A 57,671-nucleotide genomic window follows, 5' to 3' on the forward strand; every position below is an offset into this window, starting at 1 on the left:
ATATAGACAAGATAAGGCTGGAGCCAATAAGTCTAACTACTAACATCTAGCTACTAGCTACTAATAAAGATATTCAGGTGCCTATATCGGCGGTGTCTACCTCTTCCCATTCCGAACAGAGCAGTCAAGCCCGCCAGAGCCGATGGTATTGCCGTAACAGGTGGGAGAGTAGGTCGGTGCCTTTTTTTACACAGAAGCCCTTGCTGGAAACAGTCAAGGGCTTTTTGCTATAACAGAGTTTTTTTGAGGGAGCAAGGAATAAAGAATAAGGAGCAAGGAATCCTTGGGATACTTTATAATGCTCATTCTTCGATAAATAATAATCCGATAACAGTCTCTAGTTTTTCTTACCTTTGTAAACTCATGGGTACATTATTAGACAGTGGCATAAAGCCCTATAATCATTACGGAGCTTATTTAAAAGAGAAATACGCTGGACAGAAAGTTTTCAAGGTCATCGTTGATGGCAATTTTACCTGTCCTAATCGTGATGGAAGTAAGGGTTTTGGCGGTTGTACTTATTGTAATGTAGATTCCTTTACACCAGATAGCGCACGTAAATTGCCCACTATTCGTGAGCAAGTCGAAGAAGGTATTGAGCGTGCAAGGAACAGCTACAAGGCTGAAAAATTTGTTATTTATTTCCAACCAAACACAAACACATACGCACCCGCTCATGCGTTGAAGATGATGTACGATGAAGCGCTGAGCATTTGTCCTGAACACACTGTGGGATTGTCTGTTGGTACGCGCCCAGACTGTCTCGATGCTGAGAAAATTGCGCTTCTGGAAAGTTATACTGACCGTTACGATGTAGATTTAGAGATGGGGATGGAATCCATTTATAATGACACGCTTGATCAGATTAATCGCGGTTGTTCGCATGATGAATTTGTTGCTATTATGAACCAATTGCAAAATTCTCCTTTAGAACTTTGTGTGCATACAATTTTTGGTTTTCCATGGGAAACCGAAGAAATGATGTTGCGTTATGCTGATGAAATTAATCGCTTTCCTCAAATAAAATTCGTCAAGTTGCATCATCTACATATTGTAGAGGGTTCTATCATGGGCGTAAAATATAAGCGCGAACCTTTTCCATTATTCAGCATGGAATCGTACACCGAATTTTTATCCAAATTTATTCCTCGATTGAGAGAAGATATCGTTATTCAACGAATTTTTGGATTGGCAGATAAAGAATTGTTGATTGCTCCGAATTGGGGACTTCCGAAATCGGGTATCCAATCGTATATAGATAAGGGATTGGAACTAAGAGGGGTGAAACAAGGAAGTTTTTACACCGAAATTTCGGTGTAAAAACAACAAAATTTATTTTTGGATGATTGATTTTAAATCAGCAGGAGAATAAGCGATTGACTTCAATGTTTTATTATCTTCTTTTCTAAAAACCAAAAACAATCCGTCAATTTCTCTATAATAAGATTCTACTCCTTTTTGTAAGTAATGCTCTTGCGTTGCAATTGCTTCTTGCTCCGTCTTGCAAGCTTTGCTCATATTCGAACGCTGTACTTCTTCAAACAAGTCATTAAACTTATCTTTCAATCCAAATTCCAAAACCGCACCTGAAAGTACATATTGAATATCACATAAGGCGTCAGCTACTTCTACCAAATCATTCGCTTGGATAGCTTCCTCTAATTCTTTCAATTCTTCAGCGATCAACGAAACCCTAAGTTTGCATCGTGCTTCTGAAGGAATAGTAGGTTCATCTAATATTGGATGCTGAAAAGTTTTGTGAAATTCAGCTACTGAAGTTAAAGTTTTTGGATCAGTCATTTGATTAATAGATTCTTATTTAATAAAATGTTTTAATTGTACAAGTTCACGTTCTTCAAGGTATCTCCAACGGCCTCTTGGTAGGTCTTTCTTTGTTAAGTTGGCATACACGACGCGATCTAACTTAACGACATCATAGCCTAAAGATTCGAAGATACGTCTTACGATGCGATTTTTGCCAGAATGGATTTGGATACCTACTTCGCGTTTGCTTCCGCCAGCTACGTAACTGATATCATCTGGTTTAATCAGACCGTCTTCCAATTCGATACCGAATTGAATTTTATTGAAATCTCCTTGCGAAAGGCTTTTGTCAAGCTCCACATTGTAGATTTTGCTGATGTTATTTCTTGGATGCGATAATTTTTCAGCTAAATTTCCATCATTAGTTAATAACAACAAGCCCGTTGTGTTTCTGTCTAACCTTCCTACAGGATAGATACGCTCTTTAGTGGCTTTAGCAACTAACTGCATAACTGTTTTGCGTTCCAATGGATCGTCAGTTGTTGTGATGTAATCTTTTGGTTTGTTTAAAAGAACGTACACCATTTTTTCGCGTTTAAGACGTTCGTCATTGTAACGGATCTCATCTTTCGCTGGGTCTACTTTGGTTCCCAATTCGGTCACAGCTTCGCCATTAACCGATATCACTCCCGCAGCGATCAGTTCATCCGCTTTACGGCGAGAACAAATACCTGCATTAGAAATGTATCTATTCAGACGAATTAATCCATCATCATTAGCCGTAGCCGATGCCGGATTTCTAGTTTGAGTAAATCTTCTTTTGGGACTGAATTTTTTATTTTCTGCTGTCGATTCGTCTACTTTCCGTCCAACCTTCTCGCCTTCAAATTTTCTTGGCGATCTAGTTTTGTCAAAAGGTTTGCGGTCTCCAGGTTTGTCGTCAAATTTCCTTGGTGATCTGTTTTTGTCGAAAGGTTTACGATCTCCAGGTTTGTCATCAAATTTCTTGAATGATTTATTTTTGTCAAATCTTTTGCCTTCGCTAGAAGTATCGTCTGATCGTCTACCCGATCTGCTTTTTTCAAAAGGAGGTTTTTGTCCAGATTCACTTTTTGATCGACGTTCAAATTTAGCAAAAGGAGATTTTTCGGATTTCTCCGTTTTGTCAAATTTTGATTTTGAGAAAGGTCGCTCTGAGTTGGATGATTTTGAATAGGATTTCTTGTCCGAAAAATCAGATTTTCCGCTGGATGATGAATTCGATTGCCTATCTCGTCCACCTTTTGATTTGAAGTTTTCTGAGTTGCTTCTAGATTTTTTGGAGTTGTCCTCGCGACTGTTCCTGTTGTTGCTGAATGGCATGATTATTAAAAATTAAGCTACAAAGGTACTGATTTTATATGGATGCGTAAAATATAATAATCGCTACTAAATATGTAATTTTCAATATACTATTTTAGCTTTTCAAGCGTTATATATTGGCTGAGAAATGCTAACTATTTGTTTCATAACATTATAGTTTGTATCTTTGCCAACTTATAATTGGACCAAGCTATTTTTGACAGTTTTTTGTGTCAGCGAAAAATAGCATTAAGGGATTGAATGATAAAAAAAAGAGTACTATGTAGTAGTATAATTTTGACAGTCATGTTGCTATCAAAGTTATACTCTAACCCCCAGCCGGAAGCTATAAATGATCCGCTAAGAGATGCATTAAAAGCCTCCATGGAGAAGAAGATGATCGAGGATCTCACTTCGCCAGAAAAATTAAAGGAAGTTTATATGAACTCCATAAGCTTCGCTGATGAAGCGCTTCCTGTAGAAAAACCTTCTGTAAAGGGCAAATTGGAAAAATACCTTGCTCGTTTTTCTTTTAAAAAGCAACAATCTTACGGATTACATCAAAAGGCCGATCAACATCTTCCACAAATCGCTAAAATTTTGAAATCTTATGGGATACCGGAGGATTTTAAATACATTCCTTTAGTGGAAAGTGGTATGGATCCTGGTGTTAAGTCTGTAAAAGGTGCGGGTGGCTATTGGCAATTTATGCCACAAACTGCTCGGTTGTATGGTTTAAAAGTAAGCGGCAATGTTGACGAACGTCGTAATTTGACTAAATCCACTCACGCAGCTGCGAAATACCTGAAATCATTGTATAGTGAATTTGGAGATTGGACATTAGTTGCTGCAGCCTACAATGTCGGTGGTGGAAGTTTGAAAAGTTCGATGCGTCGCCAAGGTATTGACAACTACTATGAGTTGAAATTGAATTCCGAAACAGGTTCTTATGTCTACAAATTAGTTTCTATCAAAGAAGTAATCGAAAATCCTAATTACTATGGATACAATAGATATGCTTCTATCGATGATCGAATTAGTTCAGGATCGTAAGAAATACGTTTCTTAAAACTAAAAGAGGTCTTATTTGAAAAAATAAGACCTCTTTTTTATTCTGGAGGTTTTCAATTGCTTCTACAACCTGTTAGTTTTTCCAACCACCGCCTAAGGACCTATATAAATCCACGTAGGCATTTAGTTGTCTTTGTTTCAAATCCACTAAGTCTAAATCACTTTGCAAGGCATTGCTTTGTGCAGTGATGACCTCAAGGTATGTGGCATAACCACTTCTGAATAACAAGGACGCATTATTCACCGCAAGCTGCGAATTCTCCACACGTTGCTGTGCAAAGTTTAGCTGTTCTTTCTGCTTTTCGATAATAATGATCGCATCCGAAATTTCATTTACTGCACCTCTGACGGTTTGCTGAAAAAATAGCTCCGTTTTTTCTCGTTCCAATTTGGCAACTTCAAAATTATTTTTCAATCGTCCGTTTTGAAAGATTGGCGCTGTTAAGTCTCCGGCAAATCCACCTAGAAGAGCTCCCGGAATGTTAAACCAGTTTTTTGGCAACATGGAATTGACACCAAAAGCGCCTCCTAAAGAAAGTTGAGGATATCTTAAGATTTGATTGATGTTTACTTCAGCATTTGCAGCAATTAAATCCAATTCCGCAGAGCGAATATCCGGACGGTTTCTGATGATGTCCAATGGAGAGCCTAAAGAAATTTCTTGCGTCGTAAACATCATTGTATCTATATACTGGCTACGTGTCACATTATTTGGAAACTCGCCTGTCAGCACTTGAATTGCATTTTCCTGAATAGCAACCTCTTTTTCTAGTTCTGGGATTAATGATGCTGCGATCAATCGCTGTGATTCGGTTTGCTGGATAGCTAAAGCCGTAATTTCTCCCGCTTCAAACTGCAATCGAATCATTCTCAATGTACTGTCATTCAAAATTAAATTCCTCTTGGCCACTTCGATCTGTGCATCCAGCATTTGAAGATTAAAATATCCTTTCGCAATGTCCGAAATTATTTTTGTCTGGATGGCATTTTTCGACTCATACGTATTTAGAAAATCAGCTTTCAACTGATCCTTTTGATTTGCAATTTTGCCCCAGATATCCAGTTCCCAGCTGAAATCAAATCCAGTCGCGAATTGAGAAGTATACATAAAAAAGTTATCGGGCGCTTCTTTGCCATCGGCATACCATTTGGACGAAGGATTTCCATAAAAATCTTTTGAACGAAATGTTTGGCTTGCTGACGCAAGATTTCCATTCACCGAAGGTAAATAGTCTAATTTATTTCTTCTCAAATTGCGATTCGCGATTTCGATATTCGTCAATGCTGTGCGCATATCAAAATTGTTTTTCAAACCGCTATCGATTAATTCAATTAAAATTGGGTCATGGAAAAACTCTCTCCATGATACATGGCTAAAACTTAACGTATCCTCATTGTACTTCTGCGTTTCTCCTCGAAACTCCGTTGGAAGACCTGTCGAAGGCTGCTGATATTTCTGGCCTACCTTACATCCAGCAAGCGATAGAAATACTGCAAGCATAAGAAACGCGTGTGAATATGTATTGAAAACTGTTTTCATATTAAGATTCTGATTTAAATTTATTTCTAACTTTTTCATCCAAAGTTTTGAAAACGATAAATAATACCGGAATAATAAAAATTCCAAAAATAACACCAAAGAACATTCCTCCAGCAGCACTAAAGCTGATCGAATGGTTACCGATTGCGGAAGGACCAACAGACCACATCAATGGAATCAATCCCACAATAAATGCCAATGAAGTCATCAAAATCGGACGTAGCCTAAGTTTCGCACCCATCAATGCGGCATCATAAATGGATAATCCTTTGTCGCGCTGCTGTACGGCAAATTCAACAATCAGAATGGCATTCTTGGCGAGCAATCCGATGAGCATAATTAATCCAACTTGTACATAAATGTTGTTCTCTAGGCCAACAATCATAATGGTTCCGAACACGCCGATCAAACCAACCGGAACTGATAACAAGACTGCCAATGGCAGGATATAACTTTCATATTGCGCAGCAAGAAGAAAATAAATAAACAGAAAGCTCAATCCAAAAATCAGTAAGGTCTGCGAACTGGATTGGCTCTCTTCGTAACTCATACCAGTCCATTCATAGCCGTAGTTTCCTGGCAATTCTTCATCTGCGAATTTCGCAATGGCTTCCATCGCATCACCTGTACTGTAACCTTCTGCTGGCGTTGCATTAACGGCAATCGCATTGTACAGGTTGTATCGTGTGATGGTTTCTGGCCCAACAACTTTTTTAAGCGAAAGAATTGTTCCGACAGGAACCATGTTTCCTGAGCTGTTTCTGACGAAAATAGAATTCAACGATTCGGGATCTGCACGGAAATCAAAATCCGATTGTACATACACCCGATAACTTCGACCGAAACGATTGAAATCTCCACCGCGAACACGCGCAAAATACATGCGTATGGTATTCATCATTTCTTTAATATCTACACCCAAGCTCTTTGCTTTGACCGCATCAATTTCCACTTCGTACTGAGGGAAATTTGATTTAAAGGATGTATAAGCTTGCTGAATTTCCGGCAGGTCATTTAATTTATTGATGAATGTGTCTGCAATGACGTCAAAATCGCGAATATCACCTCCTAAACGATCCTGCAGTACCATTTCAATACCAGCAAAATCACCAAATCCTTGAACAGTCGGTCTCGGGAAAACTTTGAATGAAGCTTCGTTAATGACCGAAAGATCTTTGGCGATCGTGTCCATAAAAGCATTGATGTCTTTTATTTTTGTACGTTCGGCATGCGGTTTTAAATTGATGTATCCTGCTGCAAACGCCGGACTGGCATTCCCATCCAAGGCATTGAATCCAGAAACGGTAGACATACCTGCGATATCCTCACGCTTGTTGATGATTTCCTCAGCACGTTTTAAAACTTCTGTTGTACGCGCTAAAGATGCCCCTGGTGGCATAGCCAATGAAAAGGTGACGAAACTATCATCTTCAGTCGGGATAAAACTTTTAGGTGTATTTACAAATAACAGCACTCCGAGTCCGGTAATTACCGCTAATCCGATCCATGCAACTTTTTGATGCGCGATCAAATACTTTACCGAAGCAATGTATTTCGCGGTCAAGCGATCGAATGAACTGTTGAAGGCTTTGAAAAAGCGTCGGCTGTATTTTTGGACTTTGTTTAATTTCTCTTCTTCTTCAATTGTTTTTTCATCAATCGGTTTCAACAACAAGGCACATAGGGCAGGGCTCAAGGTCAGTGCATTCAATGCAGAGATTAAGATGGCTGTCGCCAATGTATAAGCAAACTGTCTATAGAAGACTCCGGCAGGACCTTCCATAAATCCTACTGGTAAAAATACGGCAGCCATGACCATCGTAATGGAAAGGATTGCTGAAGTAATTTCAGACATGGTGACTAAGGTTGCTTCTTTGGCTTTCATGCCCGTAGCATGCATTTTCTCATGAATCGCCTCGACGACGACAATCGCGTCATCGACGACAATACCGATTGCGAGCACCAGTGCAAACATGGTGAGCACGTTGAGCGAAAATCCAAATAGGGTCAAAAAGAAAAACGTTCCGATCAAGGATACAGGAATTGCAATCGCTGGAATCAGGGTTGATCTGAAATCTTGTAAGAAGATAAAGACGATTATAAAAACCAAGATAAATGCCTCAAATAAGGTATGTTTCACCTGATTGATCGATTCATCGATCTGGTCACGTACGGAATAGGAAACTTCATGATGAATCCCTTCGGGAAACGACCTAGCGAGTTCATCCAATACTTTGCGTACTTCAATGTCAATCTCATGCGCATTCGAACCACTCGTTTGCGTCATGTTCAAGGTAAGGCCTGGATGCCCATTGACTTTATTATCCGAACCTAAATTCGTTGCTCCGAATTCTACCCGAGCAATATCTTTCAAATAAAGAACAGAACCGTCTCGATTGGTTTTGATGACCAAGTTGTTAAATTCTTCAGGCTGTGAAAAACGTCCTTTATGCTTAATAACCGTTTCGAATACTTCATCCGATGTTTCACCAAATTTACCGGGAGCAATCTCAAAATTTTGCTCGTTAAGCGATTTGATTACATCCTGAGGAACTAAATTATACAAGGCCATTTTATCTGGATTAAACCAGATACGCATAGAATAATCCCTTGCTCCAATACGCGAAACTTGTGCAACACCATCGACACGCAATAGTGGACGAATTAGATTGATCTGCGCAAAAGCCTGTAAAAATGTTTCATCGTAAATGCTGTCTTTGTGATCCGAATACAGATTGATCGTCATGATGACACCACTTTGCCGCGGTTGTACCGTGATACCATTTTCTACCACTTCCGATGGAATATTGCTCGTCGCCTTGGATATCCGAGTCTGCACGTTCACCGATGCAATATCGGGATTGGTACCTGATTTAAAGAAAACCTGAACTGTACCTGAACCTGAATTACTGGAGGATGAGCGGATGTAGGTCATGTTTTCTACACCATTAATCGCTTCCTCAACAGGAAGCAATACACTTTCGGCTACTGTTTCTGCATTCGCCCCTGGATAACTTAATGAAACGACGACACTAGGTGGCGCGATTTCAGGAAATCGGGATACGGGCAATAATTTTAATCCGACGAGTCCTAAGATGACCAACAGAATGGATATAACTGTGGCTAGAACCGGTCTATTGATGAATGTTTTTAACATTAGTTTTGGTTGAAATGATACAATAGTTTACTAAGCATTAAAAACCTTAATGCTCAATAAACGTCATTGACTTGATTTTTTAGTGGTTTTGCTCGATTGGCAAAATGGTAGATCCGTCGGTGATTTTATCAAAACCACTTAGTACAACACGGTCTCCAGCTGAAATTCCTTGCGAAACGATGTATTTGTCTTTACTCGAACCAGAAATAGTAACTGTCCGTCGCTCGACTTTGTTATTGTCATTCAGGACATAAACAAATGTTTTATCTTGCAGTTCGCTGGTAGCAACCTGCGGAATCTGCAATACATCTTTTTTGACTTCTTCGACTTTCAGTGTACCTGTACTTCCGGTACGCAAAATGTTGTCGTCATTTGGAAAAGAAGCGCGTAGAGAAATGGCTCCTGTCGTGCGGTCGACCTGACCACTTACGGCATCCACTTTTCCTTTTTTAGAATATTCTTCGCCATCGGCTAAAATCAATGAGACATCAGGAAATGTAAGGCTGTTGTTTGAGCTGTATTTAATTCCCGCTGCGCTGTCTTCTTTGGCTTTCATTTTTGTGAAATACAAGAAATCAGACTCATTGATTGAGAAATAAACATATACTGTTTGCACATCAGAGAGAACGGTCATCGGTTCAGAATCTCCTTTAGATACTAAATTTCCAACGCGTTTTGGAATCCGGCCGATGTATCCATTCGCTGGTGCGTTGATGATCGTAAACTCTTTATTGATCTGCGCACTTCGGACGGCAGCACCTGCTTGATCCAATGAAGCTTTTGCAACATCGTAATCAGACATCGCTGATTTCAATCGGACTTCAGAGATGACATCATTTTCTACCAGTGGTTTTAATCGCTCTACTTCCAATTGCGCATTTTCTAATTTGGCCTTCGCGACATTTTGCGTAGCAACCATGTTATTCAATACTTCCTGATAGGCTGATGCATCTATTTTAAATAATTTTTGACCTTTTTGGACGTAAGCACCTTCATCGACATAAATTTCTTGAAGAATACCTTCGGCCTGAGATCTAATTTCAACATTTACTTTACCTTCAATAGTACCTATATAATCTTTGATTGTACTCGCATTACTTTTTTCTACGGTGTATATGGGTAATGCAATGGGCTTGTTTTCGCTTTCGTTTTCTTCGGATCTGCTTGATTGACAGCTAACTGTTGCGAGTGATGCTAAAATAGTTAAGCTGCCTAAGAACATACGTACTCTTGATAAATTCATAGACTTTTTTAAACAATTATTATTTTGCAACTTTAGTGTTACAAAACGGTTTAGTTCATTAACGCCAAATATCGGTATATTGATTTGTCTTTAACAGAAATTAACACATAAATTAGCATTTATTAACTTTTTTGATGAATTCAAAAAAAGGGAATTCATCAAACAACAAATCAAAATTACTGTTATACTATAAAATTAACTAATTGGAAATAATGGAGATAGTACGTAATATTATTGAGTTTCTAGGTCATTGGTATTGGATACCGGTCATACTCTTGTATTTAGGTGTTATTGTCACAATTTTGGCGGAAAACGGAAATCCTACGAAAGCGATGGCTTGGATTTTGGTCATTGTCTTCTTGCCAATTATCGGTCTTGTTCTTTACTACCTCTTCGGACAAGAATTTACTCGGATTAAAAAACTCAAGAAAATTAATCTGCAAGAAGAAAAGCGCTTGGAAAAAGAATGGGTTAAGCTCGATGCGCAAATGAATAACAACATCAATTTGCTCTATTCTGATATCGGCGACTTATCTCGAGTGTATACCTTCCTAAAAAACGAACGCCTTTCTTCGCCTTCATTGAACAACGAATTAAAACTATTAGTTAATGGGGAAGAGAAATTCAAGTACTTTTTAGAAGCGTTAGAAAGTGCCAAACATCATATCCATTTGGAATATTATATTTTCGAGCCGGATAACATCGGACTGAAAGTGCTGAATATTTTGGAACGCAAAGCCTGTGAAGGACTGCATGTCCGCTTGATTGTCGATAGTTTTGGTTCCCCAAAATTGGTTGGTTATATGGAACGGATGATTAAAAAGGGCAAAAGCAAAATCGAATTTTATGCCTTCCTTCCGGTTACTTTTTCTTCCTTAGCTAACAGCAATTATCGAAACCACCGTAAAATTGCAGTTGTCGATGCGAAAATAGGATTTATCGGAGGAATAAATATTTCCGACAGGTACATCAATTCTGCTAGCTCTGATGGATATTGGAGAGATACCTCTGTAATGGTTAAAGGCGATTCCATAAATATGATGCAGGTGAATTTTTGGAATTCATGGAATATGACTGAATGCGAACCATTTGACCTGCGAGACGGTTATTTAGCAGAGACATCAAAAGATATTCAGAATAAATCAGCGGTAGCTTATGTTCCCAGCAACCCTGGTTCGCTTGGGCCTTTTAATTTGGAAGCGATGCTGATTGCCCTTGGCGAAGCCAACAAAAAGATTCAATTGACAACTCCATATTTTATTCCTCCGGATCAGCTGTCTTCAGCTTTAAAAGTTGCAGCAGCATCAGGTGTAGAAGTGGAACTTTTAATGCCTAAAAAGGGAGATTCATTTTTAGTACAACACGCTTCTTTTTCGTATATCAACGAGATGTTAAAGCGTGGCGTCAAAGTGTACTTATATACCAAAGGTTTTGTGCATGCGAAAACTGTGTCGATTGATAATCAATTGTCATTTATCGGAACAGTCAATCTGGACACGAGGAGTTTTCATATCAATTTTGAAATCAATGCGGTTATTTCCGATGAGCAGTTGAGCCAGGATATGGAAAAGCAGTTTGAGATTGACAAATCGAATGCACATTTGGTCACTTTAAAAGAATGGGAAAATCGCAAAAGATGGAAAAAAGGATTTGATTCCATTTGTCGTCTGTTAGCGCCGTTGTTGTAATAAAGTTTGTTAAAAAGGCATTCAAAATCATTTCAAGTAAATAAAATTGAATATATTTAGCTTCTTGATAAATAACGTTAGATGAAGAAGCATATTTTTAGTTTATATTTCCTATTATTTTTATTTGCATTACCGCCAGCACAAGCACAACAAACCCCAGCAATTCCAATCAACACGGTTGTAGAAAAGGTTCAAAAATTTTTCACGGTGTATCCGGTTGAAAAGATTTCTGTTCATTTCGATAAACCTTATTATGCGATAGGAGACACCTTGTGGTTTAAAACATACTTAGGTCGAAATCTTGTCGAATATGACCCGAGCAAAATCGCTTATGTCGAAGTCTTGAATAGCAAGGATTCATTGATTCAAGTCATGCGGGTTCCGCTAAAAGATGGAGCGGGCAATGGTCATCTTGTGTTGGACCCTCAATTTTTATCTCAAGACAATTACCGTTTTCGGGCATACACAAAATGGATGGCTAATTTTGACCAAGGATTTTTCTTCAACAAAATCATTCCGGTAGGCGATGCGATCAATAAAAAACTAAGCACAAATATCACCTTCGAAGCCGATGGCAGCAACCGAACAAAAGCCTTGCTTCAATTCCGCGATCGCACGGGAACTTTGCTGAGCAGGAAGAAAATTACTTGGGAAGCGAATGATGGTTGGGACGCATTTGATAAAGGGAAAGGTGAAACGGACGATATGGGACGTTTGACGGTTTCGCTGAATTCAAAAAATAAAGAATTGTTGACCAAAGGTCGTTTGGTCGTTAAGATCGAAAACGATAAGCTTTCGCCAAATCTTGTAGGTGATTTCTCGTTGTCAAACGCGTTGGTCGAGACCGATGTGCAGTTTTTTCCAGAAGGCGGTGATTTAATCTCGGGAATAGCAAAGAATGTTGCCTTTAAAGCCGTCAGTTCGAATGGTAAAGGGTTAGCAGCGAAGGGTAAAATCATCAATAGCAAAAAGGAGACGGTTGCTGAATTCGCCGACTTGGGATTAGGAATGGGCGTTTTCTCGATGATGCCAATCAGCGGAGAAACGTATAAAGCTGTTGTTTCATTCGAAAATGGTCAAGAGAAGACAGTCGATTTGCCTGCTGTTGTGGATAAAGCAGTAAATCTGATTGCGCCAAAACAAGACGATACATCGATATTGGTCGGTGTTGTGACGAATGAAAGTCATTTTGCGACAGTGCAAAACCAACCTTTCTATATTCTTGCGCAATCTAATGGACACTTGGTCTATGGTGCTCAGGCAAGTTTGAAAAACACGTCCATGTTAATCAAAATTCCTAAAGAAGGTCTTCCAAATGGAATTGTCCAAATCACATTAATGACTGCTGATGGAAAGCCTGTCAGCGAAAGATTGGTGTTTTTGGAGAATGAAAAACTGTTGGATATTCAGGTGAAATCGGATAAAGATAATTACGCTAGAAAAGATGCAGTCAACTTAAACATTGCCGTCAATAAAGGTGCTGAACAAATTCCAGGAACGTATTCGGTTTCGGTAATTGATGAATCTAAAGTTCCTTATGACGATGATAATGACAATTCGATCGTCAGTGCTTTATTATTAACATCAGATATCAAAGGTTACATTGAAAAACCAAATTATTATTTCAATACGAAACATGAAAATCGATTAGATGCATTGGATGCTTTGCTGATGACGCAAGGTTTTAGACGTTTTGCCTATGCCGATTTGATTGCCGAGAAATTGCCAGAAATCAATTTTCTTCCAGAGCAAGGCATTTCCCTTTCGGGAACATTGCGCTTAAATACCGGAAGAACATTTCCGAATGGGGGATTATTGCTATCAGTTCCTGCCCGTGCTTTGCGAAAAGATGTGTACACGGACGCAAACGGACGTTTTACTTTCGACAATTTAGTTTTCCCAGATTCGTCTAAAGTAACGATCAGCGCGCGTGGAAATGACAACTTCAGGTCTTTGGTGATTAATATGGACCAGACATTTTTCCCAGCTATCGATCAGAAAAATCCTTATGCAGCGAATAATATTCAAAACATTGACCAGGATTTAACGGCGTATTTGACGAACAGCAAAAATGAATTCAGGACTTCCATTCTGATTGATGAAGTATTGGTGACAGCTCCAGTTGTGAAGCAAGTGACGAGTAAAGACTTCTCTGCGCTTTCTGGCCTTTCCATGGCCGACCATCGCATTGACGCTTCACGTTTGAGTGGCTGTAATATTCTGACCATGTGTTTGAATACGATGCTGACAGGAATTGTCTATGACACGCAGACATTGAAATATTATGTATCCAGAAATTATAACCAAGGTAGCCGTGTTCCAGTTCAGTTCTTTTTGAACGGAATGCCAATTGATGAGCCTTCTCTAAATTCAATACAGACAGCGGATATCGAAGCCATAGAAATTTTCTTACGAGATGATTTGGGAACAGTAAGCAGAACTTATCAGAATGATGGGGTCGTTTCCATTATGACTAAAAAGGAAAAGAAACAACCGAGAATGTCATTGGCTGAAATCGAAAGCCTGCTTCCGAAATCGAATGTGATTGATATGTTCCCATTGGGTTATGTGAAAGAGCGTATATTCTATTATCCAAAATATACAGAAGCCAATAAAAATGTCAATGATTACAGGACAACAATTTTTTGGAATCCAGAAATCCAATTGAACGAACAGGGTGAAGCAACTGTTAATTTTTATAATGCAGATGGAACTGGGAAATACAAAGTCGTTGTAGAAGGAATGGATCAAACCGGAAATATCGGACGGACTATTTACTATTACAATGTGAATTAGCAAATTAAAAAGTAAAAATTAAAAAAGCCGAAGGAAAGATTTTTCTTCGGCTTTTTTATGGACTACCATTTTGATAATGATTTTTACCTCGAATGATGTTTGGCTTTAGCCAGATATTAAAAAAGTCGTAAAGAATATTTTCTCTACGACTTTTTTAATGCGGCATTAATCGTTTAAATTTACGAAACTACTTCTTCGTTGTGTTTCTTAACAACTTCTCTTTTTCCTGTATCCGTATCAATTTCAACTTCCGTTTGCTTAACCAAAACAGCGAAAGAAGAAGGACGAACGCCTCTGCCATATTTCACAGCGTATTCTTTCGTGAATTCAGCACCGAAATATAGTATGGCAGCCGAATAATAAATCCAGCTTAATAAAATGATAATTGTTCCAGCAGCTCCGTAGGAGCTAGCTGTTGCGTTGTTGCTTAAATAATAGGAAATCCCGTATTTACCCAGCATAAATAATAGGGCGGTGAAAATTGCACCGCCTAAAATATCTTTAAAACGAACGCGCGCGTCGGGCAGAAAGGCAAAAATAAACCCGAATAACGTAGCGATTACAGCGAAAGTAATGATCGAATTAACCCAATCGATCATTTCGATATTCAAACCGTCAAAAATCTGAAGAATCTGATCCGTTAATGCGCCGATAATACTACTCACGACCAATGAAACCATTAATACGAAAGCTAAGCCCAAAATCATCGAAAAAGAGATTAAGCGATTTACAATCAGCTTTAACCAGCCTTTTTTAGGTTTTGGTTTCACGCGCCAAATGGAATTGATGGAGGTTTGTATATCGATAAAAATCGTTGTGGATGTGATCACTAAAGTTGTCACACCGACAATAATACCGATGTTGGATTTATTTTCAAACGATATTTGCTGAATCGCTGATTCCAGCATCGTCGCGATATCTTTTCCAAACAAACTTGTCAGCTCTTCCATGACCTCCGTCTGTGCGCCGTCAGGGCCGTCCAAATGATTCCCGTAGAAGAAACCTAATGCCCAGATTAAGATAAGTAAAATTGGACCAATCGAGAAAACGGTATAGTAGGCTAGAGAAGCACTCATTCGCATACATCCGTCATCTAGGAATCCCATAATGGCATCCCACAATAACTTTCCAAATCCTTTAACTTTTTCTATGAGCGTCGGTTTCTCCATCGTTTATTCGTATAATTTATTAATTTTTGCTTCTTCTTTCTGCAAAATAACTTTACGCTTCAAGCTCAGTTTTGGTGTCAATTCGCCATTGTTGATTGTCCATTCTTTCGGCAACAGTTCAAATTTTTTGACCTGTTCCCAATGTCCGAAATTTGCATTCGCTTCATCGACGATGCTTTTGTACTTTTCAAGGACTTGCTCGTTTTTCACCAAGTCTTCTTGTGAAGAATAATTGATGCCTTTATGTTTGGCCCATTTTTCCAATTCTTCAAAAGCAGGAACGATCAATGCGGCAGGGAATCGCTGGTTCTCACCAATAACCATAACCTGTCCTATAAACGTAGATTCCATGAATTTGTTTTCTAAAGGTTGCGGAGCAACATATTTGCCGCCCGCAGTTTTGAACATTTCTTTCTTGCGATCGGTAATTTTTAAGAAATTATCTTTCGATAATTCACCGATATCGCCCGTTCTGAAATATCCTTCTTCATCAAAAGCTTCTTTGGTTGCTTCTTCATTTCTGTAATATTGAGAAAAGATACTCGGACCTTTGACTAATATTTCTCCATCGGAAGCAATCTTGACTTTCAAGTTGTCCAATACTGGCCCAACTGTTCCAAAACGAACTCCCTCGTCATCCCATCGATTTACTGCGATTACTGGAGAAGTCTCGGTCAAACCATATCCTTCTAGCACCTTGATTCCAGCTGCCCAAAATACACGCGCTAAACGCTCTTGCAATGCCGCGCCTCCAGAAACGATCAACTTAATATTTCCACCCAAAGCTTCGACCCATTTGCTGAAAATCAATTTTCTGGCGATTCCTAATTTGAAATTATAGAACGCAGAATTTTTTGTTGGTTCTTGGTATTTATGTCCCAGATCCAATGCCCAGAAGAACAATGATTTTTTGATTCCGGTTAAATCTTTGCCTTTGGCAACCACTTTGTCATAAACTTTTTCCAGGACGCGAGGAACTGTTGTAAACGCATCTGGTTTTACCTCATTGATGTCGACCACAATATTATCCAAGTTCTCGGCATAATAAATCTGAACACCTTTCGAAAAGTACATATAAACCACCATACGCTCAAAAATGTGGCACAATGGCAAAAAGCTTAATGCTTTCTTGTATTCTGGCTTCATCAGGTGATTACAAGCTGTAACATTACTGATTAAATTTTTATGCGATAAATAGACGCCCTTAGGTTTTCCTGTTGTTCCAGAAGTATAGATTAACGTCAATAAATCATCTTCATGAACAGCGTCATTGAATGGTTTTAGGTCGATGTCTTGCTGTTTGCCTAAATCCAATACCTCTTTGTAAGATGATCTTCCGTTAACTTCATCGAATGTAAAGGCTTCCAATTGCAAATTGTTCTCTTTGCAGGCTACATCTGCCTTATCAGACAATTCTTGATTGCTGACAAATAAGATTTTTACCTCAGCATCATTGATGATGTAGGACAGATCTTGATTGGATAGCGTAGGATAGAGCGGAACTAGTGCGACGCCAAGCTGATTACAAGCAAAATCGATGAAATTCCATTCAGGCCGATTTCCGGACATGATGGCCACACGGTCGCCTTTTTTAATGCCTTTGGCCAGCAATCCTTTACTTAAATTATTAACTATTTCAATAAATTCATCTGTAGAGTATGTTTGCCAGCTATCGCCTTTTCGACCAGCGACCATAATATCTTTATTAAAGTCTTCGCGATATTTCGTAATGACATCGAATAATCGAGTTAATTTTTCCATAGAAATTGCAGTTTATAAAACGGTTATCATTAATATTTTGTATTCGCAGTTTCCAGCAATATACTAAATTTTGCTCGGAAATTTTCGAGCTTGTTCAATTTTTAATTCTCATGTAAATATACCTATTATCTTTTTTTAGCGTTAAAAATAGTATTACATTTGGAATTTAATTTTACAATTTAGAACATGACTCAGAAAATTACGTTGACTTTTTTATTTGCCATAGCGCTTTTTTCAATTCAAACTGCTCAGGCACAATTAACTTCGCAACATGCAATCGGCGCAAGATTTGGAAGTGCTACAGGAATAACTTATCGCTATACACTAAGTGAAGATAGAGCAGCGCAAGCCATCATGAGCTGGCAAAGTGGTTCACAAGCTAGTCGTTTCCGATTAGTTGGGTTGTATGAATTCCATAAACCCATTACAGGCGATTTTTCTTGGTTCTATGGTTTTGGAGGAAGTGTTGGAAGTTATACTAGAAAATCATATTCAGAAACGATTACCGAAGGAAACACAAGCAGCACAACTACGTATCCAAAAAAATCGGAATTGGCTTTAAGTATTGATGGTATTGTGGGTGTGGAATACAATATTCCAACAACTCCGCTGGCTGTATCTTTGGACGTAAAACCTTACTTCGATTTTATTCAGGAAAGCAGTATTCGACTATTTGATCCTTTCGGATTTTCTATCCGTTATCAATTTTAAAATAATTAGGCGTATAAACAAAGAGGCGATAATTTTCATTATCGCCTCTTTGTTTTTATAAAGATAACCAAATGGAACCCAATCGAAGCTGTTCTTCTGATCGATTTTCCAAGGGCTGAATAATGTAAGCCTTTTTATCACTGTATCCGATTGTGACTGGAATAGTTTTTAATAGTCCGTCGCGAGCAACTAATACATCGATCACATCCCCTGCATGACTGTCATGAATAATATGCTCCAGTTCTCTTCCATTCGGATCCAAACGGTAACCGTTGACGCCGATGATTTCATCATTGACATTCAATCCCGCATGCCAAGCGCCCGAATCGCGATCCACTCCTTTGATAAGTATGCGCGTATCATTGTTGGCTGTTTTAATGCCTAACGACAGGGATTGATTGTGTTCGTTTAAATCTACCAATTCGTAACCCATCGGATTAAAATAATTGTTGTAGTCTAATTCTTCTAACGTATAGACTGCTCCAAAAATTTCGGACAGCGATACGCCAGTGACTTCTTCAGCCAAGAGCTGAAATTCTTTTTCTTCAAAACCTCTTCCTTCGATTAGGTAGAAATGCGTGTAAGCTGCTTTCAATACGTCATCCAAACGGTAAACTCCATTCGTTTCACGAATGATTTTGGTATCCAATGCAACTGCTAGCATAGCGCCTTTGTTGTAGTAAGAAATGCTTGTATTTGCTGAGTTCTCGTCAGGACGATATTGCTTGATCCAGGTATCAAAACTTGCCAAGCCGACCGATTGGTATTCAAATCCAGGTCGGTTATAGACCGTATTGAATTCTAGAGCCAACATTTGAAGATAATCTTTTTCATCCCTAAACCCACAGCGGCGAGTAATCAGATTGTCGTAATAGGCCGTGAATCCTTCAATGATCCATAATAAAGAAGTATAATTTTCTTCATCGTAATTAAATGGTCCCAATGGTTTTGGCCGTAAACGTTTCACTAACCATAAATGGAAATATTCGTGGGCAACCAAACTCAAGTAATTTTTGTAGAATACATCTTGATTGTATCCCGAACGCGTGGCGCCTAAAACTGTTGAATTTAAATGCTCTAACCCACCAGAACCGATTTGGTAGTTATGCGTAATGAACACATAGAAATCATTTGGATTCGATCCCCAAATTCGGGTTTCTTCTTCTACGATTTTTGTGACATCTGCTGCGATGCGGTCTTTGTCGTAGTTTCCCGAACCAACCATGGCAAATTCGTGATGTACATTAGCGGCATCAAATGACCAAACATCTTGATTCCCGATTTCAAATGGCGCATCATACAGAATATCGAAATTTGCTGCATAATATGTAAAAAGATCCGATTCAGATTTCTGTAGTCCGGTTGAAATCTTTGTCCATGTTTTTGGTAAGTCAATAGTAATTGTTGCTTCCTGATGAATATGGCCAGCTACGTGCAGAAATGTTGCCGCAGGACTTAAAAACGCATGCGAATCATCGATGTGGTTTGTTCGAACCGATGTTTCGAATCCATAAATCGAGTAGCTAACGACTAGATCTTCACCAGAATGATTTATTCGCCAAGTATTTTTGTTGATTTTTTGAAAATCCAATTGATCGTCAGATGCGGATTTCGCAACAAACTGTTCTACATGCCGGGCATATTCGCGAACCAAATATGATCCGGGCGTCCAAACAGGCATTTTAACATCTATATACTCTTGGTTTCGAAATCCTTTGATGGTCATTTTCACGTTCACATAATGTGCTTGAGGTTCAATAAAGGATAGGTGAAAATGTATAGATGATTCTTCTGTCATACGGGTTTGGATAAAATAAACTAATAATTAAAGGTACATAATTTTAGCCAGAAAGCCCGAATATCGGGCTTTCTTTTATGCTATTTTTTCGTAGACTTCGAAGGAATATGCAAAAGCATGTTTCTCGTCGGGCTCGTGGGATTCTTCACTGACTAGCTTCCATTCCTCCAGTGGAAACGTGGGAAAGAATGCATCGCCGGCAATCGTCGTATGTACTCGTGTGAGGTAAATCGTCTGTGCCAAAGGCAATGCTTGTTTATAGATTTCAGCGCCCCCGATAATAAAAATCTCGCGCTCATCTCGACAATACAACAATACTTCTTCTACACTATTTGCAACATCCACATCTTCCGCTTTGAAATCCTGATTTCGGGTGATGACGATGTTGCGTCGGTTAGGTAGAGCTTTTCCGATCGAATCAAAGGTTTTTCTGCCCATGACTATGGAATGATCAGTCGTTATTTTTTTAAAATATTTAAAATCATTTGGCAGATGCCAAAGCATTTGATTGTTCTTGCCAATGGCATTGTTTTCTGCTGCCGCAACAATTAAACTAATTTTTAGCGTACTCATAGAAATTTTAAAAGGTAATTATGCGGTCGCGTTATACAGCAACAGGCGCTTTGATATGCGGGTGAAATTCGTAGTTTGTCAATTCGAAATCTTCAAATTTGAAATCAAAAATATTCTTAACATCAGGATTGATATGCAGCTGAGGCAAAGGTTTTGGGTCGCGGCTCAATTGCGTTTCTGTTTGTTCAAAATGATTGCTGTAAATATGTGCATCGCCTAAAGTATGTACAAAATCTGCGGCTTCCATATCACAAACCTGCGCAACCATCATTGTCAACAAAGCATACGATGCAATATTGAAAGGTACGCCCAAGAAAATATCTGCGCTGCGTTGATACAATTGACAAGACAATTGAGGCTTCATCAACCCTTTTTCAGGTTGTGCTGGCGCAACATAAAATTGGAAGAATGCATGGCAAGGAGGCAAAGCCATATTTTCAATTTCTGCAACATTCCAAGCCGAAACGATAATACGTCTCGAATCAGGAGAATTTTTTAGCTGATGAATAATTTTTTCAATTTGATCGATATGTCCGCCATCAGGTGTTGGCCATGATCTCCATTGAGAACCATAGACAGGGCCTAGGTTTCCATCCTCATCTGCCCATTCATCCCAGATACTGACACCGTTTTCTTTTAGGTATTGAATATTTGTTTCTCCTTTCAAAAACCAGATTAACTCATGAATAATCGAACGCAGATGTAATTTTTTGGTCGTTACTAATGGGAAACCTTCTTTTAAATTAAATCGCATTTGGTATCCAAACACACTTTTTGTGCCTGTTCCTGTCCGATCCGTTTTGGTTACGCCATCCGCATACACATGTTTCAGTAAATCTAAATATTGCTTCATGAAAGGAATTTCTTTTTACGAAGATAAGCGTTTTTGAATCATTGAAATCTCACAATTTTTCAACAACTCACATTTAGGAAGATTTTGTGTATTTTTGCCACTTGTTATGAATACGAAAAAAGTTGCTTTTTATACTTTAGGCTGTAAGCTGAATTTTTCAGAAACTTCTTCCATCGGGAGGATTTTTCAAAATGCAGGTTACGAAACCACAAACTTCAATTCGGAAGCGGATGTGTATGTAATCAATACCTGTTCGGTGACGGATAATGCGGACAAGAAATGCCGCAAGGTTGTGAAGGAAGCATTAAAGCATTCTCCCAATGCATACATCACGATTGTTGGTTGTTATGCGCAATTGAAACCCAAAGAGATTTCTGAAATCCCTGGTGTGGATATGGTGCTGGGTGCGGCGGAGAAATTCAACATCATCGAACATATTGATGATCTAACAAAAAACAAAAAAGCAATCGTGCATAATGCGCCAATTGAAGAAACGAATCAATTTGTTTCGGCATTTTCAATCGGCGACCGCACACGTACGTTCTTGAAGGTGCAAGACGGCTGTGATTATTCTTGTACTTTTTGTACGATTCCTTTGGCGCGCGGAGCGAGCCGTTCGGGTAAGATCGAAGACATCGTTCGTCAAGCAGAAGAAATTGCGAATTCAGGCGTAAAAGAAATTGTGTTGACTGGCGTCAATATCGGAGATTTCGGTATTCGAGATGGCAAACGCAAAGATAAGTTTTTGGATTTGGTGAAAGCATTGGACGAAGTCGAAGGCATTGACCGCATTCGGATTTCATCCATCGAGCCGAATTTATTAGCAAACGAAATCATTGAGTTCGTTGCGCAGTCCAAACGTTTTGTCCCACATTTCCACATGCCTCTGCAAGCTGGAAACAATAAAGTGTTGGCACAAATGCGTCGCCGCTATAAACGCGAATTGTACGCGGAGCGTGTTGCAAAAATTAAATCCTTAATGCCCGATTGTTGCATTGGCGTGGATGTTATTGTTGGATTTCCTGGCGAAACGCGCGAAGAGTTTTTGGATACGTATAACTTCTTGAACGAATTGGATATTTCCTATCTGCACGTATTCACCTATTCAGAGCGTGAAAATACAATTGCTGCGCAAATGGAAGGTGCTATTCCGGGAGCTCAGCGTTCAGACCGCAGTAAAATGTTGCATATTCTTTCCGAGAAAAAAAGACGTGCATTTTATGATTCTCAATTGCAAGCTACAGGGGAAGTATTGTTCGAAGGCGATATTAAAGATGGTTACATGCATGGATTTTCCAAAAACTATGTGAAAGTTCGTGCGCTTTATGATCCTTTGTTAGTGAATGAAATTATCCTAGTTAAATTCACTTCCATATCCGAAAATGGCGATGTGGATTGTGAGGAAATTGCCGAAGTATTGGTTCATTAAGATAGTTGATTTATAACTTTTTAGCTAAGCAATTCTGATTTTTTAGGTTTGTTTAGCCATACAATCACGGCTAATATAAAAATCACCCCAATCCATTGCCAAAGGCTTACATATTCGTGTAAGATAAAATAAGACATGCTGATTGCTACCGGCAATTCAACAGCCGTCAGAATATTCCCGATTGAAAATCCTGTTTTTGGCATTCCATAAGCATATAGGAGTGGGGGAATAACTGTTCCAAAAATGCTTAGCAATAATCCATAAGGTAGAATTCCGGTAAACACTTCTTTGCTAAATAAGCTGATTGGCTGTAAAATGCTCATGACCAAAATAAAAGCACCTGTAATCATAATCGCACTTTTTTGGATAGGAGGGTAGTCATTTCCAACGCGGCCGTTGACAATTAAAAAGATCGAATAAGCAGTCGCCGCCAACATCCCGTATACAATTCCAGGAATGGAAAGATTTCCATCTTGGTTTTCTAATAATCCTGTCGCTAGCAAAGTTCCTCCTAAGATGAAAACCACGGCAATTAGTTGCTTGACCGAAGGTTTGTTTTTGAAGAATATAAATTCTATCAACATCCCAATCCAGATATATTGCATCAATAGAATAATCGCGATCGATGCGGGAACTAGTTGCACGCATTGGTAATACAATATGCTGACAGCTCCTGTTGAAAACCCGCTGATCAGAATTTTCAGCTTCGATGATTTGCTTGGGTATTTCTGGAGTTTGTTCGGTTTGAATAGTTTTAAAGAAAGATAAATCATCCATAATATGGCCATTCCCAACAGCGCCTGAACGCCTACGACTTCGCCTAAATTGAAATTTGCTTCATACGCCTTTTTGACGAAAGTCGAAAGAATTCCAAAACTCGCAGCACCGATAAAAACAGCTATTCCACCTTTTAACTTTTCCATACGGCGCGAAATTAAATAACAATTGTGGAAAAGTATCGCTTTACTTATTGTTCTTGGAAAATTATTTTTGGAAAGCTATGAGGAATTTAACAACAAATAGTCTGAAATCTTTCGCAATCATTGTACTGGTTTCTCTTGTGCTTAGCTCTTGCGGTGCTCGAAAGAAAACGACCGTATTGCATGGCAAAGGCTCATCGCCTTCAGGAAAAGTCTATTCGGATGCTTCCTCAGCAAGAGGAGCTTCTGGAAAAGGAAATACATTAGCCAATTATGCAGAAATATTAGGGGTCAGTGAAAGAAGCTTGAACAATAAAGAATTGTATAATTTTATTGACGAATGGATTGGAAGTCCTCATCGCATGGGAGGTTTGCAAAAAAATGGGATTGACTGTTCTGCTTTTGTCGGCATTCTGTATTCGAAAGTCTATAATGAAAATCTCCCTAGAACATCGCGAGATATGGCTGAACATGTGAAACGGAAATATGAGAACCAATTGAAGGAAGGTGATTTGGTCTTCTTTTCATTTGGTGGCCGAAACATAGACCATGTCGGTGTTTATTTGCAAAACAATAAGTTTGTTCATGTCTCAACCAAACGAGGCGTGATCATTTCGGATATCAAAGATACTTGGTACTACAAATATTTTACAAGAGCAGGAACGCCCAAGGGTTAATTTCTTGATATCTACATGACGATTCATTCAAAATCTATTGCCTTTTTAGCATACAATTGCGTACTTTTGTCCGCATAAGTTAATATCATGAACGATTCGTCAAAAAAGATTTTTTTAGCCCTTTGTATTATTGTTCCCTTCTTTATCTATTGTGGCTATTACTATTCGGCGATGATTAAAAACGCACCTTTTCGCTTTTCGGATTTTGAATCCATCGAGATTACGTATGGTTATCCTCAGGAAATGCTGAATAGCTACAATTCCAAGACACAAGATTACCAATATGTCACTTCCGATGATAAGGTGGTTAAAGAAAAACTGAAACTTCGTGACGATGATTTGTTGTACTTACATAGAAAGGCACAAACTTTGGGTTTTTTCAATGTAGACGACGACATGACAACGGTCAATGCAGATCTAGATCCTAACCGTCAGATCCCTCGTTACATTCTGAAATACACCTACAAAGACAAATCAAAACAAGTGACTTTCGATGCGGATTATCCAGGCGTCGTAAAAATGAAAGAAGCTACAAAAACAACCATCGATGAGGTTCTGCGCATAATTGCAGAAGCTAAAGCTAGGTAATTGCTGATCGATTCTACACGGTTTGTTAATATTCTAATAACGTTTTCATAATAACCAAGGGTGTAAATTTTTAGTAATTTTGCTGAAAATATCAACCCTATATGAAAAGTTTATTAATCAGCATTGGTCTCCTATTTACTTGCTCAGCGAGTCTATATGCACAAGATCAAGTCTCCGGAATTATTTTTATTGACCAGAATAAAAATGGAAAATTGGATCGGAATGAAAAAGGTCTTGAAAATGTAAGCGTAAGCAATGGCCGTGAAGTTGTTGCAACGGATAGCAAAGGAAAATACACACTTCCTGTTTCCAATGACAACATCATTTTTGTAATTAAGCCAGCAGGTTTCACATTTCCGCTAGATCAGCATAATCTTCCTCAATATTATTACATCCACAAACCACAAGGATCTCCTGAATTAAAATATGCAGGCACAGCTCCAACCGGAAAAATTCCAAAACAATTAAACTTTCCGTTGTTAGAATCCCCTGAAGGAAATGATTTTACAGCTTTTGTTTTTGGCGATCCTCAAGCCTATACTGTTGAAGAATTGGATTTCTTTAAAAAAGGAATTATCGACGACATCCAAGATAAAAAGCAAGCCATTTTCGGAATTAGTTTGGGTGATTTAGTTGGAGACGACTTAACCTTGCACCAACCTTATAAAGAAGCAATCTCTACAATGGGTTTGCCATGGTGGAACGTCATGGGAAATCATGACATGAACTACGACGTGACAAGCGACAGTCTTTCTGATGAAGGTTTTGAACGTGCTTTTGGTCCGAATAACTATGCGTTTAATTATGGAAATGCACATTTTATTGTTTTAGATAACATCATTTATCCAAATCCTGCGACTGGAAAAGGATATACAGGAGGCTTTCGTGAAGATCAATTTCAGTTTATAAAAAATGATTTGGCACAAGTGCCGAAAGATAAATTGATTATTTTGGCCTACCATATTCCAATTGTTGGTTTAGGTTTTGATGAAGAGCAAGCGAAGAGATTGTTTGATTTATTGGCAGAATATCCAAATACATTTTCAATGTCGGCGCACACCCATTTTCAGACGCAATTGTTTGCTGGAAATCAATCCGGAAGATCGGCTGAAGAACCACATCATGAATACAATGTAGGTACCACATCTGGTGATTGGTATTCTGGCAGTTTAAATGAGCAAGGAATTCCTGCTTCGACCATGCGTGACGGTACGCCAAAAGGGTATGCTCTATTGCACGTAAAAGGAAATAAATACACATTCGATTATCAAGTTGCTGGAAAAGATAAGGCGTATCAAATCTCTGTAATTTCTCCAGATGTGGTATCAGAAAAATACAGCAGAAGATTTACGGTATACGCTAATTTCTTTATCGGACGTTCTACCGATGTAGTCGAGTACAGAATTGATGGTGAAAAATGGAAAAAAGCAGTTTATGCAGAAGAAATCGATCCTGACTTTTCGAACAAAGTATATAAATATGATTTTGCGACAGAATTTGTTGCAGGACGCAGACCTTCAAGCCCTGTTCTTTCTTCTCACTTATGGAAATTTCCTCTGTCTAAATTATCAGCAGGAAAACACAGCATAGAGGTCAGAGCGGTTGATATGTTCGGACGTGAACATGTTGCGAAGAAAGAAATCGAAGTTGTAAATAAGTAATTATTTAATAGAAACTTAAGGACTAGCTAATATTACTCGCTTAGATTTGTATTGAGTAATTTTTTAGTAATGTTTCGATTCTGTTGGGAAACACGATCAGATGAATTTAATTTTGGTAGAAAAAGATTGCGCCCTGCAATCTTTTTTTTATGTACAGCAATTTGGTTTTAATCGAATTCAGCTGTTTTATCACGCTTTTGTTTTTAAGATGTATTGCGCTCCTTTATTAATTTCCGTATCTTCGTAGCAATGGAAAATTTTATCGTTTCAGCTCGTAAATATAGACCCGTCACATTTGATTCTGTGGTTGGACAGTCGCACATTACAAGCACGTTAAAAAATGCCATTCACAACAATCAGTTAGCCCAAGCATTTCTTTTTTGCGGTCCGCGCGGAGTTGGTAAGACGACTTGTGCTCGTATTCTAGCGAAAACCATCAATTGCGAAAATATTTCTGACGGTGTTGAGGCCTGTGGCCAATGCCAGAGCTGTATTTCTTTCCAGAATGGAAATTCCTTCAGCATTCATGAATTAGATGCGGCATCAAATAATTCGGTTGATGATATCCGCTCATTGATTGAGCAGGTCCGCATACCGCCTCAAGTCGGGAAATATAAAATTTATATTATCGATGAGGTGCACATGCTGTCGCAACAAGCTTTTAATGCCTTTTTGAAGACATTAGAAGAACCGCCTTCCTATGCTATTTTTATTTTGGCAACAACTGAAAAGCATAAAATTCTTCCGACAATTTTATCACGTTGTCAGATATTCGATTTTAATCGGATTCGGGTTGAAGACATGGCTAGTCATTTGGCATCCATTGCGAAGCAAGAAGAAATTCAATACGACAATGATGGATTGCATATCATTGCTCAAAAAGCAGATGGGGGATTGCGCGACGCGCTTTCCATGTTTGACCAGATTGTTAGTTTTTCGAATAAGCACATTACCTATCAAGCGGTTATTGATAATCTAAATATCCTTGATTACGATTATTATTTTAAGGTTGTCGATTCCATTGACAGTCAGAATACCGCGGATGTTTTGTTGATTTTCGATCATATATTGAATCATGGATTTGATGGAGGACATTTTATTCATGGATTATCCTCGCATTTGCGGAATTTATTGGTTGCCAAAGAACCATCGACAATTAAGTTGTTGGAGGTAAGCGAGACGATTAAGCAAAAATATTTGGAACAAGCGAAGAAAATAAGTTCAAGTGTATTGCTTTCGGCACTGAATATTGCAAATCAGTGTGAAATCAATTATCGAACAAGCAAGAATCAACGTTTGCAGGTCGAATTGGCTTTGCTCAAAATGTGCCATATTCACGCTGTCATCCAGCTCCAAAAATTAAATGCAGGCACATCATCGACTACCGATGATGTAAAAAAAAAACGACCTGAAACAATAATCCCGACTCAAGCCGTTAATACAAAACCCGTCGAATCTTCGACTCAGGCAAAAGCTCCGGAAATTGCAAAAACAGTAGCACCAATAGCGCCAAAAGTTGAGGCAACCGCAACAAGTACGCCAGCCGAACCTGTTAAAACAGAAAAAAAAGGCTGGGGCCAAGTCACCTTATCGCCATCATTAGCGTTGCCTAATCTGCAAACAATTTTTGAGGATAAGAAAGAAGAGAAATCGGAAGAAATCGAATTGATTGAAGGAAGCGAATTTTCCGAAATTACATTCGAGCAGTTTCTCAGTAAATGGCATGATTTCGCCAAACGCGTAAAAGCCGAAAGCAAAATTACCTTATTTACCATCATGACATCCAACGCGCCAAGATTATCAGGGAATAAAATTGAGGTGGACGTAGAGAATATGGTTCAGATGGATGAACTTAAATTGGGTAAAATAGATATATTGAATTTCCTAAGACAAGAACTTAAGAACTTTGCACTGGATTTGGAAGGCATTTCAGTCGAGCAAGAGAAAGTTCGCAAGCCTTACACATCCCAGGAAAAATACCAAGCGATGGTAGAGAAAAACCCATCATTAGAAACATTACGAAGAAAATTCAACTTAGGCCTAAGCTAGTTGACACACCATATTTATAGCAGTAAACAGACAACATGCAAAATTTTCAGCGCAGAGATCAATCTGACAAAAGAGAAACAAACCAAATGGTATTCGGCATACGTGCCGTAATTGAGGCCATTGATAGCGGAAAAGAGATTGAATCCATTTTTGTACAGAGAGGATTAAGCGGTAGTTTATTATTGGAACTGAAATCCTTATTGAAAGAGCATAATTTATCCTTTCAGCAAGTTCCAATTGAAAAATTAAACCGCATTACGCGAAAAAATCACCAGGGAGTAATCGCTGTTATTTCGCCAATTACTTACGAACGTGTTGAAGATATCTTGCCGTTGATTTATGAGAAAGGTGAAACGCCATTGTTTCTGATGCTGGATGGAATTACCGATGTGCGCAACATGGGCGCGATTGCCCGTACCGCAGAATGTGCAGGAGTTCATGCAATTATCGTACCTCGAAAAGGTTCTGCCGAAATAAATCCCGATGCGATTAAGACCTCCGCTGGAGCATTGTTTAAAATTCCTGTTTGCCGTGAGGATTCATTGGGCAAAACTGGCCGTTTTTTAATTGAATCTGGTGTACAACTAGTTGTCGCAACGGAAAAGACGACAGATTCCATTTATGATGTGGATTATACAGTTCCTTCATGCCTCATTATGGGAGCTGAAGATACCGGTGTTTCCGATGATTTAATTCGCATAGCCGATAAATTGGCAAAAATTCCAATGTTAGGAACAATCGGTTCGTTGAATGTTTCGGTATCAGCTGGAGTAATCGTCTATGAGGCGATTAGACAGCGGTCTAAATAAAATTGGATGCCGAACAAGAAGCTAAACCGTCAGCTTAGGGTTTATCGCTATGTGTTTTACAAAGAAACATTAGTTAATCCAAAAGAACAATTTTGGTCCTTTCTTGGTGCTTTTGTCGGAATTGGAATCATTGCTTACATTCAATCATTAAGCCTTCCGAATCTAGAAAATCTATTTTTGATAGGTTCATTTGGAGCGTCAAGTGTTTTAATATATGGCGCAATTCAAAGTCCGCTCGCACAACCCAGAAATTTAATAGGAGGGCATGTAGTTTCTGCACTTGTCGGAGTGACTGTGGCCAAACTATTTCCGGATATTCTATGGATTACCGCACCTATGGCTGTTGCATTTTCCATTGTCTTTATGCAGATTACCAAAACCTTGCATCCGCCAGGTGGAGCGACCGCATTAATTGCAGTCAGCGGTGGGACAAAAATAGCTAGCTTGGGCTATTGGTATGTGTTGAGCCCTGTTCTTTCGGGAGCGTTGATTCTGTTTGTTGTTGCTTTAATTTTCAATAACATCACCAAAAACCGACATTATCCCGTAAAGGAATCTCGTTTGCGCAGGTCTAGAAGAATTCAGTTACGAATGAAGAATAGTCAGTAGAGATTGGTTTTAGACCATTTATAAAAAAAATGGTATTCATTTGGCTTTAGCCAAATTTTATTCCCCATTTTTTGAATTTTTACTTTTGAATTTTGAATTAATAAAAAAAAGCCAGGTTTGAATTTCAAACCTGGCTTTCTTTATTATGCGAATGTACGATTAGTACTTGCTTTTTGATTCTCTACGTTTTCCGGAGAAATCTCTAAATCCACCTCCGCTGTTTCCACCTTCACGACGATCTCTGCGCTCGCCACCGAAACCTCCGCGACGTTCACCGCTTCCGCTTCCTTGACGACGATCACCTCTTGGACGGTCAGATCGGCCTCCGAATCCACCGCGATCTCCGCCGCGTGAGCGACCACCACCATCTGCACTATTTCTATCTCTGTCACCAGAAACTTCAATACGTACTTGACGGCCGTTGAAATCTACAGATTTGAATCCTTCAAAAACTTTCTCTACTTCAGCATCTTCTACTTCGAAGAATGTAAATACACCTTTCATGTCAATTTTACCAATTGATTTTCCAGTGATTTTAGCATTGTTACAGATAAATCCTAACATGTCTCCACGGGATAATTCATCCACAGAACCTAAGTTCATAAACAAGCGAGTGAAACCTTTAGATCCTTGACGACGATCTCCGCGATCACCTCTTTCTCCACGTTCACCTCTATCGCCACGATCGTTAGCATCGATGTTTAAATCAGGAGCATTTTGGTAATATTCTAAGAATCTATTGAATTCTAAAGATGCAAAACGCGTGATGATATCTTCTTTGCTTAACTCAGCTAAGTTTTCCATGATGCCTGGTAAAAATGGTGCAATCTGCGCCTCGTTTACTTCAACACTTTGGATTTTGTTAACGATACTGAATAATTGTTTTTCACACACTTCAGTTCCTTGAGGAACTTGTTTGCGTTCAAATGGTTTGCCAATTACCTTTTCTAACTGACGGATTTTGCTTTGTTCTTTAATGTTTACTAAAGAGATAGAAATCCCTGTTTTACCAGCTCTTGCTGTACGACCCGAACGGTGCGTATAGTTTTCGATTTCATCTGGTAAAGAAAAGTTAATTACGTGGGTAACATCATTCACATCAATACCACGGGCAGCCACGTCCGTTGCAATTAATAACTGTAAATTGCGTTCACGGTAACGTTTCATCACTTTATCACGTTGTTGTTGTGATAAATCACCGTGTAATGAGTCTGCATTATAACCGTCTTTGATTAATGCTTCAGCAATTTCTTGCGTTTCGATTTTCGTACGGCAAAAAACGATACCAAAGATTTCAGGATTGGAATCTACGATGCGTTTGAATGCTGCGTATTTATCTCTTGCACGAATCAAATAATAATGGTGTTCGATGTTTGCGTTTCCAGTATTTTTTGTTCCTACTGTCAATTCAACAGGATCAGTCATGTACTTTTGCGCGATACGACGCACTTCTCTTGGCATGGTTGCCGAGAAAAGCCATGTTTTTTTATCATCTGGAGTTTCAGATAAAATAGTGTTGATGTCTTCTTGGAAGCCCATGTTCAACATTTCATCTGCCTCATCTAAGACAACATATTTAACTTGAGAAAAATCAATGGCGTTACGTCCAATGATGTCTAGCATACGACCTGGAGTCGCTACTACAATTTGCACACCACGTCTGATCTGACGTAGTTGGTCGCTGATATTTGCACCTCCATATACAGCTACAACATTCACGTTGTCGATGTATTTAGCATACTTTTCAATGTCTTTTGCAATTTGCAAACATAATTCACGTGTTGGACATAAGACCAACGCTTGTGGATGTTTTTGAGAAAAGTCTAATTGCTCTAATAATGGAAGACCAAATGCCGCTGTCTTGCCTGTGCCGGTTTGGGCTAATCCGACAAAATCATCGTTGCCAGTCAATAGTACAGGAATGGCTTTTTCCTGAATCGAAGAAGGTTTCTCGAAACCTAACTCTGTGATGGCATTAACAACTTCATGACGGATTCCCAGTTCTAAAAATGGGTTCATGAAATAAAATATACAATAGGCACAATTGCCTAAGGCGTTGCAAAGGTAAGTACAATAATTGGAAAATCATAATAATCAATTAATTATATTTTATTTCCGCGTTTACGCCTTTTAAAGTCATATATTCAGGTCTTTATCAAAAATAAAATAAATTTCTAATGAAGAAAATTGTCCTTTTTATTGTTTTCATCGCTTTCAGTTCCGCAGTATTTTGTCAAGAAAAACCAAATTCAAAACTATTTTTGGAACAATTTAAAGACTTGAAAGGCCTTTATTTTGAAGGAAAAATTATTGCCGGAGGCAAAGAAGGAGATGGGTTTACTGGAGAAAAACTAATCATGCAGGTTTTGTCTTACGAAGACCGCCAGGTCAAAATCCCTTTTTTTGTTGGTGAAAATAAATCCAGAACTTGGATCCTGAGCTATTCAAATAATGTATTGGAATTAAAGCACGATCATCGGCATGAGGATGGCACTCGGGACGAAATCACCTATTATGGCGGAACAGCTACTAATTCCGGTAGTCCAACTATTCAAATGTTTCCAGCAGATGGAGAAACTTGTCAGCTGATTGACTACGCTTGCCAGAATGTGTGGTGGATAACAATGGATGGTAAAAAGTTTTCGTATAATTTAAGAAGGATAGGTTCTGATCGACTATTTACTGTAGAATTTGATTTAACTAAAGCGATTGAAAGCGATTACAAGCCTTGGTAGCTTGTTGCTTTTATTCCAATATAAATAAAATGAAGTTGCTTCAATGCTATCGACTCGTGAGAAAATAATAAAAAAAATAGGGCTTATTGCTAAGCCCTATTTTAAAATTATGTTTTAGTACCTACTAAAATAATGTGAATTCTACACGGCGGTTTTGTTGACGGCCTTCAGCAGTTGCATTTGTTGCAATTGGTTGGTTTGGACCGTAACCTGTAGCTTCGATTCTTGAAGCGTTAGCGCCTTTCGATACTAAGTATGCTTTTACCGATTCAGCTCTTTCTTTCGATAATCTTAAGTTCAACTGTAATGAACCAGTGTTATCAGTGTGTCCAGCTAATTTTAAGCTGAAGTTTTTCTCAATTAAAAGTTCGGCAACTCTGTTAAGAGATGGGTATGAACTTGGACGGATTGTAGATTTTGATAAATCGAATTCTAAGTTTTTGATCGCTTCGTCAACTACTTTTTTGTCTTCTTCAGTAATTACGATTTTCTCGATAACTTTTGTTTCGTTTTTCATTTCTGGCAAAGGACATCCAGCACCATCAACTTTAACACCAGCAGGCGTGTTTGGACATTTGTCAAATTTATTGGCAACACCATCACCGTCGTCATCTTTTAATTCTTCATTAACTTTAAGCAAATCTGCCGCTAACAATAAATTAGCTGCAGCTAGTGCATCACGATCTGCTTTAAGATCATCGTATTTTTTGTTGACATCAGAAACTAAAGTAGCAACTGGGTTAGAGTTGTTCAATGCTGGTTTCGACCCATTACCTAAAGCAATTTCTAGACCTGCATGCGCATAAGAGAATAAATCGCTTTTGTATTGACCACCTGTAACACCGTCAAAATCTTGGTTAGCCCAATTTAATTGGTAACCTAAATCTAAGTTGATTCCTTTTGCGACAGCAAACTTAAATCCGAAGTCAGCAGGAACGTATAATTTTGTTTGAGATTCTGCTGTGCTTTCAGTTGTACCAACAGTTGTCATTGTTTCGAAATTCATTGCTCCTAAACCAACCGCAAAGTAAGGTTTGATGAAGCTGTTGAAAAATCTCCAGTTTGTGTTAGCCAAAGTCCATTCTCCGGAAATCGCTGCTGACCAAGGCATTTTAGTGTCGAATTTACTGACATCGGTAGCTGCCGCTGATTCATTGATTCCAGAAACCTTTCCGCCAAAGTATTGAGCTTTCAATCCGAAAGAAGGCGAAATTTGCTTTTTGATATAAGCACTGTATCCCAACGTGTGCTCTAATTTGTCAAACCCATCGCGGTTGAAGCCGAATATGTTTGATTGATTTAATAGACCTGCATTCAAACCCACAGACCAAGTTCTGTATTGAGTTTCAGCACCAAACGGTGTTGTGCCTTCAACAGATCCTGTTTTAGTCGATTGTGCAAAGGATGAGGTTGCAATAAATCCAGCTGCAGCTAAAACTGCAATTTTTTTTAAGTCAAATTTTTTCATAAAAATCAATTATGTTGTTTTTGTAGTTAACATCAAGGTCGACGCAAAAGTTTTGCCAAAAAATGGATTTAAATTCGAGGCTTACATAATGTATTGGTTATTAAGTGAATAAAATTTCATCATCCAGCTGTATCGCCGTATTTTATTTTGTAACCGGAAGCACTTTCGCAAAAAACTTTGGAATATTGATTTGATAGGCCATATTTTTAACGATATTTTCATCCAGCATTTTGCGGAAAATACTTTTCTTACTTTTCGTAATCAATATGACTTCAATGCCCTCGTCGATGATTACATTGACGATCGAATTGGAGATTGTATCGCTTTGGTGAATATAGTAAGATTTTGGTTTGATCACGTATGAAATATTATCAATTCCAGTTTCTTTTGCAATCCGATCAATCCAATTTTTAAACTTATCATCGATATCTTGAATTGGCGAATCGTCCGCATTGATATGTATCAATACAAGCTCGTAATCAATTCCGAATAGGGGAAGGGCTTGTTTTAAGACATCAATCTCCGCGTCTTTAAAATTGCAAAGCAAACCGACTTTGTCTTTTTTGACATGTTCAACACTGATCGGTAGCGCCAAAACAGGTGTTCTCGTGTTTAATAACACGTTGTAGGTATTGCTTCCGATAAAAATAGACTCTAAGCCCGATGAGCCTTTTGTTCCCATAATGATCGCATCATACTTTGTGCTTGCGGTTTGTCGGCTTATTTCCTCAAATAGATTTCCATCGCTAAAGAAGAAATTGGTAATCAGTGAAGGATATTTTTCATGCAGGACTTTCGTTAATTTTGTTAATTCTCTTTTGGCAAGGCCAATTTGAGGGTCAACTAGTTCATCTCCAGATAAGGCATTGGCATAAATATGATCATGACCTTTAAATATATGAATCAAATCCAATTCGTGCCCGCTTTCATTCGCAATCTCTGCCGCATAAGCCAAAGCTTTTGTCGAGTTTTCAGAAAAATCAATGGGTATTAATAGCTTTTTCATGTTAATTTATTTTGTCAAAAAATGTTGGAACTTTTATGTCTAATGCTATTTCTTTAGAAATAGAAGGTTTAAAAATACGGTCGAAAAATGATTTTCTTGTTTTATTAACCAGTATAAGGTCTAAATTGTTTTTAGAAATCATCAGATTCACAACTTCCGAAATAGAATCCATTTCGACATCATCTTTAGAAATATGGTCACTCAATGTTATTACATGTTTAACGCCATCTATTTCTCGGATATTGTATGACCACGATTCCAGTCGCTCATTCACTTCAGAAGCAACATCATCTTCTTTATAAACATGTATAAGGTATAGTTCTTCAATGTCTCCAATCAAATGAATATACTCAATCAAAGTTTCTATTTCATCCGTTTTGAAATTTGTCAATAAGCCTATTTTACGGAAGTTAAATTCTTCGTGTCCATTCGGAATTGCAATAACAGGAATCGGTGATTTCGAACTGATTGCCGAAGTGTTGCTGCCGTAAACGATTGATTTTTTTTCTGAATCGCCCGTTGTTCCCATCACGATTAGCTCGTACCCATCTTGATCGGCTATTTTAGGTAGTTTCTCTTGCAATAATCCGCGGCTGCAAGTGCTATTGATTTCAACTGAAGGAAATAAATTATTTAATTGCTTTTTTATTTCGACCATTGTTAAGTCAGCTTGCAGCAATTGTCCCTTCTCATCTTCGTCGCTTTCTGTTTCTTCATTGAATCCTGCTGAAGCAGAAGTATAAAAATGGTATAAATGAATTCCCAGGTTTTTCTCAATGGCTAAATTACAGGCGAATTTAGCGGCGTAAAAAGCATCGTCTGAAAAATCTGTTGGTACTAAAATATTTTTATGCATATCCTATCTATGTGGCAAATGAATTCCAATTTACAAAATTTTTATGGATTCTTGGTCTTAAGCGGTGTAATTCTCTTATTTAATCAGCTATTTTGAGTAAGTTTGCATAAAAGAATAGCATAATAATTTTCATGACTAATAGAGAAATCCGCGATGCATATTTAAACTTTTTTAAAAGCAAAGCACATCAAATAGTTCCTTCCGCACCTGTTGTAATTAAGAATGATCCGACGTTAATGTTCACTAATGCCGGGATGAATCAATTTAAAGAATTATTTCTAGGACAAACCGCCATAACCTATTCAAGAGTCGCTGATACCCAACGTTGTTTGCGTGTTTCAGGTAAGCATAATGACTTGGAAGAAGTCGGTATTGATACGTATCACCACACTTTATTTGAGATGCTGGGGAATTGGTCGTTTGGTGATTACTTTAAAAAGGAAGCGATTGAATGGGCTTGGGAATTATTGACCGAAGTCTATAAATTGGATAAAAATCGCTTGTATGTGACTATTTTTGAAGGTGATGCAACAGAAAGTCTGCAACGTGATGACGAAGCTTATGATCACTGGAAAAAATGGATTGCCGAAGACAGGATTCTATTAGGAAATAAAAAAGATAATTTCTGGGAAATGGGTGAAACAGGTCCTTGCGGTCCTTGCAGTGAAATCCATTACGATATGCGTTCCGAACAAGAGCGATTAAATCAGCCTGGACAGGAATTGGTGAATGCAGATCATCCACAAGTTATTGAGGTTTGGAATCTTGTATTCATGCAATTCAATCGCCTAAAAAGCGGCGATTTAGAATTCTTGCCGGCGAAGCATGTGGACACCGGAATGGGATTCGAACGGTTGGTTCGTGCCATCCAAAATAAAACATCAAATTACGATACGGATGTCTTTCAGCCTTTGATTAATTTTATTTCAGAAAAATCAGGAATACCTTACGGAGAAGCAGAGACAACTGACATTGCGATGCGCGTCATCAGTGACCATATTCGCGCTGTAAGTTTTGCAATCGCTGACGGACAATTGCCATCTAATAATAAAGCGGGCTATGTGATTCGTCGAATCCTTCGCCGTGCTGTTCGCTATGCGTATACTTTTTTAGGATTTAAAAATCCATTTTTCAATGAGCTCGTTCCATTATTGGCGCAACAGTTTGAAGGCGTTTTTGATGAATTGATCCAGCAGCAGAGCTTTGTTCAAAAAGTGATTTTGGAAGAAGAAGTTTCTTTCCTTCGCACGTTGACGACAGGAATTTCAAGGTTCGAATCGTATGTAGTAGATAAAGAGGCCATCGATGGTCAGTTCGCTTTTGAATTGTTTGATACTTACGGATTCCCGATTGACTTAACACAGCTTCTGGCTAGAGAAAAGAATTTGGATGTGGATATGGTTGCTTTTCAAGAAGCATTGCAGAGCCAAAAAGAACGTTCTCGCTCAGCTACAGCAGTAGATACGGGAGATTGGGTGCTAGTTCATGGAAATGAAGAGTCCGAATTTTTAGGGTATGACTTTTTGGAAACTGACTGCCAGATCATCCAATACCGCAAAGTAACTTCTAAAGGCAAAGATCAATATCAATTAGTTCTGTCTCAAACTCCTTTTTATGCAGAAGGTGGCGGGCAGGTTGGCGATACAGGATATTTGCTTCAGAAAGAAACTAACGAAAAGATTTTTGTGGTTGACACCAAAAAGGAAAATGGACTGATTGTTCATTTTACAAATGATCTGCCAACGAATATCCAAGCAACTTTTCATGCGGTCGTTGATAAACAGAAAAGATTGGATACCGAAAATAACCACTCTGCAACGCACTTATTGCATGCTGCTTTGAAACAAGTTTTGGGTGACCATGTCAATCAAAAAGGTTCCTTAGTTTCTCCTGATATTTTACGTTTTGATGTTTCGCATTTTTCGAAAATCACGTATGAAGAAATTAAGGAAGTAGAAGACATTGTCAATGCCAAAATCAGGGAGAATATTCCTTTGACCGAACAAAGGCACGTGCCATTGCAACAAGCATTGGATTCAGGAGTGAACGCCTTATTCGGTGAAAAATATGGAGATTTTGTTCGTGTGGTGACTTTCGACCGTAACTTTTCGAATGAACTATGTGGCGGTACGCATGTTAAAGCTACCGGACAGATTGGTTTCTTTAAAATTATCTCCGAATCTGCTGTTGCGGCCGGTGTGCGGAGAATTGAAGCAATCACGGGTACAAAATCCGCTGCGGTAATCCGGGAGAAATTTGAATTGTTCAACAAGCTTCAAGAGTTGCTTAAAAATCCAAAAGATTTTGTAGCAACATTCTCTGGCTTAATTGAAGAAAATGCTGATCTCAAAAAAGAAATCCAGAATAATATCTTAGAGAAGTCATTGGCTTTGAAACAGAAATTGGAAGATAAATTCGAAACAATTAATGGCATAAATTTCTTAGCGGTAGAAGTTGACCTTCCCAATTCGGAAGCCGTCAAAACGTTGGCTTATGCTTTGAAAGGATCTGTGCCAAATCTATTCTTAGTCGTTGCTACCAATAACGATGACAAGCCTAATCTAACCGTTGTCGTCTCCGAAGAATTGGTGAAATCGCATAATCTTAATGCGAGCACGATCGTCAAGGATTTAGCAAAGGATATCCAAGGCGGTGGAGGCGGTCAGCCGACATTTGCAACTGCTGGTGGAAAAAATAGTACGGGCTTGCAATCTGCTATTGCGCGAGCAAAAGAATTTTTGAATTAATAAAACAAACTATGAACAATCCTTATAATAGGTTTATTTTTATTCTTTTAAGTGCACTTTTTTTTAGTTGCCAAAACAAGGATAGTATTTCTATTTCTGGAACGATAGAGAATCCAGGAAATATAAAAGTCGTGGCTTTTTATGAAGGAGATATAAAATTGGATTCCGTTTTTCTTGGGGATGGCAATCGGTTCAAATTTGAGCGATTATCGAGCCAAGGCAGGTTGTTGTCGCTAGAAGTAGGCAAAAACAAATATCCAATTATTTTGGAACCAGGTGCTGAAGTTAACTTTACCACAGATTTACAAAATCCAGAACAGTACAGCATTGAAGGCTCACAGCTTTCTTCTGATTTGAAGGAGTTTGCTCCTTATACTTCCCGCAAGAAGTTTGTTGAAGATTCATTGCAGTCCGAATTTGCTAAAAAATCCAATAACAAAACTTCGGATCAGATTGATGAATTGCGTGTGGAATTTTTAGGTAAATTTAGATCTGAATTAAACCAATACACGCAACAAGCGGTAGACTTTGCCTCAAAGCATCCAAACCTCGCAGGGTTTTATGCGATGAGTACCTTAGATCCTGAGCTTGCTGAAAATGAAATTATCGCTTATAGCGACCAGATTAAAGATGAGTTTCCTGATAATCGCTACGTTATCCAATTTAAGGAAGAAGCCGCAAAATTGAAAGTGTTGGCGATTGGACAACCCGCACCGGAATTTGAATCGTTTACACCTGATAATAAGGTGGTGAAGCTTTCAGATTTTAAAGGGAAATATACGCTGATCGACTTTTGGGCTTCTTGGTGTGTTCCTTGCCGTCAAGAAAATCCGAATATCGTACGGTTGTATAATCAATATAAAGATAAAGGATTTACAGTTTTTGGTGTTTCTTTGGATAATAATCCGGGATCATGGATGCGCGCAATCAAAGACGATCAATTGGATTGGACTCAAGTTTCTGATTTGCAGGCTTGGAGTTCGGATTTGGTCATTAAGTATAGGTTGAAAGCGATTCCAGCTTCGTACATTGTTGATAAAGATGGGATTATAATAGGGAAAAATCTTCGAGGCAAGGAGCTTGAAAATTTTCTTTCTGAGCATATTCTTTAGCGGTGAATTATCGCTGATTAATATTATATTAATTACGGTTAACAATTTGATAACATTTGATTAACCTTACCTTACCATTAAGTTCATATTTTAGTAAAAATTTTACTTATGAGTACCAACCAGAAAATACTTGTTATTGACGATGAACAAGACATTGTAGAATTAATCAGCTATAATTTAACCAAAGAAGGTTATCAGGTGTTTACTGCGTCCAATGGGAAAGAGGGAATTAAGGTTGCTAAAGAAGTTAACCCTGATTTAATCATACTTGATGTGATGATGCCCGAAATGGATGGTATAGAAGCATGTCGATTGATGCGTTCGCTTCCTGAATTCAAGCATACGTTCATGGTTTTTCTTACCGCAAGAAGCGAAGAATACTCTGAAATTGCTGGATTTAATGTTGGTGCAGATGATTACATTGCCAAACCCATTAAGCCTCGTGCCTTGATGAGCCGTATTAACGCTATATTAAGAAGAAATTCTTCTGACTCAGCACATGAAGTTACAGATAAGTTAGAGATTTTGGATTTAGTTATCGACCGTGATTCATTTCTGGTTTACCGTGGAGAAGAAAAAATTACTTTAGCGAAAAAAGAGTTTGAACTATTGTATTTATTGGCTTCAAAGCCAAATAAAGTATTTACTAGAGAAAAAATATTGAAGAGCATTTGGGAAGATTCTGTCGTAGTTACTAATCGTACTATTGATGTTCATATTCGAAAACTCAGAGAAAAAATTGGCGACAACTATGTCGCAACGGTAAAAGGAGTAGGTTACAAGTTTTATCACTAACAAAATACCAGCAAGAAAATTGCTGGTATTTTTTTTTGTTAAGATTGCAATCGATTGCGTGAAATATTATTTTATATTTGTCATGTTTTAAGATCAATTATATATGTGTGGAATAGTAGGTTACACGGGATATCGTCAAGCATATCCAATCGTTTTAGAAGGTCTAAAAAAGCTAGAGTATCGAGGATATGATAGTGCGGGTATCGCATTGCATAAAGGCGACTCCTTAGCTGTTTATAAAAAAGAAGGAAAGGTTTCTGTTCTAGAAAACTTTGCTTCGATTTATGATAAAACCTCAAACATTGGAATCGGACATACACGTTGGGCTACGCATGGTGAACCTTCTGACCGCAATTCACACCCTCATGTTTCTGCGTCAGGAAATCTTGCCATGATCCACAATGGAATTATTGAAAATTATGGGCAATTGAAAAGCGAATTGCTGGACAAAGGCTATACTTTTCTAAGTGATACCGATTCAGAAGTCTTGCTTAATTTCATCGAATACATTAAAACGAATAATGAGTGTACGCTGGAAGAAGCGATGCGGATTGCTTTGAAAAGAGTGAGTGGCGCTTATGTGATTTTATTGATTGACCAAGATTATCCAGATACAATTTTTGCGGCCCGCAAGGGAAGTCCTTTGGTAATCGGTATTGGTAAAGGTGAACATTTCTTAGGATCTGATGCATCACCAATGCTGGAATTCACGAAAGAAGTGGTTTACATTAATGATTACGAATTAGCGATTGTTAGGCCGGATGAATTGATTTTGAAGAATCTAGGGAATGAACGCATAACTCCGTATGTTCAAAAACTTGATATTGAATTAGCGGCTATTGAAAAAGGAGGGTTCGATCATTTTATGCTTAAAGAAATCTTCGAACAGCCAAAAACGATTTTTGATTCGTTACGAGGCCGTTTGGATTTAGATAAATCGTCAGTTACCTTAAGCGGTATTGAGGCAATAGAAGATAAAATCAAACAAGCTCGCAGGATTATTATTGTCGCTTGTGGTACCAGCTGGCATGCGGGCTTAATGGCCGAATATGTGATTGAAGAATTATGTAGAATCAATGTAGAAGTGGAATATGCTTCTGAGTTCCGTTACAGAAACCCAATCATTACGAAAGAAGATGTCATTATTGCGATTTCGCAAAGTGGGGAGACTGCAGATACCTTAGTGGCACTTGAGAATGCAAAAGAGCAAGGAGCTACGATCTTTGGATTAGTCAATGTTGTTGGTTCATCAATTGCTCGTATTTCACATGCTGGTGCGTATACGCATGCTGGACCTGAAATCGGTGTGGCGAGTACAAAAGCTTATACAGCGCAATTGGCAGTGCTTCAATTGATCGCATTGAAGATTGCAAAGATTAAAGGAACGATTTCGGATGAGCGTTTCAATACATTGCTTTTGGATTTGGCAGAAGTGCCAGAGAAAGTAGATTTTATTTTAAATAATCAAGTAGAAAATATCCAGCGCATAGCTTCTAAATATAGCGGTGCACAAGATGCCTTATTTTTAGGAAGAGGATTTAATTTTCCAACAGCTTTGGAAGGGGCGTTGAAGCTAAAAGAAATATCGTACATTCATGCGGAAGGTTATCCTGCAGCAGAAATGAAACATGGTCCTATTGCTTTGGTCGATGAAAATTTACCTGTGATTTTTGTGGCAACTAAAGATAGCTATCACGATAAAATCATCAGTAACATGCAGGAAATCAAAGCAAGAAAAGGTAAAGTAATCGCTATTGTTTCTGAAGGTGACGAAATTGCAAGCTCTTTAGCCGATGATTTTATTGTTGTTCCTAATTGTAATGAAGTTATTGCACCTTTATTGGCGGTTATCCCGCTTCAATTATTATCGTACTACATTGGTATTGAACGAGGAGTGGATGTAGACAAACCTAGAAATTTAGCAAAATCTGTTACTGTTGAATAGGCTATGAGTCGAATAAAAAGAGACAAAATTGAAGCAATTGGGTATGGATTCGTTCCCGCTGAATTTCTTTCAGCCGGTGAAACTGAATACGATGCGCGTTTTCTTCAAAATCCAAAAAAGCATTATTACCGGAATTTATCCGAAGATGAAATTGCGAAATTGGAGAAGAATAATAACCATTCGAGCAATTGGAAAGATGTATTCGTTACGAATAAGTTTCATCCCGAATTAATTGAAAATTCAAAATTCTACGGATTGATCCATATCGGTGATATGGATGCCATTTATTTGGAATACCGCGACCTCAAATTAACTTCGGGGATTTACAATTCTCAGATTATAAGTTCAGACATTGGGGACTATGTAGCGATACACAATGTGCGCTACCTTTCTCATTTCATTATTGGCAACGAAGTGATGTTGATGAATATCAACGAAATGGAAACCAGTAATTCAGCCAAGTTTGGCAATGGAATGGTTAAGGTCGGTGAGATTGAAGAGCGCCGCGTCCAGCTTGAATTGCGTAATGAAAATGGCGGTCGGAAGATTGTTCCTTTTGACGGTATGCAGGCTGCGGATGCCTATCTATGGACGCAATACATAGGCGATCACGAGTTACAGCAACGATTTTTAGATATTACTGAAAATGAGTTCTCGAGGAAACGAGGCTTTTATAGCACGATCGGCGACCGATGTGTGATTAAAAACTCAGGAATCCTGAAAGATGTGAAAATTGGCGACGATGCGTACATCAAAGGAGTCAATAAGATTAAGAACGTGACGGTGAACTCGACAGAGAAGGCCTATACACAGATTGGTGAAGGATGTGAATTGGTCAATGGAATTATTGGTTATGGATGCCGGGTTTTTTATGGCGTCAAAGCTGTACGTTTCTTTTTGTCTTCATTCTCTCAATTGAAGTACGGCGCTCGCTTAATCAATTCGTTCTTGGGAGACAATTCCACAATCTCTTGTTGTGAAGTTTTAAATTCATTGATTTTTCCGGCTCACGAACAGCACCATAACAATTCGTTCTTGTGTGCTTCAATGATTAAAGGGCAGAGCAACATGGCTGCGGGCGCTACTGTAGGTTCAAATCATAATTCTCGCGCTGCAGATGGCGAAATTGTTGCCGGGAGAGGGTTTTGGCCAGGATTATGCGTTAGCTTAAAACACAATTCCCGTTTCGCATCCTACACACTTATTGTGAAAGGCGATTTCTTGCACGAATTGGATGTCCGCATTCCGTTCTCATTGGTAAGCTTGGATGTGGCCAACGACGAATTAATTGTTGTTCCGGGCTATTGGTTTTTATACAATATGTATGCGCTTATGCGCAATACCAATAAATTTCTGTCAAGAGATAAGCGTCAGTTAAAGCATCAATATTTAGAATACGAAATCTTGGCTCCGGACACGGTCAATGAACTTTTTTCTTCATTAACCGAAATTGAAGTTGCAGTAGGGCGCAGTTTTCACCCGAATGAGCTTAATCAGGAAATCCTAAAAGTTCACGGTAAGCAGATTTTAGATTCCAATACATCTTTAGTTGGACAGGAAATTCTATTGCTGGATACTGAATTTTCAAAAAGAAAAGTTAAACTTATTAAGGTTAGAGAAGGCTATTCTATTTTGAAACAGATGATTATTTATTATTCGTCTGTACAGATTATCGACTATCTAAAGACTCATTCTTATGCCGAGTTGCAAATCTTAATCGAAAATATCAAGTATCAGAAACGTTCGGTTTTTGAAAATGTAGGAAGCCAATTAATTCGAAAGAATGACCTGAAAAATCTGTTGGATCGCATTAAATCAAAGGAAATCAATTCTTGGAAATTTGTCCATAAAACGTATCACTATTTAAGCGACGCTTACCCAATCCATAAATTGGAACATGCGATTATTTCGCTACAGGAAATTTCGGAAGTTCCTTATACGAACTGGAATCAAGATTTTCTTCATACGATTTTCGATGATTGCGAAAGCACAAAAGAATGGATCTTAAGCGAAATTTATAAATCCAGAGAAAAAGATTATGTGAATCCATTCAAAGCGATGGTTTATGAGTCTTACGAAGAAATGGAAATCGTTATCGGTAAACTCGAGGATAATGCTTTTATCAACCAACAAAGACAAGAGCTGGAAGATTTTAAGCGAGACTTACAGATTATCAAAGAAAAATTAATTTAAAATACAGCATCAAACCGTTTGAAAGAAATTCCAAGCGGTTTTTTGTTTTAATTGTGCTGGCGCAACGCATTTTCTCAACAAAAATATGCAAGCCTACTTTCCATTTTAATGAGCAATCGCTCAAAATTTAAATAAAATAATTACCTTTAACGTTAGGCAAAATAGAATTGAAAACAATAATTGCGCCTTTGCATACTCATTGACCTTAAGTCAGTATAGGCTTTAGGACAAGAATATGCCTTTTATTCAAAATCAATATCCTCATGTTAAACAAAACACGCATTAGTTCAAGTATGATGATTATTGCTGCTTTGAGTTTCAGCTCATGTGCAGACAATAAAGAAAACAAAGAAGCGGAAGAAGTTCATAATCCGGCTTCGCAGACGATTCCTGAAGAATCCAAAGACTTGTTGGGTCGTTGGGATTTGACGGTAGACAAAGAAGGTAAATCAACTCCATCTTGGTTAGAAATCAAACTATCTGGATTTTCTACGTTGGTAGGAGCATTTGTTGGCGACAGCGGTAGCCAACGTCCCGTTTCGCATATTAAGCTGGAAAATGGCAAATTCTCTTTCGCGATTCCCACACAATGGGAAGACGGCGGTGGCGAAGTGTTGGTTGAAGGTGAACTAGCTGGAGAAGGTCTTAAAGGAACGATTACATCGAATAAAGGCGTGAAATCTGCCTTTACTGGCGAAAGAGCTCCTTATTTAGTAAGAACCAGTGATGCAACATGGGGCGAGGCAATTGAGCTTTTCAATGGCAAAGATTTAACAGGCTGGAAAAATACAAGCGATCAAGAAAACTGGAAGGTGGTTGATGGCATTCTGGTGAATGAAAAAGCCGGGGGGAATTTGATTACAGACCAAAAATTTGAAGATTTCAAGCTGATTGCTGAATTTAAATATCCTGAAGGCAGCAATGGTGGTATTTATTTAAGAGGTCGCTACGAACTGCAGATCGAAGATAGTCCATTGGACAAACACCCAGGCAGTTTGTATTTCGGAGGAATATACGGTTTCCTTTCGCCAAACCAGATGGCTACTTTAGGCCCGAATATATGGCAGAAATATGAAATTACGCTGATAGGCCGTTTGGTAACGATTGTTTCTAATGGCAAAACAATCATTAGCGAACAAGAAATTCCAGGAATTACAGGCGGTGCTTTAGATAGTAAAGAAGGCGAACCAGGCCCAATTTATTTACAAGGTGACCATGGCCCGATAGAATTCAGAAAATTGACCATTATTCCTGCAAAGAATTAATATCCCTTTCATAAAATGAATCATAAAAAAATGGCTTTCTCAATTGAGGAGGCCATTTTTTTACGATTGGTTGGAAATCTTTAATTTTATTCTTTATTGCGCTAGCTTTCAAACGCTTTAAATATCAAACTAGAAAGTTTTTTTTACTTTTTACTTATTAATTTTTACTTAAAAAAACCAAACTACATTCTTACATGTTATTTATATATGAGAACAGGTGTAAGCATAATCTTATTAATAATGATAACAATGGCAAGTCAAGCGCAAAATGCGCTGGAGCAAGACCCGAATTTAGAGGTCGTAGCGGAATTTGGTAAATCGCAACCTATTGGAGTTAGTGTTTCTTCGGATAATCGGGTGTTTGTCTCTTTTCCAAGGCGAGAACCCTATTTAATGGGGCTATCGGAAATTGTTAATGGCGAACGGGTCGCCTATCCAAATCACAGCTGGAATGCAAAAGAAGGTAAGGCAGGTTCGTATTTTGTAAATGTTCAGGATCTTTTTGTGGACAATAATGACCAGCTCTGGGTTTTAGATTCAAAACCAGCCTCTGCAAATTCGGTTTTTGGGAAGGATGGAAGTGAAGAATCAAAAGAAGGGCAGTTTAAATTATTTCAAATTGATTTGAAAACGAATAAAATAGTTAATCAATTTGATTTTAAAGATTTGGATAAATCCAAATCAGCGTTAAACGATATGCGCATCGATACCGATAAAAAGCTTGCCTATTTATCTGATCCGGGCTTGGCGTCGATTGTGATATTGGATTTGACAGACGGTTCTTCGCGTTCTGTTTTGGCGAATACGGAATATACGCTTGCAAAGGATAGTGTGGTGCTTTCCTACGAAGGAAAAGATATGCGCGATGAAAATGGAAAACCGTTTAAATCCAATATTAATGGCATTGCCTTAACCAAAGACAATCAATATTTTTATTTCAAACCTATTAATGAAACACATCTTTATCGGATAAAGACCAGTTATTTAGCCGATAAAGCAATAACTGAAGCCGAGTTAGCAAAGCAAGTTGAAGATGTTTGGGAGACAGTGATTACGCATGGTCTCGTAGCCGATAAGCTAGGGAATATTTACTTAACTTCTTCATTGGATTATTCAATCAAAAAATTAAGTCCTGACGGAAAACTAACTACCGTGGTTCAGGATCCAAGATTGATTTGGCCGGATTCTTTAGGGATTGGATCAGATGGTTATCTTTATTTCTCATGTGCACAGGTAAATCGCTTGCCACAGTGGAATGGAAACCTGGATATGGCCGAATATCCTTATCGAGTCTATAAAGTCAAAATACTTTAAAACATGATCCTCGTCATTCGCTGACGGGGATTTTTTTTGCTAATAGTTTTCCTTGGAGATGTGATTATACACCGATCATCACAATCACAATATCCTCATTTTGATAGGATGGGTAATAATGGCTAATCGCTCCTGAATATTTGTAGTCATCTAGCAAACGGTAGATCTCTTGCTTTAGAATCCCTTTGCCACGTCCATGAATAAATTTGATTTCTGTGTATTCCCAATAAATCGCGGCATCCAAAGTTTCGCGCAAGCGATCCAAAGACTCCAAGAGCAATTCGTCCGAGTCATATTGATCGTAATCCGTCAAAAAACTATCCGCGTGCAAATCCACTGTTAGCGGAGGTTTTGGGAGTTTTCTATTCATGTTTTTCAATTTTTATCGTTATGTTTAACATCTCGATTAATACGAAGATGAAAAATTACTTATTTAGCATTTACCTACTATTTTCCGTTCCGTCAGCCCTTATTGCGCAGCAAGATTCAATTATGCTGGATAAAATATATGAAGAATCACTGTATCGTGGCGAAGCTTATACAAATCTACATTATTTAACGAAAAAAATAGGTCATCGGATTGCAGGATCTGCGCAAGCAGAAGAAGCTGTTAATTGGTCGAAGGGGTTAATGGAGAAATTGCCTTTTGACCGCGTGTATTTGCAAGAAGTAACTGTTCCTTATTGGGATAGGGGAGAAAAGGAAGTTGCAAAAATTGTAGGATCTAATGAATCGTTAGCCGTTTTGGCTTTGGGAGGTTCTGTTGCTACGCCAAAAGACGGAATAACCGCCGAAGTCTTGGAAATTGAGAACCTCAGTGATTTAGAAAAACATGGAGAGAACGTTGCTGGGAAAATTGTTTTTGTAAACAAGCCTTGGGATGAGTCGATTGTAGAGACAGGCGTGGCGTATGGACTGAATAGCAGCCAACGAAGCCGAGGGCCATCACAAGCTGCAAAATTTGGTGCGGTTGCTTATTTTTTCCGTTCCTTGTCATCTTCTCCCGATGATGCCTATCCGCACACTGGTGGAACTGGATATACCAAAGGCATAGATAGTATTCCTGCGGCTGCAATTTCAGCAGTAAGCGCAACGAAATTAAGCACTACATTAAAAGCGAATCCAAAATTAAAAGTCTATTTCAAACAGAATTCTGCGTGGAAAGGTTTGGTGGAAACCCATAACGTCATTGCTGAGTGGAAAGGAACTGACAAGCCAACTGATATCATCACGATAGGAGGGCATATCGATTCTTGGGACGTAGGCGAAGGCGCGCATGACAACGGTACAGGCACGATGGGTACCTTGGATGCAATGCGAACATTGATGGTGTTAGGTTACAAACCCAAACACAGCATTCGATTGGTGTTTTATATGAATGAAGAAAATGGCGTTCAAGGCGCTATAAAGTATGGGGAAGAAGCGAGCCAGAAAAAAGAACATATTGTTGCGGCCATAGAAAGTGATGCGGGTGGTTTCGCCCCGCGTGGATTTGATATCAAAGCTTCGAAAGAAAAAGTAAGTTGGATCCAGAATAACTGGAAGCCTTTGTTCGAACAGAAATTTTGGGTGTCTCGGTTTTTAGAGGGAAGTCCGGGGGTAGATTCAGGAGTCTGGGGACGTCAATTTCCAAATACGATCATGTTTAATTTTAGGCCTGATCCGCATCGTTATTTTGATTTGCACCATACGGAGAAAGATGTTTTTGAAGCTGTCGATCGCCGTGAATTGCAATCAGGTGTCGCTGCTATTGCATCGCTGCTCTATCTGCTCGATCAGCATATGGAAGAAATTCAGTAAATAAAACGGAGCAAAAATTTTGCTCCGTTTTTGTTCGATTAGTAGTTGTATTTTTCTACCGACTTGATTTGATTATTCCCTTCGGTAAAAACCAATGTTGGTTGGTAAGTTTCTGCAACTTCTTCCGATAAATGGATAAAGGCAAGGATATGGACTGTATCGCCTACTTTTGCATGCAACGCTGCTCCACCGTTCATACATACTTCGCCACTTCCGCGTTTTCCAGGAATAACGTAAGTCATAATCCGGCTTCCTGAAACCGCATTATTGATGTATACTTGTTCGTATTTTTTGATTCCGGCAGCGTCTAATAAGTCTGCATCGATCGTAATCGAACCATTGTAAGCTACATTTGCTTCCGTTACTTTAACGGTATGTATCTTTGATTTTAAAATGATTAATTCCATTCTTGTTATATTATTTTACTTCTTTCTTTATTTTCTAATCCTATAATTTCGGCATCTTGAATTGAATGTTTTGTCAAGAATTCAATTTCCTGCCCGTCTTGAATCAACACATGTTTGTCATGGTGAATATGATACGTAAACTGAAATTCCCGGCTCAAATCAAATGTACCTACCGGAGTTGCCAATACTCCATAATCAATATTTCCATTGGAATTGTATCGATAAATTTCATACACAGAATCGACCTGTTTAATCTCCATCCAAACTCCTTCGCCGATTCCACCAAGCCACTGCACATTCATCGGAAGATGTTCATGCCTCGGCAATTCGCTTATTTTTCCCGGTTTTGAATCGTCAGGTAGCAATTTCGCTAAATCTGAATAAAAATTATCCTTTAGCTGTGCCATCTGAAACTTCAGCGATGCGAATCGATTCATCTTGATTTTAGTCAAAACACCCTTAGCGTAACAATAAACGTACCGATGTTCGACACCATTCACCACATTGCTTGTAGGGCTAGGTTTTAACGATTCTGGATAAAGAATATTGCGCTTGCGCGAATCATCTTCCGACAAACCCGCAACCATGATTTGCGCTACATAACGCGAGCAGCTGTTGTTCTTGTTTGCTAAAGCTCCGTATAGAATCGGGCCTTTATTCACAATTTCTTCAGCGAATCGAACGCTTTTATCGAAATTAACCTGATAGGTTTGAGAGCAATACAGACGTCCGCCACCATGTGTAGCTTCTTCTTTCTCCGAAAGCTCATGAAGGATTTCTTCAAAATTCAGGATTTCATCCCCTTCGATAATCGCTCTTGTCTGCAGGATTAACCTCGGGTCAAATTTGGATGAGCGCGCGCGCCCGTAACCGCGAGGAGCAATGTATCGCCCGAAGTCGAAATACCGAAGTTCACCCGTATCTTTTTTAGCCAACACAATCGCTGCATGACCGACTTTGAAGTTTAGGTTTTTAATAATGCCAAGCGATTTTAATAAGGAATACCATTGTTCATCACCTCGAGCAGTTTGGTCTGGCCAAGCGATGGGTATGGCGATATCTTCGTAGTTTATTTTGTACATCCCTTATTGGCTTGCAATTTTTTGATTTGTGAAAATGGAGCTTCCGAATGAAGCATTCGTTTCCCCGGCATACAGCTTACTGATGTAACGGCTTCCATGGTCTGGGAATAGCAACACAACTAAATCATTTGGCTGAAAATCCATGTCCTCAACATATTTATCCAAAGCCGCGATAACTGCGGCGCTAGAAAAACCAGTTAACAATCCCGAATCTTTTCGGTAAGAAACAGCGCGGTCAGCGCTTTCCTGATAACCTATCTGAAAAATTTTGTCAACGTATTTTCCATCAAAAGAGCCAGGAACAAATGTTCTGCCAATGCCTTCAATCGGTTCCATTTTGGTATTGTCATCCGGAACTTCGCCGTATTCAAGGAAATGCGACAGAATAGAACCAGAAGGTTCTACGCCCCATATTTTGATGTCTTTATTTTGTTCTTTTAAATAACGTCCAACGCCAGAAATCGTTCCGCCAGTACCTACACCAACGATAAAATGTGTGATTTTTCCTTTGGTTTGTTCCCAAATTTCAGGGCCAGTCGTTAGGTAATGTGCTTTAATATTACCTGAATTATAATATTGATTGGTGAAATATGCATTCGGATGATTAGACGCATATGACTGTGCTTTAAACTGTGTGGAATAGAAATCATGCAATCCATTGGAGTTTTCACAAATTTCCACGCGCGCACCCGCACTTTCAAGCATGGCGATTTTTTCATCCGAACAGGTTTGTGAAACAAAGATTGTGCTTTTAAAACCTAGCTCATTTGCAATCATGGCAATGCCCAAGCCGGTATTACCGCTGCTAGCCTCGACAAATTCACCGCCTTTTTTAATTTTATTTTTGGCGATGGCGTCCTGAATCATGTATAGCGCAGGTCGGTCTTTAGAAGACATTCCAGGGTTATGAAACTCTTCTTTAATATAAATATTGGTCTTGTTTTCGGTAGATAAATATCCGCATTTACGCAGCGGTGTATTTCCTATTAATTCATGTATCAATGCCTTCTTTATCTTACTAATTATGGATTTCCTATTTCTTTTTCAATATTTTATCTTAAAGATAGTCAAAATCATAGTAATCTCAGTATACAAATAACGCTCATATAATACTTTATCTTATCCTAAAGAATGTTAAATGTTTGTAAATCCTATTAGTATGTTGGCTTTTTCATGCTGTTAATCCATTTGTTTTTAGAGGATTACTAGATTATAAAAAATCTAGCAATGTTATTCACGCTCTAAAATTTATTATTTTTTTATAGCTGAAAGGCCACTTAGGCACAGCAAATTTTTATACGAATTCGTTTCGTTTGTATCGAAAAATATGATTTTAGGTGAAAATTTTGATGAAAATTCAATTTTGAATTAAAAATAGCTTAATTTAATCTATTAAATTGGTGGATTTTATCGTAATGGTTTAAAAATATATTATTGTTACCCTGTTTTCCGATGGCTATTTTGTGCTTTAGTTGAAATGGATTTAATCTTTGAAAGATAATCCAGCATCGCTTAGGTTTTTGTAGAAAATGGGCAGGCTGGATTTGCCTATGCCATGAAGTTTCAATATTTCTTTTTCTGAATAAGTTGCTAATTTCTCAACAGAGTCAATGGCTTCGGAAGCCAAAGCTCTTCGTACGGGCGCACTAAATGCAGAAAGAAATCCAGTGGTGGGTTTGCTGTTTTTCTCGCAGGTTGGGCATGTGTTGCAATCGGAAGCTTTATAAAAAACATATCCTTCTGGGCAAGTTCTTTTCGTCTTTAATGCTGTCATAGGCCAAATTGTTTAAAATGATGTGCAAAATGTTTATCATGAACAATTTTCCATTCGTCATACGTCAGTTCGCCAAGAGTTGGATGCATGGTCTTCGCATCTGGATTTTCGTCAAAGAAGAGTTTAAAACGTTCTAATTCTAAAATCAAGCGTTCTTTAACTGTTTCTAAATCAGGAAAACGAAGAGGAGGGAGCTCATCATTAAGCATTGGCGCTTTTATGCCCATCGGAAATTCGTTATCTGTGTAAACCAAATACTGTTTCATCGATTCGGCCTTTTCCTCTGGGATGTATAGCTTAGCCTTTAGCTTTCCATTCGAAAATAGAACTGTCGCTGACAAATGTTCTAACATATGCTGAGCAGTCATTCTGCCAAAATTTGGAGCGGTATCAGCATGTAATCCCGCTAACTTCTCATTTAGCAAATCTTTGTTGTTTACATCTATAGCCATATTGTTTTCTATTTTCTATCGAAGATATTGATTTTTATTTAAAGAATAAATAAGGGACGAAAAACACAATGACGATATTTATTAAGCTGATAATGCTTAACCAAACATTGTTTTTGATGTTGGCTTTTTTATAATAAGCGAATAAGGAATACATCAAGCTAAAAATAACGAATACCGCGATTAAGAAAATTAGATTTTTATGCAGAAACATCAATATGTTCGAGAGCGTTTCCGATTGGAAAAATTGAATGTTCAAAAAAATCAGCATATAGAGAATTAGAATGTCAATATTGATAATCAGAAAAATTCGAATCAGTTTGCTCATTTGGAAAGGTATTTACAGCTTTATTATTTATCGTTGCAAGATAGAAATTATCGATAAGGAAGGCAACAATTAAATAAGCGCATAAAATCACGCGCATACAAAAGCAATTTTTTATTTTAGCTGTTTCTAAAAGGATTGCCGAAGATAGATTAACGAAAAAGTTTTCTGGCAAATGAATAAATAAAAAATGGACAAAAAAATCAATGGTATTCAGTTGGAAATTTGTGCGAATTCTTTGGCGTCAGCACTAATTGCTCAAGAAGCAGGAGCAAGCCGGATTGAATTGTGTACAAATTTGGAGAACGGTGGTACTACTCCCTCATATGGGCAGATCAAACTGGTTAAGGAAAAACTGCACATAGGGGTGAACGTACTGATTCGTCCGCGCGGAGGCGACTTTGTGTATGATGAGTCTGAATGGGAAGCGATTAAAGAAGATGTTTTATTCTGTAAAGAGCTGAAATGTGAATCAATTGTTTTTGGAGCTTTGTTGCCTGACGGGAATGTTGATTTGGAAAAGATGGAAGAAATTATTTCATTGGCTTCGCCAATGAAAGTCGTTTTCCATCGCGCTTTTGATAAATGCCTGGATGCAGAGAAAGCGCTTGAAGAAGTTATTTCTTTGGGCTGTATTCGGATTTTGACTTCCGGCCTTGCAGATACTGCTTTAGAAGGTAAAAATAGGCTACAGACTTTGCAGCAGCAATCGAATGGACGTATTGAAATTATGCCCGGAGCAGGGGTGAACAATGAAAATATTTTAGAAATCTTACATCATACGGGTTGTACAAGTATTCATGCTTCCGCAAAAGAAACAATTTCTTCTTCGATGACTTATGATCAACCTCATGTTTCCGATATGAATGAAACGACTTTTAGGACATCCAAGAAAAAAGTAGAAGAGCTGGTTCATTTGTTGAAAAATTCTTAATGATCTCTGTCAGCATATATCTGGTCGTTATTTACATAGATTGTTTTTACAGATTTATTTTTAGAAAGCTTTGCATTTTCTTGGACATAGCGAATTAGGCGCTTGCTTTGGCGTCCCATAAATCTACTCCAATAAACAACTACTACGTAGTCGTAGTCATCCGGGCTAACTATTTTCGATGTTGATACCTTATTAAAGAATGTTAAATGCGTTTTTAAAGTCAGCGTAGAATCTAACGGAGCTTGGATTTTAGGCATGAATGTTTCGAAATTCCCATTTCTATTCCATTTTAGGTTTGGAAATCCTCCAGCATAACAATTGATTTGATAAGAAACTAAATCGCCTTTTTCGTCATAATACAGTGCTTGTAACGGCTGTGATCGATCGCTAACATAAGAATGATGATTTTCGACTTCAAGCGTGTCTATATTTTTTAGGAATGAAAAGTAAGAACTATCCAGCGTAAATACATCTTCCTGTGGAATATTGTAGTCCTTAGCCCAAGCGATTAATTCTTTTTCTGTAAAATGTTTTGAGTTTTTAACACCATACATGGATATTAAAATCTTACTGCAACTGGAAAATAGCAACAACGATATTGATAAGCAAATTGCAATTTTTAGATTTTTCATAATTTAATAATTTGATATGCAATGATATTGAATTACTAAATATGCAAGACTTAAATTTTGTTAATGATTCTTAAAGATTGTTAAAATAGTGTGCACAAAAAAAAGACCGCATATTGCGGTCTTTTAAACTCTTAAAGAAGAATAAATTACTTAGCTGATGTCAAAGAATTTAAAACAGCATCGTTTTTCGTGATTTGGCTATGTTTAGCCATTTTCGAACGATCACCTAATTCAATATTACGGCCTAATTTCAAAAATTGAACTTCAACTTTAGCCACATTTTTGTTTCTTCTATCTTTTCTTTTTAAACGAGTAACACCCATGATTTTAATTTTTTACTTGTAAATAAAACGAGGTCGGAAGCGGATTCGAACCGCTGTAGGAGGTTTTGCAGACCTCTGCCTAGCCACTCGGCCATCCGACCCTTATTCCCATAAAGGAATGCAAAAATAATCTTTCTAAATGATATATACAACCTAATGTTTATAAATAATTGAAATAAGGTTTTTTAGCAGCCATCATATATTCTTCAGTCGAAAATGTAAATTAATTTAACCAATATTTTTATAAATTTAATTTATTAATGTGATTGATAATCAATTGATTAATTTATTTAACTTATTCATTTTATAGTTTGGTCTGAATGTTGCATGATATCATCCAAAGATTAAACAAAATTTAAAATTACTATTATGAAAAAAGTTTTACTATCATTAGGAGCAGCATTATTTTTAGCTGCAGGAGCGCAAGCTCAAGTAAGTTACGGTTTAAAAGCTGGTGTTAACTTAGGTAAATTTTCAAATGTTTCAGATGCGGCAAAAGATTATCAGGTTATGAATCCTTCGTTCTATGTGACAGGTTTCGCTGATTTACCTGTAGCGTCAAATTTTTCCATTCAACCTGGAGTCTCTTTACAAGGTAAAGGTTCGAAATTTAATTATGATGGAGATGGCTTAGATGGGAAGTCTACTACAAATGTTATGTCAGTTGAGATTCCAGTTAATGCTGTTTATTATATTCCTGCAGGAGCTGGAAATGTTTATTTGGGTTTAGGTCCATATATTGGATTCAATGTTTCAGGGAAGACTAAAACGAGCGGGTCGATTGGTGATTGGGGTGTTGAAGGGGAAAATGATATTAAATTTTCTGGAGATAATAAGAATATGAACCTGATTGATGCTGGTGCTAACTTTATGGCTGGCTACAAGGTTAACAATGGTTTATTGATTAACGCGGGTTACGGATTAGGATTAACGAATTTGAATCCATCTGACAACAGCGATAATAATTACTCAAGCCGTACATTGAACTTCGGAATTGGTTTCCAATTCTAAGAAAGGCTAATATGATTTTTAAAAGGACTCTTCGGAGTCCTTTTTTTGTTTTCGGATTTTTCATGCTCGCAAAATGCTCCGCTTTTTATATAGGTTGCTGTAATGCCGTAAATTCAAAAAAAATATTTTATTTATTATTAATTAATTAATAGTTGTGATGATAAATATTATAAAAAATTATGAAAAAAGTTTTACTATCACTAAGTGTTGGCCTGCTATTGGCCATTGGGGCGAATGCTCAAGTAAGTTATGGTTTAAAGGCTGGTGTAAACTTAGGTAAATTTAGTGGAAACTACAGTGATAATCAAAAAATGATTACATCTTTCCATGTAACTGGTTTCGCTGATCTTCCGATAGCTAATAATTTCTCTATTCAACCTGGAGTTTCTCTACAAGGTAAAGGCAGTAGTTATTCAGCCACAACTTGGGGCGGAGTTGTTGAAACCTTTAATGTTGATAGAAATTTAATGTCAGTTGAAATCCCTGTAAATGCAGTTTACTATATTCCGGCAGGAAATGGAAACGTATTTATAGGTGCGGGACCATACATTGGATTTAATATTTCGGGTAAGCAAAAAATGCCAGATGATTTATCCGATACAGAAATTAAGACTGATATTAAGTTTTCAGGAGATGATAAGGATATGAACCTGATCGATGCTGGTGCTAACTTTATGGCTGGTTACAAATTTAACAATGGTTTGTTAATAAACGCAGGTTACGGATTGGGATTAACGAATTTAAATCCTTCAGACAATAGCGATAATAATTACTCAAGCCGTACATTGAACTTCGGTATTGGCTTCCAATTCTAAGAAAGCATAAAATTATCTTTAAAAGGACTTTTCGGAGTCCTTTTTTATTTACAAATCGCAAACTTCCCGGCTCAAATTAAATTATTTCCATAAAACAACAGTACATTTGTTTACAAAGAATACTAAACTAATCTAATGGAAAGATTTATTCGATTGCCTTTTTATGTAAAATTCGCTTGCGTTCTAATCAGTATCATCGCTTTGGGATACTTGATGAGCATAGGACAAACGATTATTGTTCCTTTTATTTTAGGGAGCCTGATCGCTTTATTGTTAACGCCTGTGAGTAATTTTTTTGAACGAAAGCTGAAATTTCCGCGCACGCTTGCCGCAATCGTTGCATTGCTCTTGTTTTTTGGAATTATAGGTGGTTTATTTACCTTGCTTGGGTCTCAGCTGACCATGCTGAAAAATGACTGGCCTGCTTTTGAAAAACAGATAATGGATGGATTTCACGATACTCAAGATTGGATTCA

Annotated in this window: 48 protein-coding genes, 1 tRNA gene and 1 rRNA gene (1 of these 50 running past the window's edge); 26 read left to right on the forward strand and 24 right to left on the reverse strand. The window is 38.1% G+C overall.

The features are described 5' to 3' along the window. Positions 1–73: 73 nt before the first annotated feature. A 5S ribosomal RNA gene (gene rrf, locus C4F49_RS12315) occupies positions 74–185 on the forward strand. A 178-nt stretch (positions 186–363) separates the two neighbouring features. After that, positions 364–1,320: a tRNA modification radical SAM protein MnmL/YtqA gene (mnmL, locus tag C4F49_RS12320; protein ID WP_196936134.1), complete on the forward strand. Its 957-nt coding sequence runs from the start codon at positions 364–366 to the stop codon at positions 1,318–1,320. A gap of 12 nt (positions 1,321–1,332) precedes the next feature. Here the strand turns inward: mnmL and C4F49_RS12325 are convergent, their stop codons facing one another. Both C4F49_RS12325 and C4F49_RS12330 read right to left on the reverse strand, forming a co-directional pair. Further along, positions 1,333–1,800: a pyrophosphohydrolase domain-containing protein gene (locus tag C4F49_RS12325; protein ID WP_196936135.1), complete on the reverse strand. Its 468-nt coding sequence runs from the start codon at positions 1,798–1,800 to the stop codon at positions 1,333–1,335. A gap of 15 nt (positions 1,801–1,815) precedes the next feature. Continuing rightward, entirely contained in the window at positions 1,816–3,126 is a 1,311-nt protein-coding gene (locus tag C4F49_RS12330; RefSeq protein ID WP_196936136.1) for a pseudouridine synthase, read from the reverse strand. Positions 3,127–3,411: 285 nt separating this feature from the next. Here C4F49_RS12330 and C4F49_RS12335 point away from each other — a divergent pair, with 285 nt between their 5' ends. Continuing rightward, the gene (locus tag C4F49_RS12335; protein ID WP_231388301.1) at positions 3,412–4,158 is read left to right on the forward strand and encodes a lytic transglycosylase domain-containing protein; all 747 of its coding nucleotides are present in this window, start codon (positions 3,412–3,414) and stop codon (positions 4,156–4,158) included. 91 nt (positions 4,159–4,249) lie between these two features. Here the strand turns inward: C4F49_RS12335 and C4F49_RS12340 are convergent, their stop codons facing one another. The 3 genes from C4F49_RS12340 to C4F49_RS12350 form a co-directional block, all read right to left on the reverse strand. Beyond that, the gene (locus C4F49_RS12340) at positions 4,250–5,677 is read right to left on the reverse strand and encodes an efflux transporter outer membrane subunit (protein WP_231388302.1); all 1,428 of its coding nucleotides are present in this window, start codon (positions 5,675–5,677) and stop codon (positions 4,250–4,252) included. A gap of 40 nt (positions 5,678–5,717) precedes the next feature. Then, the gene (locus C4F49_RS12345; protein ID WP_196936139.1) at positions 5,718–8,873 is read right to left on the reverse strand and encodes an efflux RND transporter permease subunit; all 3,156 of its coding nucleotides are present in this window, start codon (positions 8,871–8,873) and stop codon (positions 5,718–5,720) included. Between the two features lie 79 nt (positions 8,874–8,952). Beyond that, positions 8,953–10,116 (reverse strand): efflux RND transporter periplasmic adaptor subunit, encoded by a 1,164-nt coding sequence (locus C4F49_RS12350; RefSeq protein ID WP_196936140.1) that lies wholly within the window; start codon positions 10,114–10,116, stop codon positions 8,953–8,955. 212 nt (positions 10,117–10,328) lie between these two features. On the opposite strand from C4F49_RS12350, the gene cls reads away from it, so the two are divergent. Beyond that, positions 10,329–11,804: a cardiolipin synthase gene (cls, locus tag C4F49_RS12355; protein ID WP_196936141.1), complete on the forward strand. Its 1,476-nt coding sequence runs from the start codon at positions 10,329–10,331 to the stop codon at positions 11,802–11,804. Positions 11,805–11,885: 81 nt separating this feature from the next. Beyond that, complete coding sequence (locus tag C4F49_RS12360; RefSeq protein ID WP_196936142.1) at positions 11,886–14,600, forward strand: carboxypeptidase-like regulatory domain-containing protein; 2,715 nt, start codon at positions 11,886–11,888, stop codon at positions 14,598–14,600. Between the two features lie 179 nt (positions 14,601–14,779). Here C4F49_RS12360 and C4F49_RS12365 read toward each other — a convergent pair whose 3' ends face one another. Together C4F49_RS12365 and C4F49_RS12370 are read right to left on the reverse strand one after the other, a co-directional pair. Further along, positions 14,780–15,769 (reverse strand): YihY/virulence factor BrkB family protein, encoded by a 990-nt coding sequence (locus C4F49_RS12365; protein ID WP_196936143.1) that lies wholly within the window; start codon positions 15,767–15,769, stop codon positions 14,780–14,782. A 3-nt stretch (positions 15,770–15,772) separates the two neighbouring features. After that, a complete protein-coding gene (locus tag C4F49_RS12370) occupies positions 15,773–17,530 on the reverse strand; it encodes an AMP-dependent synthetase/ligase (protein WP_196936144.1) in 1,758 nt (585 codons plus the stop codon). A gap of 186 nt (positions 17,531–17,716) precedes the next feature. Between C4F49_RS12370 and C4F49_RS12375 the strand changes: the two genes are divergently transcribed. Then, positions 17,717–18,241, forward strand: coding sequence for a hypothetical protein (locus C4F49_RS12375; RefSeq protein WP_196936145.1), 525 nt, complete (start codon positions 17,717–17,719; stop codon positions 18,239–18,241). Positions 18,242–18,296: 55 nt separating this feature from the next. Here C4F49_RS12375 and C4F49_RS12380 read toward each other — a convergent pair whose 3' ends face one another. From C4F49_RS12380 to C4F49_RS12390, 3 genes are all read right to left on the reverse strand, one after another. Further along, the gene (locus tag C4F49_RS12380; RefSeq protein ID WP_196936146.1) at positions 18,297–20,039 is read right to left on the reverse strand and encodes a M61 family metallopeptidase; all 1,743 of its coding nucleotides are present in this window, start codon (positions 20,037–20,039) and stop codon (positions 18,297–18,299) included. 75 nt (positions 20,040–20,114) lie between these two features. After that, entirely contained in the window at positions 20,115–20,612 is a 498-nt protein-coding gene (locus C4F49_RS12385) for a dihydrofolate reductase (protein WP_196936147.1), read from the reverse strand. 31 nt (positions 20,613–20,643) lie between these two features. Beyond that, a complete protein-coding gene (locus tag C4F49_RS12390) occupies positions 20,644–21,465 on the reverse strand; it encodes a thymidylate synthase (protein WP_196936148.1) in 822 nt (273 codons plus the stop codon). A 106-nt stretch (positions 21,466–21,571) separates the two neighbouring features. Here C4F49_RS12390 and mtaB point away from each other — a divergent pair, with 106 nt between their 5' ends. Then, the gene (gene mtaB / locus C4F49_RS12395; protein ID WP_196936149.1) at positions 21,572–22,894 is read left to right on the forward strand and encodes a tRNA (N(6)-L-threonylcarbamoyladenosine(37)-C(2))-methylthiotransferase MtaB; all 1,323 of its coding nucleotides are present in this window, start codon (positions 21,572–21,574) and stop codon (positions 22,892–22,894) included. A gap of 20 nt (positions 22,895–22,914) precedes the next feature. Here the strand turns inward: mtaB and C4F49_RS12400 are convergent, their stop codons facing one another. Continuing rightward, a complete protein-coding gene (locus C4F49_RS12400) occupies positions 22,915–23,817 on the reverse strand; it encodes an EamA family transporter (protein WP_196936150.1) in 903 nt (300 codons plus the stop codon). A gap of 77 nt (positions 23,818–23,894) precedes the next feature. Between C4F49_RS12400 and C4F49_RS12405 the strand changes: the two genes are divergently transcribed. From C4F49_RS12405 to C4F49_RS12430, 6 genes are all read left to right on the forward strand, one after another. Then, entirely contained in the window at positions 23,895–24,491 is a 597-nt protein-coding gene (locus C4F49_RS12405) for a C40 family peptidase (RefSeq protein WP_196936151.1), read from the forward strand. A 171-nt stretch (positions 24,492–24,662) separates the two neighbouring features. Beyond that, positions 24,663–25,079, forward strand: coding sequence for a hypothetical protein (locus tag C4F49_RS12410; protein ID WP_196936152.1), 417 nt, complete (start codon positions 24,663–24,665; stop codon positions 25,077–25,079). Between the two features lie 101 nt (positions 25,080–25,180). Further along, on the forward strand, positions 25,181–26,740 hold the full coding sequence (locus C4F49_RS12415; protein WP_196936153.1) for a calcineurin-like phosphoesterase C-terminal domain-containing protein: 1,560 nt from the start codon (positions 25,181–25,183) through the stop codon (positions 26,738–26,740). Positions 26,741–26,989: 249 nt separating this feature from the next. Continuing rightward, a complete protein-coding gene (locus C4F49_RS12420) occupies positions 26,990–28,789 on the forward strand; it encodes a DNA polymerase III subunit gamma/tau (RefSeq protein ID WP_196936154.1) in 1,800 nt (599 codons plus the stop codon). Positions 28,790–28,824: 35 nt separating this feature from the next. Beyond that, complete coding sequence (gene rlmB / locus C4F49_RS12425) at positions 28,825–29,598, forward strand: 23S rRNA (guanosine(2251)-2'-O)-methyltransferase RlmB (protein ID WP_196936155.1); 774 nt, start codon at positions 28,825–28,827, stop codon at positions 29,596–29,598. A 6-nt stretch (positions 29,599–29,604) separates the two neighbouring features. Beyond that, entirely contained in the window at positions 29,605–30,207 is a 603-nt protein-coding gene (locus tag C4F49_RS12430) for an HPP family protein (RefSeq protein ID WP_196936156.1), read from the forward strand. Positions 30,208–30,366: 159 nt separating this feature from the next. Here the strand turns inward: C4F49_RS12430 and C4F49_RS12435 are convergent, their stop codons facing one another. Then, positions 30,367–32,226 carry a DEAD/DEAH box helicase gene (locus C4F49_RS12435; RefSeq protein ID WP_196936157.1) on the reverse strand — a complete coding sequence of 620 codons (1,860 nt, stop codon included), beginning with the start codon at positions 32,224–32,226 and terminating at the stop codon, positions 30,367–30,369. A gap of 158 nt (positions 32,227–32,384) precedes the next feature. Between C4F49_RS12435 and C4F49_RS12440 the strand changes: the two genes are divergently transcribed. After that, positions 32,385–32,942: a hypothetical protein gene (locus C4F49_RS12440; protein ID WP_196936158.1), complete on the forward strand. Its 558-nt coding sequence runs from the start codon at positions 32,385–32,387 to the stop codon at positions 32,940–32,942. Positions 32,943–33,066: 124 nt separating this feature from the next. Here C4F49_RS12440 and C4F49_RS12445 read toward each other — a convergent pair whose 3' ends face one another. From C4F49_RS12445 to C4F49_RS12455, 3 genes are all read right to left on the reverse strand, one after another. Further along, the gene (locus tag C4F49_RS12445) at positions 33,067–34,410 is read right to left on the reverse strand and encodes an OmpA family protein (protein WP_196936159.1); all 1,344 of its coding nucleotides are present in this window, start codon (positions 34,408–34,410) and stop codon (positions 33,067–33,069) included. 142 nt (positions 34,411–34,552) lie between these two features. Further along, entirely contained in the window at positions 34,553–35,416 is an 864-nt protein-coding gene (locus tag C4F49_RS12450) for a universal stress protein (protein WP_196936160.1), read from the reverse strand. 1 nt (position 35,417) lies between these two features. Beyond that, the gene (locus C4F49_RS12455) at positions 35,418–36,272 is read right to left on the reverse strand and encodes a universal stress protein (RefSeq protein ID WP_196936161.1); all 855 of its coding nucleotides are present in this window, start codon (positions 36,270–36,272) and stop codon (positions 35,418–35,420) included. 131 nt (positions 36,273–36,403) lie between these two features. Here C4F49_RS12455 and alaS point away from each other — a divergent pair, with 131 nt between their 5' ends. From alaS to C4F49_RS12490, 7 genes are all read left to right on the forward strand, one after another. Continuing rightward, on the forward strand, positions 36,404–39,019 hold the full coding sequence (gene alaS / locus C4F49_RS12460; RefSeq protein WP_196936162.1) for an alanine--tRNA ligase: 2,616 nt from the start codon (positions 36,404–36,406) through the stop codon (positions 39,017–39,019). Positions 39,020–39,030: 11 nt separating this feature from the next. After that, complete coding sequence (locus C4F49_RS12465) at positions 39,031–40,131, forward strand: TlpA family protein disulfide reductase (protein ID WP_196936163.1); 1,101 nt, start codon at positions 39,031–39,033, stop codon at positions 40,129–40,131. 108 nt (positions 40,132–40,239) lie between these two features. Further along, positions 40,240–40,926, forward strand: a complete 687-nt coding sequence (locus tag C4F49_RS12470) for a response regulator transcription factor (RefSeq protein WP_196936164.1) — start codon at positions 40,240–40,242, stop codon at positions 40,924–40,926. 103 nt (positions 40,927–41,029) lie between these two features. Further along, positions 41,030–42,871, forward strand: coding sequence for a glutamine--fructose-6-phosphate transaminase (isomerizing) (glmS, locus tag C4F49_RS12475; protein WP_196936165.1), 1,842 nt, complete (start codon positions 41,030–41,032; stop codon positions 42,869–42,871). Positions 42,872–42,874: 3 nt separating this feature from the next. Next, positions 42,875–45,064 carry a DUF4954 family protein gene (locus C4F49_RS12480; protein WP_196936166.1) on the forward strand — a complete coding sequence of 730 codons (2,190 nt, stop codon included), beginning with the start codon at positions 42,875–42,877 and terminating at the stop codon, positions 45,062–45,064. 263 nt (positions 45,065–45,327) lie between these two features. Next, positions 45,328–46,329 carry a 3-keto-disaccharide hydrolase gene (locus tag C4F49_RS12485; RefSeq protein ID WP_231388303.1) on the forward strand — a complete coding sequence of 334 codons (1,002 nt, stop codon included), beginning with the start codon at positions 45,328–45,330 and terminating at the stop codon, positions 46,327–46,329. Between the two features lie 249 nt (positions 46,330–46,578). Beyond that, positions 46,579–47,643, forward strand: coding sequence for a major royal jelly family protein (locus C4F49_RS12490; RefSeq protein ID WP_231388304.1), 1,065 nt, complete (start codon positions 46,579–46,581; stop codon positions 47,641–47,643). A gap of 64 nt (positions 47,644–47,707) precedes the next feature. On the opposite strand, the gene C4F49_RS12495 is transcribed toward C4F49_RS12490, so the two are convergent. Then, positions 47,708–48,013, reverse strand: coding sequence for a Smr/MutS family protein (locus C4F49_RS12495; RefSeq protein WP_196936168.1), 306 nt, complete (start codon positions 48,011–48,013; stop codon positions 47,708–47,710). 47 nt (positions 48,014–48,060) lie between these two features. Between C4F49_RS12495 and C4F49_RS12500 the strand changes: the two genes are divergently transcribed. Beyond that, on the forward strand, positions 48,061–49,443 hold the full coding sequence (locus C4F49_RS12500; RefSeq protein WP_196936169.1) for a M20/M25/M40 family metallo-hydrolase: 1,383 nt from the start codon (positions 48,061–48,063) through the stop codon (positions 49,441–49,443). Positions 49,444–49,481: 38 nt separating this feature from the next. Here C4F49_RS12500 and panD read toward each other — a convergent pair whose 3' ends face one another. The 5 genes from panD to C4F49_RS12525 form a co-directional block, all read right to left on the reverse strand. After that, the gene (panD, locus tag C4F49_RS12505; protein WP_196936170.1) at positions 49,482–49,850 is read right to left on the reverse strand and encodes an aspartate 1-decarboxylase; all 369 of its coding nucleotides are present in this window, start codon (positions 49,848–49,850) and stop codon (positions 49,482–49,484) included. A gap of 5 nt (positions 49,851–49,855) precedes the next feature. Next, entirely contained in the window at positions 49,856–50,932 is a 1,077-nt protein-coding gene (locus tag C4F49_RS12510; RefSeq protein WP_196936171.1) for a DUF6695 family protein, read from the reverse strand. 3 nt (positions 50,933–50,935) lie between these two features. Then, positions 50,936–51,934, reverse strand: a complete 999-nt coding sequence (locus C4F49_RS12515; protein WP_196936172.1) for a PLP-dependent cysteine synthase family protein — start codon at positions 51,932–51,934, stop codon at positions 50,936–50,938. A 481-nt stretch (positions 51,935–52,415) separates the two neighbouring features. Next, on the reverse strand, positions 52,416–52,706 hold the full coding sequence (locus C4F49_RS12520; RefSeq protein WP_196936173.1) for a helix-hairpin-helix domain-containing protein: 291 nt from the start codon (positions 52,704–52,706) through the stop codon (positions 52,416–52,418). Next, positions 52,703–53,158, reverse strand: coding sequence for a DUF1569 domain-containing protein (locus C4F49_RS12525; RefSeq protein WP_196936174.1), 456 nt, complete (start codon positions 53,156–53,158; stop codon positions 52,703–52,705). The genes C4F49_RS12520 and C4F49_RS12525 overlap by 4 nt, the downstream gene beginning before the upstream one ends. Positions 53,159–53,670: 512 nt before the next feature. On the opposite strand from C4F49_RS12525, the gene C4F49_RS12530 reads away from it, so the two are divergent. After that, a complete protein-coding gene (locus C4F49_RS12530) occupies positions 53,671–54,414 on the forward strand; it encodes a copper homeostasis protein CutC (RefSeq protein ID WP_196936175.1) in 744 nt (247 codons plus the stop codon). Here the strand turns inward: C4F49_RS12530 and C4F49_RS12535 are convergent. The 3 genes from C4F49_RS12535 to C4F49_RS12545 all read right to left on the reverse strand — a co-directional run bounded on the left by C4F49_RS12535 (position 54,411) and on the right by C4F49_RS12545 (position 55,470). Next, positions 54,411–55,046: a hypothetical protein gene (locus C4F49_RS12535; protein ID WP_196936176.1), complete on the reverse strand. Its 636-nt coding sequence runs from the start codon at positions 55,044–55,046 to the stop codon at positions 54,411–54,413. The two genes, C4F49_RS12530 and C4F49_RS12535, sit on opposite strands and share 4 nt — an antisense overlap. A gap of 146 nt (positions 55,047–55,192) precedes the next feature. Then, positions 55,193–55,369, reverse strand: a complete 177-nt coding sequence (locus tag C4F49_RS12540; protein ID WP_196936177.1) for a spore protein — start codon at positions 55,367–55,369, stop codon at positions 55,193–55,195. A 30-nt stretch (positions 55,370–55,399) separates the two neighbouring features. After that, positions 55,400–55,470 (reverse strand) — tRNA-Cys (locus tag C4F49_RS12545). Positions 55,471–55,738: 268 nt separating this feature from the next. Between C4F49_RS12545 and C4F49_RS12550 the strand changes: the two genes are divergently transcribed. From C4F49_RS12550 to C4F49_RS12560, 3 genes are all read left to right on the forward strand, one after another. Then, entirely contained in the window at positions 55,739–56,380 is a 642-nt protein-coding gene (locus C4F49_RS12550; protein WP_196936178.1) for a porin family protein, read from the forward strand. Positions 56,381–56,559: 179 nt separating this feature from the next. Further along, positions 56,560–57,195: a porin family protein gene (locus tag C4F49_RS12555; RefSeq protein ID WP_196936179.1), complete on the forward strand. Its 636-nt coding sequence runs from the start codon at positions 56,560–56,562 to the stop codon at positions 57,193–57,195. A 135-nt stretch (positions 57,196–57,330) separates the two neighbouring features. Further along, positions 57,331–57,671, forward strand: the beginning of a protein-coding gene (locus C4F49_RS12560) for an AI-2E family transporter (protein WP_196936180.1). 763 nt of this gene lie beyond the right edge of the window; the window shows 341 of its 1,104 coding nt (coding positions 1–341); it begins with the start codon at positions 57,331–57,333; the stop codon falls past the right edge of the window.

It is taken from the genome of Sphingobacterium hungaricum (assembly GCF_015210005.1).
Taxonomy (GTDB): Bacteria; Bacteroidota; Bacteroidia; order Sphingobacteriales; family Sphingobacteriaceae; genus Sphingobacterium; species Sphingobacterium hungaricum.

Coding starts and splice junctions, on each gene's coding strand:
- mnmL (WP_196936134.1), top strand. CDS start 364: ATGGGTACATTATTAGACAGTGGCATAAAGCCCTATAATCATTACGGA.
- C4F49_RS12325 (WP_196936135.1), bottom strand. CDS start 1,800: ATGACTGATCCAAAAACTTTAACTTCAGTAGCTGAATTTCACAAAACT.
- C4F49_RS12330 (WP_196936136.1), bottom strand. CDS start 3,126: ATGCCATTCAGCAACAACAGGAACAGTCGCGAGGACAACTCCAAAAAA.
- C4F49_RS12335 (WP_231388301.1), top strand. CDS start 3,412: ATGTTGCTATCAAAGTTATACTCTAACCCCCAGCCGGAAGCTATAAAT.
- C4F49_RS12340 (WP_231388302.1), bottom strand. CDS start 5,677: ATGCTTGCAGTATTTCTATCGCTTGCTGGATGTAAGGTAGGCCAGAAA.
- C4F49_RS12345 (WP_196936139.1), bottom strand. CDS start 8,873: ATGTTAAAAACATTCATCAATAGACCGGTTCTAGCCACAGTTATATCC.
- C4F49_RS12350 (WP_196936140.1), bottom strand. CDS start 10,116: ATGAATTTATCAAGAGTACGTATGTTCTTAGGCAGCTTAACTATTTTA.
- cls (WP_196936141.1), top strand. CDS start 10,329: ATGGAGATAGTACGTAATATTATTGAGTTTCTAGGTCATTGGTATTGG.
- C4F49_RS12360 (WP_196936142.1), top strand. CDS start 11,886: ATGAAGAAGCATATTTTTAGTTTATATTTCCTATTATTTTTATTTGCA.
- C4F49_RS12365 (WP_196936143.1), bottom strand. CDS start 15,769: ATGGAGAAACCGACGCTCATAGAAAAAGTTAAAGGATTTGGAAAGTTA.
- C4F49_RS12370 (WP_196936144.1), bottom strand. CDS start 17,530: ATGGAAAAATTAACTCGATTATTCGATGTCATTACGAAATATCGCGAA.
- C4F49_RS12375 (WP_196936145.1), top strand. CDS start 17,717: ATGACTCAGAAAATTACGTTGACTTTTTTATTTGCCATAGCGCTTTTT.
- C4F49_RS12380 (WP_196936146.1), bottom strand. CDS start 20,039: ATGACAGAAGAATCATCTATACATTTTCACCTATCCTTTATTGAACCT.
- C4F49_RS12385 (WP_196936147.1), bottom strand. CDS start 20,612: ATGAGTACGCTAAAAATTAGTTTAATTGTTGCGGCAGCAGAAAACAAT.
- C4F49_RS12390 (WP_196936148.1), bottom strand. CDS start 21,465: ATGAAGCAATATTTAGATTTACTGAAACATGTGTATGCGGATGGCGTA.
- mtaB (WP_196936149.1), top strand. CDS start 21,572: ATGAATACGAAAAAAGTTGCTTTTTATACTTTAGGCTGTAAGCTGAAT.
- C4F49_RS12400 (WP_196936150.1), bottom strand. CDS start 23,817: ATGGAAAAGTTAAAAGGTGGAATAGCTGTTTTTATCGGTGCTGCGAGT.
- C4F49_RS12405 (WP_196936151.1), top strand. CDS start 23,895: ATGAGGAATTTAACAACAAATAGTCTGAAATCTTTCGCAATCATTGTA.
- C4F49_RS12410 (WP_196936152.1), top strand. CDS start 24,663: ATGATTAAAAACGCACCTTTTCGCTTTTCGGATTTTGAATCCATCGAG.
- C4F49_RS12415 (WP_196936153.1), top strand. CDS start 25,181: ATGAAAAGTTTATTAATCAGCATTGGTCTCCTATTTACTTGCTCAGCG.
- C4F49_RS12420 (WP_196936154.1), top strand. CDS start 26,990: ATGGAAAATTTTATCGTTTCAGCTCGTAAATATAGACCCGTCACATTT.
- rlmB (WP_196936155.1), top strand. CDS start 28,825: ATGCAAAATTTTCAGCGCAGAGATCAATCTGACAAAAGAGAAACAAAC.
- C4F49_RS12430 (WP_196936156.1), top strand. CDS start 29,605: ATGCCGAACAAGAAGCTAAACCGTCAGCTTAGGGTTTATCGCTATGTG.
- C4F49_RS12435 (WP_196936157.1), bottom strand. CDS start 32,226: ATGAACCCATTTTTAGAACTGGGAATCCGTCATGAAGTTGTTAATGCC.
- C4F49_RS12440 (WP_196936158.1), top strand. CDS start 32,385: ATGAAGAAAATTGTCCTTTTTATTGTTTTCATCGCTTTCAGTTCCGCA.
- C4F49_RS12445 (WP_196936159.1), bottom strand. CDS start 34,410: ATGAAAAAATTTGACTTAAAAAAAATTGCAGTTTTAGCTGCAGCTGGA.
- C4F49_RS12450 (WP_196936160.1), bottom strand. CDS start 35,416: ATGAAAAAGCTATTAATACCCATTGATTTTTCTGAAAACTCGACAAAA.
- C4F49_RS12455 (WP_196936161.1), bottom strand. CDS start 36,272: ATGCATAAAAATATTTTAGTACCAACAGATTTTTCAGACGATGCTTTT.
- alaS (WP_196936162.1), top strand. CDS start 36,404: ATGACTAATAGAGAAATCCGCGATGCATATTTAAACTTTTTTAAAAGC.
- C4F49_RS12465 (WP_196936163.1), top strand. CDS start 39,031: ATGAACAATCCTTATAATAGGTTTATTTTTATTCTTTTAAGTGCACTT.
- C4F49_RS12470 (WP_196936164.1), top strand. CDS start 40,240: ATGAGTACCAACCAGAAAATACTTGTTATTGACGATGAACAAGACATT.
- glmS (WP_196936165.1), top strand. CDS start 41,030: ATGTGTGGAATAGTAGGTTACACGGGATATCGTCAAGCATATCCAATC.
- C4F49_RS12480 (WP_196936166.1), top strand. CDS start 42,875: ATGAGTCGAATAAAAAGAGACAAAATTGAAGCAATTGGGTATGGATTC.
- C4F49_RS12485 (WP_231388303.1), top strand. CDS start 45,328: ATGTTAAACAAAACACGCATTAGTTCAAGTATGATGATTATTGCTGCT.
- C4F49_RS12490 (WP_231388304.1), top strand. CDS start 46,579: ATGGCAAGTCAAGCGCAAAATGCGCTGGAGCAAGACCCGAATTTAGAG.
- C4F49_RS12495 (WP_196936168.1), bottom strand. CDS start 48,013: ATGAATAGAAAACTCCCAAAACCTCCGCTAACAGTGGATTTGCACGCG.
- C4F49_RS12500 (WP_196936169.1), top strand. CDS start 48,061: ATGAAAAATTACTTATTTAGCATTTACCTACTATTTTCCGTTCCGTCA.
- panD (WP_196936170.1), bottom strand. CDS start 49,850: ATGGAATTAATCATTTTAAAATCAAAGATACATACCGTTAAAGTAACG.
- C4F49_RS12510 (WP_196936171.1), bottom strand. CDS start 50,932: ATGTACAAAATAAACTACGAAGATATCGCCATACCCATCGCTTGGCCA.
- C4F49_RS12520 (WP_196936173.1), bottom strand. CDS start 52,706: ATGACAGCATTAAAGACGAAAAGAACTTGCCCAGAAGGATATGTTTTT.
- C4F49_RS12525 (WP_196936174.1), bottom strand. CDS start 53,158: ATGGCTATAGATGTAAACAACAAAGATTTGCTAAATGAGAAGTTAGCG.
- C4F49_RS12530 (WP_196936175.1), top strand. CDS start 53,671: ATGGACAAAAAAATCAATGGTATTCAGTTGGAAATTTGTGCGAATTCT.
- C4F49_RS12535 (WP_196936176.1), bottom strand. CDS start 55,046: ATGAAAAATCTAAAAATTGCAATTTGCTTATCAATATCGTTGTTGCTA.
- C4F49_RS12540 (WP_196936177.1), bottom strand. CDS start 55,369: ATGGGTGTTACTCGTTTAAAAAGAAAAGATAGAAGAAACAAAAATGTG.
- C4F49_RS12550 (WP_196936178.1), top strand. CDS start 55,739: ATGAAAAAAGTTTTACTATCATTAGGAGCAGCATTATTTTTAGCTGCA.
- C4F49_RS12555 (WP_196936179.1), top strand. CDS start 56,560: ATGAAAAAAGTTTTACTATCACTAAGTGTTGGCCTGCTATTGGCCATT.